Source organism: Nocardia carnea NBRC 14403, from assembly GCF_000308515.1.
GTDB classification, from domain to species: domain Bacteria; phylum Actinomycetota; class Actinomycetes; order Mycobacteriales; family Mycobacteriaceae; genus Nocardia; species Nocardia carnea.
The window spans coordinates 57,414-114,275 of the sequence record NZ_BAFV01000040.1 but is presented as its reverse complement, the minus strand read 5'-3'; the positions used below and the strand labels follow the sequence as shown (position 1 = coordinate 114,275).

Sequence of the window (56,862 nt, the reverse complement as noted above, 5' to 3'; positions counted from 1 at the left end):
CGGCACCGAATTCGATCCGGGCGGTGTTACCGGGCATCGCCATGGCGGGGTAGGTGGCCGCCGCGACCCCCGTCCCGACCAGCCAATCACCATCGGTTCGTGCGCGCGGCGCGGGATCGCGCCCGGCCCAGCCGAAACGTTCGGCGCCGGTGCGCAGGCATTCGACGAGATGCCGTCCCGACCACGGCAGACCCGTTTCCGGATCGGTTTCCGGTTCATTGCGGATCCGCAGCTCGATCGGGTCGATACCGCAGGCCACGGCGAGTTCGTCCATCGCCGATTCGCCGGCGTACATACCGGGACATTCCCCCGGTGCGCGCATCCAGAAAGGCACCGGCACATCCAGCGCGACCAGGCGATGGGAGGTCCGCCGGTTCGGGGTGGCGTACATCGTCCGGGAGGAGACCGCCGTCTGTTCGGCGAATTCCTTGACCCGGGCGGTCGTCTCGACCACCTCGTGCGACAGCGCGGTCAGCCTGCCCTCGCTGTCCGCGCCCAGCCGCATCCGCTGCACGGTCGGCGTCCGGTAGCCGACCAGTGCGAACATCTGCTGCCGGGTGAGCGCGAACTTCACCGGCCGCCCCGCGCAACGCCGGGCAGCCAGCAGCGCGAGCACATTGTGGGCGTGGGGCGCCCCCTTGGAACCGAACCCGCCGCCGACATGCGGCGCCAGCACCCGCAGCTGGGAAGGTTCGAGCCCGAACAGCGGCGCCAGCGTCGACCGGACGGTGTGCACACCCTGCGTGGAGTCGTAGAGCGTGACCTGCGGCCGGCCGGTGGATTCATCCCAGAGCGCGATACAGGCGTGCGGTTCCATCGGATTGTTGTGCTCGGCAGGCGTGGTGTAGGTCCGGTCGATACGCACCTCCGCCGCCGCGAGTCCCGCTTCGATGTCGCCGTCCTCGGTGTCAGTCGGGAAAGTGGGATTCACCTGCTCGGGTGTGTAGCTGCCGGGGTCGTCGGCGTGCAGTTCGGTGTGGTGGGGTTCGGTCCGGTAGTCGACCCGCACCAGGTCAGCGCCGTGACGTGCGGTTTCGGCGCTTTCGGCGAGTACCGCGCCGATCAGTTGTCCGCGGAAATGCACGCGGTCGTCCTGGAGGATGCTCAGTTCGCCGTCGGAGGTATCGGCGAGAGCGGGGGCGTCGAATACGGTCAGCGCCGCGATCACCCCCGGGAGCTGCAGTGCGTCGCCTGTGTCCATGGCATTCACCCGGCCCCGGGCCACGGTGGCCTGGACGGGATGCAGATACAGGGGATTGTCCACGGGATGTTCGACGGCATACGGCGCCGTACCGGTGACCTTGGCGTGCCCATCCAGCCTGGTCAGCGGCGTACCCATCGAATCGGCCGGTATCAGTGTCATCGCTGTGCCTGTTCGGTGAGGGCCTGCAGGGTCGATAGCAGGGTGCGGCGGGCGAGTTCGACCTTGAACTCGTTACCCTCCAGCGGCCGCGCGTCGGCGAGTTCGGCATCCGCGGCCCGTTCGAAGGTCTGCCGGGTCGCCGGGGCCGCGGTGAGCGCTGCTTCGGCCCGCTGCGCACGCCACGGCCGGTGCGCAACCCCGCCGAGCGCCAGCCGCGCGGACCGGATCGTGCTGCCGTCGGATTCGAGGGCCAGTTCGGCCGCTACCGAGACCAGCGCGAATGCGTAGGAGGCACGATCGCGCACCTTGCGATAGTCCGCCACCACCCCGTCCGGTGGGGCCGGGATTTCGATTCCGGTGATCAGCTGACCGTGGGCCAGAACGGTGTCATGCTCGGGATGGTCCCCGGGCAGACGGTGGAACTCGGTGAGCGGAATCCGCTGTTCGCCGTCGGTGTTCTCGGTCACCACCTCGGCATCCAGCGCCGCGAGCGCGACCGCCATATCCGACGGATGCACCGCCACACAGTGCTCGGAAGCCCCGAGGATCGCGTGATAGCGGACGTACCCGCCGAGTGCCGCGCAACCGCTGCCGGGCTCGCGCTTGTTACACGGCGTCGACACATCCTGGAAGTACACGCATCGGGTGCGTTGCAGCAGGTTGCCGCCGGTGGTGGCCAGATTGCGGAGCTGTCCCGACGCCCCGGACAGCAGCGCGCGTGCCAGCGCCGGATACCGCGCCCGGACCACCGGATGCGCCGCCAGATCGCTGTTGCGGACGGCCGCGCCCACCCACAGCCCGCCGTCCGGGGTCTCCTCGACCCCGTCCAGCGGCAACCGGCTCACATCGACCAGCAGTTCCGGCGCGGCAATGCCCAGTTTCATATGGTCGACCAGATTGGTGCCGCCACCGAGGAACGCCGCCCCCGGTCGTTCGGCCACCGCCGCCACCGCCTCCCGGGCGCTCGTCGCGCGCCGGTACTCGAACGGGATCACCGGGCCGCCGCCTGCCGGATCGCCGCCACGATATTCGGGTAGGCCGCGCACCGGCACAGGTTGCCGCTCATCCGCTCCCGTATCTCGGCGCCGTCGAGCTCCGCGGCGCCCGTGAGATCCGGGGTGACGTAACTGGGATTGCCGGCCTTCGCTTCCGCCAGCATCCCCACCGCCGAACACACCTGCCCGGGAGTGCAGTAACCGCATTGGAAGCCGTCGTGCTCCAGAAACGCCTGCTGGACGGGATGCAGGGTCTCGCCGTCGGGCAGCCCAGCGGCGGTGACCACCTCGGCCCCGTCGTTGGCCGCGGCGAAGGTCAGGCAGGTGGTGGCGCGCCGGCCGTCGAGCAGCACCGTGCACGACCCGCACTGCCCGTGATCGCAGCCCTTCTTGGGCGCGGTCACACCGAGCTGCTCACGCAGCGCGTCCAGCAAGGTGGTGCGGTTGTCCACGCGCAGCGTCCGCCGCTGCCCATCCACGTCCAGCGCGATATCGCTGTGATTCTCGGCAGCTGTCATAGCCGCCGGATACCCCCGGCTCACGCCCCAAACCGGAGACCCTCGCAACGAATCGTTGTCGTTTCCCCGGCGTGATGGATGGGACTGTCGAGATCACGCAGCCGTGCACCGCTACCGTTACGCCGCTGCGCGACGATCTCCGCGGCAATGGACACCGCCGTCTCCTCCGGACTGTCGGCGCCCAGATCCAGGCCGGTCGGCGCGGCGAGCCGCCCCAGCTCGGCCTCGGTGACCCCGGCCTCACGCAGCCGGCGCACACGATCGGCGTGGGTGCGCCGGCTCCCCATCGCACCGATATACCCGGCCTCGCTCCGCAATGCCGCCGCGAGCAACGGCACATCGAACTTCGCGTCGTGGGTGAGCACGCAGATCACGGTCGATTCGGTCACCGTCGTCGCCGCCAGATACTCGTGCGGCCAGCGCACCACGACCTCGTGCGCTGCCGGGAACCGGGCGGCGGTGGCGAAAGCCGGCCGGGCATCGCAGAGGGTGACCCGGTAGCCGAGGAATCGGCCCATCCGGGTGAGTGCGGCAGCGAAATCGTCTGCGCCGAAAACGAGCATGCGTGGTGGGGCGGGAAAGGACTGGACGAAAATACGGAGGTCCGGGGCGGTGCCGGTGCCCGGCAGATCGACGATCCGGGTGGTTCTCGTATCGGCCAGTGCCCGTACCCGATCCAGCGCGGCATCCGCGGCGGGGCAGCCGTCCCCGCCATCAGCCGGGATCAGCGCATGACGTGGCGCCGTATCGCCGGATCCGTCGAGGACCGTTGTCAGCGCGACGGGACGCCCGTCCCGAATCGCTGCCAGTAGCGGAGCGAGCACCGCGCGCAGCGAACCGTTCACTGGTTCGACGACTACATCGAGCCGGCCGCCACACGGCAGCTTCGGGGCCCAGAAGTCATCCGCGTCGTCGTACCGCAACTGCTCCGGAACGCCGCTACGCATGACCTCCTGCGCCCGCGCGCAGAGATCGCCGTCGACACACCCACCGGAAATACTGCCCACAACCTGGCCAGATTCCGAAACCGCCAGCGCGGTCCCCAGTGGACGCTGTCGTCCGGATGGACTATCCACCACCCGCGCCAGAACGACTGCGGATCCCTCATGTGACCACCGGAGTGCCGCCTCCCAGACCGCATTCATTTGATGTGGGAGATGTCCGGGTGGCCGGGGCTCGGGCCCGGTATGGCCGCGGGCGGCGGTGATTCCGGTGCGCCGGAGTTCGCCTCATTACTCATGCGTCGCGCTTACCCGCCGGATCCGTCTTCATGCGTCTATCGCCAGTGGCCATCGCGGCCCGTAGGCACAGGCCAACGGCGGTAGCCGACCCGAAGCGACGCCCGGAACCTATTCAGTAACCCACACGAGTTCTATGTCCCGCTCCGTGACCGGGCGGCCGGATCAGTGGGGTAAATGCGGCGGCAATGCACATCGACCGAAGCGAGGGCATAGTGGCAGGCAGCCTCCTCCGGCCACATTGAAGCGCAGGAGCAACCAACAGCTACTTGGGAGACCTGTTACAGGTCTGCAGTATTGGAGTCACGTTGCTGTGCAAAGCATTTCCTTGCAGCGCCGTCGGGCCGGCGCTTCGCCCGACCTTCGGGATCGCTTGCACCGCATGGTTCCCGGCGTTGCCGTATCGGATGCTGGACGGCTCGGCAGGTGAGTATGATCTGGCGACGTGGAGCTTGTCTTGTGCCAATCGCGGTGGTCCAGCGTGAACACCCGACGGTACGCGAACGCACCCGTACAGCAACCGTCACGGTCTGTGCGGAGCATCGGATGATCCAACAGTCCCCCTCCTGGATCGGGCCATCCGACAGATTGTCGAGCATCGCAGCGGATTCCACCCACAAGCCTCACCGGTGGAAGCTACGGCAAGGATTCGGACTGGACCGGATGCTCGCCCAACGCTCCTGAAGGTAGCCGTCTTCCCATTCCATACCTGGAGTTAACTCTTTGACGACACAGCACGAACCCCAACCGCAACGGTCCGCTTGGCGCGGATTCGGCGAGCCACCACCTCTGACCGGTCTGCAACGGTTTCCGACCTACACGGAGGAATTCGCGGCCGATCCGCACGAGGTCTACGATCAAATGCGCCGCCAGCACAAGACGTTGGCGTCGGTCGAGCTGGCACCGGGCGTCCCGGCCACCTTGGTGATCGGGTACTTCACCGCCATTCGGATCAACAACGACGACGCCCATTTTCCCGCGGACCCGCGCACCTGGCAGGAGAGGGTGCCCGACGACTGCCCGGTGAAACCCATGATGGCGTATCGCCCCAACGCGCTACGCAGTGCAGGTGATGAGCACAGGCGTTTTCGGAAGGCCAGCGTAGACGGCATCGAAAAGATCAACCTGTTCAATCTGAACTCGGAGATCGAGGACATCGCGATACCGCAGATCAACCAATTCTGCAGGCTCGGACAAGCCGATCTGGTGGGTCAGTACGCTTTTCCCTTGACGTTCGCGTACCTGAACCAAATGGTCGGATGCCCCCCTCAGATCGGTCAGGACGTCGCACAAGGCATGGCGCAGATGTTCGAGGGCGCCAACGCGGCCGAGGGGAATGCGCTGTTCGAGGGGGCTCTTGCTCGGCTGGTTTCGCTCAAGCGAACCGTGCCCGGTGAAGACCTGACGTCTCGTCTGATTGCCCACCCGGCCGATCTCACCGATAGCGAACTCGTCCAGCAGCTCGTGACCATCTACGGCGCGGGTATCGAACCGTTGACCAACCTGATCGCCAACACCCTCCTGCTGATGCTCAGCGACGGCCGGTTCCAGGGCGAGGGGGCTTTGACTACGCGGGATGCGTTGAACGAGCTGTTGTTCAAGGATCCGCCGCTGGCAAACTTCCTCATCACATACCCGCGACAGCCGATCCTGGTGGACGAGGTCTGGTTACCTGCAGACCAGCCGGTGATCACGAGCATGGGAGCCTGCAACAACGACCCGGCTATTGTCGGCGCCTATACCGACAACCGGTCTCATCTTGCGTGGGGGACCGGTCCACACACGTGCCCTGCCAAGTCCGTCGCGTACTCCGTCGCGCAGAACGCCATCGATCAGCTTTTCGATGCGCTTCCCGAGATGATGCTTTCCTGCCGGCCGGATGAATTGGTGTGGCGCCCCGGCGGGTTCCATCGGTCGTTGGCGGCGCTTCCGGTGGAGTTTCCGCAGTCCGGGCCCTTCTGACCTCGCCAGTGGTACGGCCTCGGGTGGTAACCATCCCGAGGCCGTACCCTACTCGGGCGCCGGCTGTGCGGTCAGTCCGTACCGGCAGCGGCGATGGCGCTCGCGTACTCCTCGACATATGTTCCGGGCGTGAACGCTGTGCGGAGGAGTCCGCTCGGAAGTTCGAACGCGTCGACGAGATCGTGTAGATGCGGAGCGAGCAGTTCGTGCAGTTGACTACGCATCTCCATGAGCGGCTGCGCAGTCTTCGGCAGGGGTCCGTCGGGCAGCATTTCCGTTCCGTGGCTCAGGCACTGGCCGACGGCGTAGAGCACGATGAGCTTCTCCACCACTTCCCGCGCTTCGGCAGGAAGCTCGCCGATCCGGTCTGCCAGCGCCTGGGCCGATCGGTGCGCGGTATGGGCTTCGGCAGCCGCCAGCGAAAGACCGTAGATCGCGTCCCATCGTTCCTGACGGCTTCCGGTCGCGTTTGCGTACGCCTCGAGCGTCCGGTGATGCAGGAAACGGGCCCGGGCATCGAGCCAGCCCAACCACTGGCCGGGAGTATCGATATCGAAGAGCTGGTCGTCCCAACTCGATGGCGTCCACGCATCCGGCAGTGCGATGCGCCGATACGCTGCCTGCAAGCCGATAACGTAGCTGTCACCTTCCGCGGTGGCCGCAGCGTCGCGCAGCGCTCGGTACACCATGATCTGATTGTGCGCGAACACCCCCTGGGCCCCGAGTCGGTCACGTACTTCGGCGGTGACTCGCAGGGCCGTCGAGGTGGTGAAATTCTTCGTCAGCGACACCAAGTCGGTCAATTCCGGAGACTGCTCGTCGGCACCCTTCTCGATCGCCGCCGCAAACGCGTCGATCGCTACTTCCACCGACATGCCGGCCACGTAGGTCTCGGCGACGGCATCGATGAGCCGGTCGCGGTGTGCAGGTACGTCCACCAGTGCAATGCGCCCTGCGCCCCGGTCCATACTGGCGATATCGCGCTGTTCGGCATGCTTTACGGCAATGGCCAGGGACGCGCGGCATACCGCCGCGGACATCGCCGAAATCGCCAGCCTGCCCGCCCGCACACGGCTGATCGCACGCCAGACTTGATTGTCTGCAGGTATGGGCGAGACGAGCTGACCGTCGTCGTCGATGTAGGTGCCGGTATGTGACAGCAGGCATTCGCGAGACAGTCGAATGTGGTCGAAGCGAGTGATCGAGTTGTCCATCCCCAGGCCGGGCTTCTCGGGAAGCGCGCGGATGGTGATCCCCGGCCGGACCGTCCCGTCGGAATCGACCAATCGCACCAGGAACGGATAGTTTCCGCGGTTCTCGCCATCGATCAGCAACCGCGCGAATACGATACCGAACCGCGACACGCCTTTCACCGGCGGCGGGGCGGTGGTCGGCATGAACTTGACAGCGGTATCCGTCGGCGTGTCGAGTACGAAACTACCGCCATCTGCCGGGTCGTACGTGGCCGTGGTTTCGAGGTTCGGCAGGTCACTGCCGTGGCCTACCTCGGTCAATACGTACGCCCCCACCGCGCGACCCTCGAGTAGCTCTGTCAGAACCGCCTCGACCTCACCGGATCGCGAATGCTGCTCCAGCAGTGTGCCCAGGACGAGATTCACCTGCACCGTGAGCAGTGCACCGAGGTGCGGATCGACCACCGTAGCTTGCTCGTGCAGCGCCACGAGGGCACGGAGATCAGAAATCGTGTCGACGGCGGCCAGGCGTGGAAGCAGTTGCAGGTACCGCTCGTAGGCCCGCTTTCCGGGATCGTTTGTGGCAGCCCACCAATCCTGATCGAATATCGACTCGCTGAACACGCCGGTGTAACGTCGAGCCGCTTCCCGCCGACCCGCGAACAACACATTCGCCAGATCGTCTATATACCCCTGGGAAACCATCACTGCCTCCTACTCAATTCGAACCCTGCAGTGGTAGGTAATCCACTACAGGCATAACGCTGTAATCGCTCGTGTCCTCCGGGCATCTGGTCGGCTCATCGCGAGTGAAGCTCCCGGATGGGACGGTCCGTATGCACGATTCCCGAACGATCACGGATCAGAGTTCAACGCGCCGGGTACCACACACCTCCGGACGGGGGTTGTGGTCGACCGGTCGCATCGGAATGCGGGCCCAGACCTCTTTCGGCCGCCGGAGCAAGGTCTGGGAGACCTTCCGGCAGCCACGTTAGAGATAAAGGCCGACCATTGCATAGACGAGGCTCTTCAGCTCGGTCGTCATATGCGGTACCTTGTGTGTCCATCGCCCGCCCGGGACGTGCCGAGCACGCTGTTCCAGCGACGGGGATATCGAAGATGGCTGCTAGGGGAACATCGGCCATATCCTGCAACTTTCCGACTCGCGCCGCCGGACTCGTTCAGTCACCCCTGGAGGGGCGACAACCGGCGGCACCACTGTTGCCGCCGAGTTGCCATGACTTGACCGAGACACGAAAAGTATTGTGTCACAACTACCGTTGAGGTTCTTGGGTTAGGAGATATCACGACTGGTCTAGGCCGTTAACCGGTCGGTTCGGTGAGTCGGCCCTATGGTGCCTCGCCAGGAAGATGTCGATATCGAGCGAATTGTCCACGGTTCGCTGGCATCAGGAGTTCGGCCGGTCGGCATCTCACCGGTAGGCCTGCCTGCCACGCAGCTGCGCTCTAACCCCGCGGTGAACAGGAGCACGATGGCCGCATCGACAGCGATCACGAATCCGCTAGGGGACCGTTCGACCTATCCTCGGCCACTTCCTATCGGCCCCTGTAGAGGGGCCGATAGGAGCCGCACAGTTAGACTTTCAACCCTTTACCGGCGTGCGCCCCGGGTCGCGGACTCTGTGCGTCAATTGCGTAGTGCCGACCATATCCCCCTGGGCGATCGCCTGATCTTGACGCGCGGGCTCGTCGGCTCTGCTCTGCCGAGGGTCAGCGACCTGGCCGATCGTTGCGGCAGCGGGTATCCCACGCGGCGGCCAGATCGTCGGCCAGCACCGGTGCGCCGAGGACGTCATCGTCGAATTCGAAAGCGGCCAGTAGTGCAGGCAGATGGCCGGCGAGTTCGTCGATGGCCTCGTAGAGCAGGCCGTTGCGTAGCTGCTGTTTGACCGCTTTCACCGCCTCCAGGTCGAGCAGGCCGTGGGTGAGGTACCACGACGAGTACCGGTGGATTTGGTCCAATGCGAAAACGTCCCGTACGGCGGCGATCTCGGGATGGCTGCTTGCGTGCTCTTCGAGGGCCTGCAGGGCTTGTTCGGCGGAGTAGGCCTCGGCGAGTTCAAGGGCGTCCGGAATGATCTCGAGTCGAGCTTCCAGCGCGGGATTAGCCAGGTGCGGCTGTGCTTCCTCGGCAATCGTCAGTGTCCGGGCCCTGAGCAGGCGGGCGCGGTCGGCAGGGTCCGCGGGATCGTGGAGGACCGGTGCGGGCGGCGGTGTGCCCGCCAGCTGTTTGGCCAGTACCCTACCGGCGACCGAACCCATGACGGAGACGTCGCCCTCGCCTGTCATCGCGGCGTGACAGACTCCGAGGTAGCCGGCGACCCGGTTGGCACTGAACATGCCCTGGGCGGCCATCTTCACGCGGCAGTCGGTAACCGTCTGCAGTGCGTGCCGCTGGATGAAATCTTTGGCCAGCATCACCGCCACGACGGGCTCGCGAGCGGTCAGATCTGCACCCTCGAGAGAGGTTTTGACCGCGTTGCCATAGAGGGTGCGGGCGACGGTACCGGCCAGGTCGGTGAGCAGCGTGTCACGCACGTGGGGGATATCGAGCATGAGCGGCCGGTCGTCCTGCGTCATCGGTACCACCCGCTTGCTCGCGTAGTTCAGGGCGATATAGAGCGATGCGCGGGCTTCGGCGTTCAGGCAGGAGGAGAGCGCCAGGCGCCCGACGGTGAGCTGGCTACTCGCCGAAGCGAAGGCGCGTTTGCGGCTCGCCTCGTCGCGCCAGGTGAGTACGCCGTTGTCGTCGATTGTGGCGAGGTCGTTGCTCAGCCAGGCGTCGCGTTCGACCCGGAGGTTGTCGAAGCTGATCACCGAGTTGTCCATGATCACCAGGGGCTGATGGCCGAGCTGGGTAATCGACACTCCGGGAGCGGAGGCGCCGTCGGCGTCGCGCAGGCGCGCGGTGAACAAGTGGACCCCCTGGTCGACACCCGCCGAGTCGATGAGCCGCGCGCCGACGATGCACACCCGGGAAACCGGAATCCCGACGCTGGGCATGAATTTTCGCGCTTTCGGATCCGGGGTGTCGAGCACGAACCCGTCGCCGTCCCATGTCGCGGTGGTCCGCATGAATTGGATATTCGAGCCGCACTCGTACTCGGTCAGCAGGATGACGCCGACTGCGGTGGCGTCGTCCAGATCCATCAGGTACGGCGCGGCCGAATCGGAGTCGGTCAGTGTGGCCAAGCTGCCCGTGGCCAGGTTGTAGTGACCGGAGATCAACGGTATGAGGTCAGTCGCCAGCACGGCGCATTGGTCGAATACCGCGAACAGTTTGGGTAGGTCGGTCGCGACAGCGCGAGTGCCGATCTCCTTCACCAGGTCGGCCAGCTGGTCGTAGGCGTTGAGACGTCGCTGCTCCTGGCTCTGCTGTTCCGTGACGGCGTAGTCCGGGTTGATCAGGATCTTCTGCAGCTGCTGATGGAACTCCGGACTGCCGTGCCGAATGACCTCGGCCAGCGAAGTCTGTTCGGTGTACGCGTCGGTAGTCATAACCGTCTCCTATTGTTTTCCGGTCCCAGCGGTAACTCGTTCACCGTTGGGCATGCTGGGCCAGCGCCTCCGAACCTCGACGCAAAGGAACTGGGCGGCAACCGCGCTGTGACGCGGACGCCGCCGGAACCGGAGCGCACGGGAGCCGGACGGATCACCTGTCAAGAGATCAATTCACCACGCACCTTTTATCGTGGGGATTCGAGCTGCGAACCGGCCGAAGGGAGTCGGGCGCCGCGACCCGCCACGGGCACATGCGAAATCCGGCCGGCCGCGCAATCACGGTAAGGCAGAGGGGAGTTCCGACGGACGCAGCCACTCCAGCCGGGGGCGGATGGTGGGATGGGCAGTCGGTCAGGGTCGGCGGGGCGGTGGTGTGACCGTTCCTCCGAGTTGATCCTGCGGTCGCTTCGAATTGCAATTGCGATTGCCAAATAGTTGCCATAGATCGTCCGAAGCACGAAAAGTATTGTCTCACAACCTGTCTTCGGGCTCAGTGGACACGGTCAGCGCCACTGGTCTAGGCCGATGAGCTGGTGTTTCATGGATAACCTGCTGACCAGGTCGTACCCGGATGCGCCGAGGTGGTTCGCTGTCTGCGGATTCGCCAGAAATATTAGTCGACGTAACGGTCGGTACTATTTGTGGGTTTCCGTGCCCGGGCTGCGCGTCGATGATCGGAAACAGTGCCCGACCACGTTGCGGCGCCCGTAGACCACCGGATCTAACACGGGCGGTCTGCCATCGGCGGTCCTCTGTGGGCGTCGGTTGGCCTGTTGATCGCTACGTTCCGGAATGGTCGCAGCGATACCGCTACCGCTCGGATGGAGGATCGCAGTCCGCCCGGGAGCTCCCTGACGAATACTCGGAAAGAGTGGCGGAGGGTGCTGTCCGCCACGGTGAGCGTCGGTCAAGCTCCTGCGACGGAGATCGATTTCGTGTCGAGGAACCCCGCCAGCCCCTCACGCCCGAACTCCCGCCCTATCCCGCTGGCCTTGACCCCACCGAACGGCGCGTGCGGGTCCATGCTGTAGGCCTGGTTGATTCCGAGGGTCCCGCTGCGGATCCGGTGGGCGACGGCCAGGCCGCGGTCGATATCCGGGGTCCATACCGAGCCCGAGAGTCCGTATTCGGTGTCGTCGGCGAGTTGTACGGCGTGGTCGAGGTCGCGATAGGTGAGCACGGTGAGTACCGGGCCGAAGATTTCTTCCCGGGCGATCCGCATGGTGGATTCCACGTCGGTGAACAGGGTCGGTTGTACGTACCAGCCGCGGTCGAGGCCGGTGGGGGGCCGATGGCCGCCGGTGATGAGGCGGGCGCCTTCGCCGGTGCCCAGCTGGATGTAGTCGCGGATACGTTGCCGCTGGCGGGCGGTGACCACGGGGCCGATGCGGGTGGAGTCGTCGGCCGGGTCGCCGACCGTGAGCCCGTTCACCATGGCGGCCACGGCGTCGATGTATTCGGTGCGGCGGTGGTGCGGTACCAGGATCCGGGTCTGGGCGACACAGGCCTGGCCACCGTTCATCAATGCGGCGACCTGGATTCCGGCGGCGACTTCCGCCGGGTCGGCGTCGTCGAGGACTACCGCGGCCGATTTACCGCCGAGTTCCAGGCTCACCCGTTTCAGCGCGGCGCCGCATGCCGCGGCGACCTCGCGGCCCGCCGCGGTGGAGCCGGTGAAGGACACTTTGTCGATATCGGGTTGCACCACCAGGTACCGGCCGGTATCGCGATCACCCGGGAGGATGGATACGACTCCGGGCGGAATTTCGCTGTCCGCGACGAGTTCCGCCATCAGGTAGGCGTCCAGCGGTGTCTCCGGTGAGGGTTTGAGCACCACGGTGCAGCCCGCGAGCAGCGCGGGAACCAGTTTGGCGACGACCATCAGCATCGGCATATTCCAGGGGGCGACGGCTCCGACCACACCGACCGGTTCGTGCCGGACCTGGATATCGCTGCCGTAGTAGCCGGGGCGCGACTCCTGCCACGGGAAGCCGGCGGCGAGATCGGCCAGCGCCCGCATCATCACACCGGGGAGCCGGGCATGCGCCGAGCGGGAGAAGGTGATCGGCGCACCCATTTCCGCGGTGACGAGCTGGGCGATCTCCTCGACGCGTTCCTCGTAGCGGCCGGCGAGGTCGCGGACGATCCGGATGCGCTCGGCGGGATCGAGGCGCGGCCAGGGCCCGGTGTCGAAGGCCTGGCGCGCGGCCGCGACGGCGCGATCGATATCGGCGGGCGCGGGGGCGGCGATTCGTGCGATGGGGTCTTCGGTGTGCGGGGAGATCACCTCGAAGGCGAGGTCGGATCCGGGTGGCACCCATTCGCCCCCGATGAAGAGACTCTCGTACCGGCGCATGCGGGGGTTCCTGTCAGGCTGTGTGCACGCTGAGTTCGCGAAGCAGGCGGACGGTGGGTGGTGGGTCGGACTGGACCGCTACCGGTTTCGACATCTCCCCGGATCGCGCCCGGGCACCCATACTCGCCTGCACGGCTTCGAGGTCGTCGGCTTCGATCTCGTAGAGCGCGATGAAACTTCCGTCGCCGACCAGGGGTTCCAGCCGGCGAGCGGAGACTATCCCGTCGATCTCGAGCATTTCGCCGATATGGGTTCCTGCGTACCAGCGGTGGTACTCGTCGAGTTCTTCCGGTGAGCTGGGGCGGGATTCGACGTAGAGAATTCCTTTTGGCACGGGTGTTTCTCCTTACGCAAACGGGTTCAGTTCGGTGCGGTGACCGGTTCGTTCTTGTGGACGACGCCGTCTTTCATGACGAACCGCACCTGCTCCAGGGCGGTGATATCGCGGGTGGGGTCGCCGGGAACGGCGATGATATCGGCGAGCAGGCCGGGGGCGAGCCGGCCGCGGTCGTCGGCATCGACCAGTTCGGCGCTGGTCACGGTGGCCGCGCGAATCGCCTGCACGGGGGTCATACCGCGGTCGACCAGCGCCCACAGTTCCTTGGCGTTCTGCCCGTGCGGCACTGCGGGCGCATCGGTGCCGCAGGCGATCTTCACGCCGGCCTCGATGGCTCTGCCGAGCATGTGCCGGGCTTTGGGAAAGACCTGGGCTGCCTTGCGCTGCAGCGCCGGTGGGGCTTTGGACGTATCGAGTCCTTCGGACAGATAGCTGGTCGGCACCAGGAAGGTGCCGTGGTCCACCATCATCTGCACGGTGTCGTCGGAGGCCAGCGACCCGTGTTCGATACAGTCCACGCCCGCCCGGATACAGGCGCGGATCCCCGCGTCGCCGTGGGCGTGGGCGGCGACCTTGATCCCGGCGCGATGGGCTTCGTCGACGATGGCGGCGAGTTCTTCGTCCGAATACTGCTGGGTGCCCGGGGCGGTGCTGTGCGACATCACCCCGCCCGACGCGGAGATCTTGATAACGCCCGCACCGTATTTGATCTGGTACCGGGTCGCCGCGCGCACCGCGGACACACCGTCGGCCATCCCCTCCTGCACCGACATCGGCATGATGTGCGGGGCGAGTTTCTGGAACATGGTGGGGTCGAGATGCCCGCCGGTCGGGGTGATCGCATGCCCGGCGGAAACGATCCGCGGGCCGGGGAACCAGCCCTGTTCGATCGCCCGGCCGAGATCGACATCCAGCAGGTACCCGCCGGTTTTCACCATCAGGCCGAGATTGCGCACCGTGGTGAACCCGGCCATCAAAGTGGTTCGCGCATTGACGGTGCCGCGCAGCGTCCGGTACACGGGATCGTCCTGGACCCCGTGCATGGGGTTCGGCAGCCCGGTGGGGTTGTCGGGTCCCCCGATGAGCAGGTTGATCTCCATATCCATCAGGCCCGGTAACAGGGTGACGTCGCCGAGGTCGAGTTCGGTGGCGCCATCCGGGACGGCGGGCGGGTCGATTGCCTCGATCAACCCGTCCCGCACCACGATCACCGCGGGGGAGCGGAGGACCCCGGCGTCGATATCGAGCCGGCGGGCCGCCCGCAGCACGGTCGCCGCGCCGCTCATGGTGCGGGCTCGATCACGCAGTCCATCGACGCGTGACTGGCGTCGGGTATCCACGGCTGGTTCCACACTTCCACCGGGAAGGAGACCATGATCATGGAATACAGCAGTTGCAGCAGATTCACGGCGTCGTCGGGCATATCGTCGAGGCCGACCTCGTCGAGGTAGGTCAGTGCGGCCTCGGCACGCGGGGTGATCGCGTCGTAGAAGCGCTGCATATCCTCCATCGAGGAGGCCATGCGTTTGGCATACCGTTCCCCTTCGGTGGCCAGGCACCATTCGGAAAACGGTTCGAGATCGGCGAATTCGGCGGGCAGTGCGCTCATCGCTGGGCCGCTCCTGTCTGCTGGTTACGGTGGTCGTCGACCCATTCGGCCGCGGTCTTGTGCAGGTGGCGGAGCAGAATCTCCTGATCGTTCAGCGGGAAACGGGTCACCGCGCGGGATTCCAGCATCATCTGCGTCGCCTCGAGGGTGCTGGCATCCTGCAGGCCGTATTCCTTGAACGTTACGGCTGTCATCTCGTGCGCGACCCGATCGCGCGGTGTGCGGGCCGGCGCGAAATACAGATTGCCCTCGAAGATATGGGTGTTGTAGGAGGTCGGCCAATAGTGGTAGGTGAGATACCAGCCGCTCGACCAGATCAGGATCACGAAATTGGGGAACAACTGGAAGGAATCCAGGCCCCACGGATCGCATTTCGCCGGATTGACCCCGGGTGGCAGTTCGCCGAGATCCGGAACATCCCAGGGGCCGAACAGCCCGCCGCGGGTGATGTCCTCCATGGGTTTACGCATGGAGGGGTCGAGTTCCCAGGTCACCACACCGGACGTGCTGACCATACGGTGCGGGCCCTGCAGCTGATAGTGCGGTGCCTCGAAACCGGCGGCCTGCGCGGCCGCGGAAAAGTTGTCCGGCGACTGATTCCCGTGCAGAACCGCGGCGTGGTAGAACTCCGCGAACGCGTCCATATAGAGCTTCCAGTTCGCCCCCACTTCGGAACGGTAGGAATACCGTTCGGTGAGCTGGTCGAAGGGGTAGCCGTCGAGATCGGTGATCATCGGGCCGAGGAATTCCCGCAGCGACTGTTCCGGTTCCGGCGCCAGATTCACGAAGATGAACCCCGCCCACACCTCGCAATGCACCGGGGCGAGACCGTAATCCTTCTTGTCGAGGTCGAAGAATTCGCCCTCCTGCTGGACGAAGGTCAGTTCGCCGTCCAACCCGTAACGCCAGCCGTGGTACTTACAGGTGAACTGCCGGCAGGTTCCCGAGACCTCTTCGCGCGGCAGCTCGTTCCATACCAGTTTGTTTCCGCGATGCCGGCAGATATTGAAGAATGCGCGCACCTCTTTCTGCTTGTCGCGCACCACGATCACCGATGTCCAGGCGGCGTGGATCTCCTTGGTGAAATAACTGCCGACGCGCGGAAGTTGCTCCACCCGGCCGATGTTCAGCCACGCCTTCTTGAAAATCGCCTCGCGTTCGAGTTCGTAGACTTCCGGCGAAATCGAGTCCTCGTACGACATCGGCGCGGTGCCGAGTTCGGGATAATGCTGTGTCCAGCTGCCTTCGGCGGGTTTGGGCCAGCGCGCCATGGTGGTGCTCCTTGCGGTGATTCGGATCGGGCGGCGACGACGGGCCGGTCGCCGGCGGGAGTGGCTACTGGATCGGCTCGTCACCGAGGACGGTGGTGCGCAGCATCTCCCGGGGGGAGTTCTCGGGATAGGGGGCGGCGCGATGGATGACACCGCGGTTGTCCCAGATCACGGTGTCGCCCACCGACCATTCGTGGCGGTACACCCGTTCGGGCGCGGTACAGCGGGCGAGGAGGTCGTCGAGCAGGGCGCGGCCCCGGGCGCGGTCCATGCCGATCACATGATCGGTGGAGGTGCCGAGGACGAGGGAACGGCGCCCGGACTTGTGGGTCCAGACCAGCGGATGATCCCGGGTCGGCCAGCGCCGCCAGTACTTCAGCTGCTCGGGTGTGGGGTCGGCGGTGACAGGGCGCTGGGATGCCTCCAGCGAATGCAGGACCCGTAACGTGCGCAGCTGCGTCTTCTCCTCGTCGGAGAGCCGGTCGTAGGCCCGGTAGGTGCTGGCGAATTCGGTTTCCCCGCCGCTCACGGCCACGGCTTTCGCCGACAGGACGGTGGCCATCTGCGGGTAGGCATCGTCCTTGGGGGTGCAGCCATCGATATGCCAGTCGAAGGTGCCGCGCAGATAGCTCGCGGAGGAGTTCTTGCTGGTATCCAGGCTCACCCGGTAGATCCCGCTGACGGGATGATGCCCGGCCGAAGTGTCGATCTCACCGAGTGTGCGGCAGAACGCCACCTGCGCCTCCGGTTCCAGATGCAGGCCCCGGAACACCAGCACGCCGTTGGCTTCCAGGGCGTCGAGCACCAGCGCGGAAACGGTAGGGTCCGATACCATCCGATCCGCGTCGAGGCCGACGATTTCGGCGCCGATCTCGTGGTTCAGTTTCTCGACAGTGACAGTGGTCATGAGTGTTCCGCTCGTTCGGGCGTCGGTTCGGGTGACCGATTCGTCTGCCGGTTCACGGCCACGGCTCCGCGATCCGTGCCAGCTCCGCGTCGGCGCTGTCGACCGGCCGGGGCCGCAGGAAAATTTCGACCGCCATGGCCACCAGCGCCAGCGAATAAATGAGCTGCAGCAGATGCAGCACCTCGTCGGGCAGATCGTCGAGGGGGAATTTGTCGCAGTAGGCGATCGCTTCCTCCAGCCGAGGGAAGAACGCCGCGTAGAACTCGTTCAGTTCGTCCATCGAGCTGTTCATCCGGCGTTCCCAGCGCTCGGTTTCGGTGGCCAGGCACCAGATCGGTGCGAACCGCTCGAACTCGGCGAACGCCGGCGGCAACATGTTCTGCGCCATCGGAATCACACCCCCGCCCGTGCGCCGCGATAGTCGCCCACCCAGTCCGCGACCATCTTGTGGAAATGCCGGACCAGGATCTCCTGGTCGTTCACCGGATAGTCGGTGATCCGCGCGGTGCGGTAGGCGGATTCGAGTGCGGTCTGGGTACCGGTGAGCATTCCGGCGTCCTGCAGGGCGAATTCCTTGAACACCACCGAGGACACCTCGTGCTCCACTCGCTCACGCACGGTCCGGGCGGGCTGATAGCACAGGACCCCCTCGAACAGGTGACTGTTGTACGAGGTGGGCCAGTAGCGATAGATGAGATACCAGCCGCGGTAGAACAGGATTTCGAGATTCGGGAAGATCTGGAAATTGTCGATACCCCACGGCTCGACGCGGCCCGGGTTGATGCCCGCCGGGAGTTCGCCGATATCGGGGGATTCCCACGGGCCCACGAGTCCGCTGCGGGTGGCCCGCTCGATCGGATACATGAACTCCGGCGGCAGTGTCCAGCGGCGGACGCCGCCGGTGCTGACCACCCGGTGCGGTCCATCGACCTGGAAATGCGCGCATTCGAAATTCGGCTCCGGATTGCGCACCGGGCCCGGCACCTGCTGCGAATGCAGGCCGGGGACGTGGTAGTACTCCTGGAACGCGTCGGCGAACAGTTTCCAGTTGCTCTGGTTCTCGGCCCGGAACTCATACCATTCGGTCATCCGGTCGAACGGGTAGTCCTCCAGCGCGGTCACCATCGGGCCCAGGAATTCCCGCAGAGTCTGCGGAGGTTCGGGGGCCAGATTCACGAAGACGAACCCGGCCCACACCTCGCAATGCACCGGAACCAGGCCGAGCTCCGACTTGTCCAGGTCGAAGAACTCGCCCTCCTGCTGCACGAAGGCCAGTTCCCCGTCGATGCCGTAACGCCATCCATGGTATTTGCAGGTGAACTGGCGGCACGTCCCCGATGTCTCCGCCCGGGGATCCTCGTTCCAGACCAGTTTGTTGCCGCGGTGGCGGCACACGTTGTAGAAGGCCCGCACTTGCTGATCACGATCGCGCACCACGATCACCGAGGTACGGGCGATATGGATCTCCTTGGTGAAATAGCTGCCGACCCGCGGCACCTGCTCCACCCGGCCGATATTGAGCCAGGCCCGTTTGAAGATCGCTTCCCGCTCCAGCTCGTAGAACTCCGGCGAGATCGAATCCTCGAACGAGACCGGGCCGGTGCCGAGGTCCGGATAGTGCTGGGTCCAGGTGCCTTCCGGCGGTTTCGGCCAGCGCGCCATGATCATTCCTCCCGTACGGAGTCGTGGGCTGTCGTCGCGGATCCGGCAGGCGGGTCCGGTTGCAGATCGACACTGTTGGTCACCAGCGCCAGGCACAGATAGGAGCCGGCCACGAAGAGCAGTTCGAGCAACTGCCGGGTGTCGAGATGCGCGGTGAGGGCGGTCCAGGTGCTGTCGCAGACCCGGTACCGGTCGAGTAGTTCGTCCGTGGCGGCCAGAACCAGCCGGTCCACCTCGGGCCAGTGGGCTGTCTCGCCGCAGGCGATATCTTCGATCGTGCCGACGGTGATACCCAGATCCTGCGCCATGCGGGAGTGCTGGTCCCATTCGTAGGCCGACCGGGTCTGCCAGGCGACCCGCAGGATCGCGAGTTCACGCAACCGGGGATCGAGCGTGGCGCGCTCCAGTAGTAGTCCGTTGTACGCCAGCCACGCACCGCCCAGTTCCGGGTGATGTCCCAGGATCCCGAGAATATTGGGCAGCGGCGGTGCGTCCGAATCCCCGGACAGGTACTGGTCGGCGCGTTTCAACCGGCCCCGCAACATGGCACGTCCCTGTTCGGTCCAGTCCGCGGCGGGGAGCGGGGTGAGGCGGGGGTCGACGGTGGTCATATGACGGACCCGCCGTTGACGCCCACCACCTGGCCGGTGATGAACCGGGCCTCCTCGGAACAGAGGAAAGTGCAGGTCGCGGCGATATCGTCACCGTTGCCGAGGTAGCCGACCGGGATGGCCCGGGCCATGGTCGCGCTGTCCGGGAGATGGCCTGCCGCCTGGGAACCACGCGACATCGGTGTGTCGATCCCCGACGGGGGAATGGTGTTCACCGTGATCCCGCAGGCGGCGTACTCGCGGGCCAGCGCTTTGGTCATGGCGATCACGGCGCCCTTGGAGGCGGTGTAGTGGACCATGTTCGGCGACCCCCGCTGGGCGCTGGACGAGGAGATCGTGACGATCCGCCCCCAGCCCGCTTCCAGCATGTCGGGAATCACCGCCTGCACGCAGTGGAATGTGCCGGTGAGGTTGATATCGATGATCCGGTTCCAGGACTCGATGGAGATATCGGTGAACGGTTCGAATGCGAACACCCCGGCGCTGGTGACCAGTACCTGCACGGGACCCCATTCGGCACGCACCTTGCGCAGCGCTTCCTCCACGCCGGCCCGGTCGGTGACATCCACTTCGCAGCCCATCGCGATCCCGCCGCCGGACCGCAGCTCCTCGGCGACCCGCTGCGCACCCGCGCCGTCACGGTCGAATACGGCGACGCGATCACCGGTCGCGGCGAGCCGTGCGCAGATGGCGGCTCCCATCCCCGAAGCGCCGCCGGTGACCACGGCGACCCTGTTCGTTCCGCCGGGGTAATTCGCGGCCTTCGCCACGTGGGCACGAACCATGGTGTTCCCTCCGCGCTACAACGGTCGCCGGGCGATCCGGCGTCTTAATCGACTGCTTAATTAAGCGGGTGATTAAAGTTATACGGACGGGGCTCTCCGGCTGTCAAGGTCCGAAAGTGGCCTGAACAGGCCCGGTTACGCCGCCGGAGGTCCGCGTCGTGGGCCGATCCGGCCGCCCTACCTGGGCGGTTTCTAAGATCGAGGAGTCGGTGAGGCCGGCCGGAGTCGTTCGGTAGGGACCGCGACCGCAGCGGTCGAACAAGGAGGTGCCATGGAGGAAAGCCGAAGGCCGGCCGACGCGGAGGCGGGGAACGGAAGCCTTTCGTCGCGCTCGGCGTTACTCGATGCGGCCCAGCAGATCATGCTCGAGGACGGTTACGCGGCGGTGAGCTCGCGGCGCCTCGGCGCCCGCGCGGGTGTGAATCCCGCGCTGGTCTACTACTACTTCGGAAATATGGACAGCTTGTTCGTCGCCCTCTTCCGCCGCGGCTCCGAACGTAGTTACCAGCGCCTGCTCGAGGCGGGGGAGTCCGAACAACCCTTATGGGCGCTCTGGGATGCCATCCATCACCAATCCCGCACGGCGCTGACCATGGAATTCGTCTCGCTGGCCACGCATCGGCCGTCCATCCGCTCCGAAATCGCGCAGTCGTCGAAGAGATTTCGCGAACTGCAGCTGGAGATCGTCTCCGGCGCATTGCGCGGCCGTGCCCCGGGGCCGTGGACCCCGCTGACGCTGGTCATGCTGATGTCGAGCGTCTCCCGGTTCCTGCGGATCGAGGAAGCCTTCGATATCGATGCCGGTCACGCCGAGATCACCGCCGTGGTAGAGGAATTCCTCGAACAAGTGGAAGGGCCCCGGGCCACCGGCGACGACGGGGGCGTGCCGCGCGGCGGCGCGGGATCCCCGGCGCAGTAGTGTGGGCATGCCGGATCTTCGTCTCCCGAGAAATGGGCCACCGCTATGACGTCATTGTCCGAGAAGGCCGCCGCATTCCGCACCCTCCACCGGCCCGGTGATCCCGTGATCCTGCCGACGGTCTGGGACGCCTGGTCGGCGCAGCTGGTACAGCAGGCCGGATTCCGAGGGGTGACGGTCGGTAGTCATCCGCTGGCCGATTCGCTGGGCCGGTCCGACGGTGAGGGGATGTCCTTCACCGAAGTGCTGGGGCGCGTCCGGGAAATCACTGCGGCGGTCGATATCCCGGTGTCGCTGGATATCGAGTCCGGCTACGGCCTGGAGCCGGCGCAACTGGTCGAAGGGCTGATCGAGGCGGGCGTGGTGGGTCTCAATATCGAGGACACCGTGCACGGTGAAGGTGGCCGGCTGCGCGAAGCCCAGGAGCACGCAGACTTCGTCGGCGCACTACGGCAGGCCGCCGACGGCGCCGGGGTACCGCTGGTGGTGAACGCGCGGACCGATCTGTTCCTGCGTGGGATCGGTGACGAGGCCGATCGCGTCGAACGTGCCGTGGACCGATTGCGGCTGGCCGCCGAAGCAGGTGCGGATGTGCTGTACCCGGTCGGCTTCCACGACCCCGAAACGCTGCGGCGCCTCTGTGCCGAACTGCCGCTCCCGGTGAACGCCGTGGCATTTCCGGACAAGGGCGACCGGGCCGTCCTCGCCGAAGCAGGGGTCGCGCGGGTCAGTTTCGGCCCGCTTCTGCAGCGGGCACTCGCCGAGACCGCCAACGGACTGCTGGCGCGCTGGACCTGACCTGGGTTCCACCGGAAAGGGTTAAGCGCTGATGCCGTGGGTGAGGACGGCCGCGAGTTCGCGGTAGGCGGCGCTGTCGTCCAGGCCGGTGCGGGCGCGGACGCCGCCCTGCTGGATACGGACCATCATCGTTGCGGCCAGATCGGCGGCGAAGGCGGCGTGGACGCCGCGGAACTCGCGGGCCGAGACACCCTCGTCGATGAGTTCCTGAACGCGGCGCGCGGCGATACGGGTGTTGCGTTCGTAGACCTCGCGTGCCGGAGTGAAGTGGTCGAGGTCGGTCATGAACCGATCCGAGGCCACAGCGAGTGCTTCCCCCACGGCGGTGAGGTAGGTGGTGATGCGCTCGCGTGCTCCGGTCGCCGCGGCGACCTCGGTCTCCACGGTGGCGGTGGCGCGTTTGAAGAAATGTACGGTCGCGGCGGTGACCAGCTGTTCCTTGCTGCCGGCGAGGGTATAGAGGGTGGATTTCGAGCATTTGAGCCGGGCGGCGATGGTGTCGAGGGTCAGGTGTGCGAAGCCCTCGGCCAGCAACAGTGCGACGAGGGCGTCGAACAGTTCGGTACGGCGGGTGGTCGCGAAGGTCGCACGCTGCTCCATGCCGGTGATAGTACTGGGGAACTTCTTGCAGTACTGATCGGCGGGCAGTACTGTGGCCGACATCCGAGTACTGTTCTGCGTATCGCCGCGAGGAGATTTCTGTGGCTGTCGATCGACTCCTGCCCACCGACGAGGCACGCGATCTCATCGGGCTGACCCGCGATGTGGCCGATAAGGTCCTGGCCCCGATCGTCGACGAGCACGAAAAGACGGAGACCTATCCCGAAGGCGTATTCGCCACACTCGGCGAAGCAGGTCTGCTGAGCCTGCCGTACCCGGAGGAATGGGGTGGCGGTGGGCAGCCCTACGAGGTGTATCTGCAGGTGCTCGAGGAGATCGCCGCGCGCTGGGCCGCGGTCGCGGTGGCGGTGAGTGTGCACAGCCTGTCCTGCCATCCGCTGATGGCATTCGGCACCGAGGAACAGAAGCGGCGCTGGCTACCCGAGATGCTGGGCGGTGCCACGGTCGGCGCCTACAGCCTGTCCGAACCGCAGGCCGGGTCGGATGCCGCGGCGCTCGCGTGCAAGGCGACCGCGGTCGACGGTGGATACCGGGTCAACGGTTCGAAGGCGTGGATCACCCACGGCGGTATCGCCGATTTCTACAACCTGTTCGCGCGCACGGGGGAGGGGTCCAAAGGGATCTCGTGTTTCCTGGTGCCGCGCGACACTCCCGGGCTGAGCTTCGGCAAACCGGAGGAGAAGATGGGCCTGCACGCCGTGCCCACCACCTCTGCCCACTACGACGACGCCTTCGTCCCGGACGAACGCCGGATCGGCACCGAGGGGCAGGGGCTGCAGATCGCGTTCAGCGCCTTGGATTCCGGCCGGCTCGGAATCGCCGCGGTCGCGGTCGGGCTCGCGCAGGCCGCGCTCGACGAGGCCGTGGCGTACGCACAGGAGCGGACAGCGTTCGGACGCAAGATCATCGACCATCAAGGGCTGGGTTTCCTGCTCGCCGATATGGCCGCCGCCGTGGATTCGGCCCGCGCCACCTATATCGACGCCGCCCGCCGCCGTGATGCGGGACTGCCGTACTCCCGCAACGCCTCGGTGGCCAAACTTGTTGCCACCGACGCCGCGATGAAGGTCACCACCGACGCCGTGCAGGTACTCGGCGGCTACGGCTACACCCGGGACTTCCGGGTCGAACGCTATATGCGGGAAGCCAAAATCACCCAGATCTTCGAGGGCACCAACCAGATTCAGCGCCTGGTCATCAGCCGCCACCTCGCCGGCTGACCGGACCGTCGCTGCCCGGGTTCACTTTGTGGGCGTGCCGATCCGGAGCCGGTTTCCGTCCGGGTCGCGCAGCTCGATTTCCCGTGCCCACGGCGCCTCTTCGGTCGGCACGCCGAATTCCGACGCAATGGCACCGACATCTCGAACACGGAGGTAGATCAAGGTATCTGGGCGAGCGTCCCCCGAGTGCTCCGATAAGAACAGCCGCACGCTGCCCCGTGCGATCTCGACGAACGCCGGAAGCTCCGGTGCGAAGCGGTGCTCCCACTCCGCGGCGAAACCGAGTCGCTCGTACCACTCGACTGCTGCGGCGGCGTCCGCGACGCGGAGAATCGGGATGACTTCTTCCTCCATGTGGTAATGGTCGCAGATCGGAGCGCGCCCTCATCGCGCGCTCCATCCGCCGTCCATCGTGTAGGCCGCGCCGGTGACCATGCCCGCCTCCGGGGACGCCAGCCAGCTCACCAGCGCGGCGACTTCGTCCGGTTCCACGAGGCGTTTGATCGCGCTTTCGGTGAGCAGGATCTTGTCCAGCACCTCCTGTTCGGGAATTCCGTGTGCTTCCGCTTGATCCGCGATCTGTTTGTCCACCAACGGTGTGCGGACGTACCCCGGGTTCACGCAGTTGCTCGTCACGCCGTGCGGGCCGCCCTCGAGGGCAGTCACTTTCGACAACCCCTCCAGCCCGTGTTTTGCCGTCACATAGGCGGCCTTGTACGGCGAGGCACGCAGGCCGTGGACCGAGGAGACGTTGATGATGCGACCCCAGCCCTGCCGATACATATGCGGTAAGCCGGCACGCACCAGCAGGAACGGGGCCTCGACCATCAGCGTGAGTAGCTGGCGGAAACGCTGGGGTGCGAAATCCTGGATCGGGCTGATGTGCTGTACGCCGGCGTTGTTCACCAGGATATCGGTGTCGAGGGTCAGGTTTTCCAGGGCTGTGACGTCGAGCAGGTCGACCGCCCATGCCGTGCCGCCGAGTTCCGCGGCCACTGCCTCGGCGCCGGCGGTATCGATATCGGCCACGGTGACCGTGGCTCCGCGTGCCGCGAGCGCCCGGGCGCAGGCCGCCCCGATACCGCTCGCGGCACCGGTGACCAGGGCATTGCGTCCCGCCAGATCACTCATCGCGCGGGGACTTCGGCCGGGGCCAGGCTTTCGGCGTCGGCGCGGTCGACGCTCTCCAAGCTCAGCCCCTTCGTTTCCCGCGCGACCAACGCGGCGATCGCGCTGACCGCCGCCGCACCCGCCAGGTACCAGGCGATCGGCACCGCGGAGCCGTAGGTGTCCAGCAGCCGGACGGCGATGATCGGCGCCAGCGAGCCCGCCACGATCGAGGTGACCTGGTAGCCCAGGGACACACCGGAATAGCGCATCCGAGTCGGGAACATCTCGGCCATGAGCGCGGGCTGCCCGGCGTACATGAGGGCGTGGAAGACCAGGCCGATGATGATGGCGGAGACGATGACCAGGTTGTTACCGCTGTCCATCATCGGGAAGGCGAAGAAACCCCAGGTACCCGCCGTAACCGCGCCGACCAGATAGACCGGTCGCCGGCCGAAGCGGTCGGACAGGTTGCCCACCAGCGGAATCACCACGAAATGCACCGCGTGCGCGGCGAGCAGCCACCACAGGATCACCGAGGTATCGGTGCCCACTTCCACCTTCAGGTAGGTGATGGTGAAGGTGACGACCAGGTAGTACATGATGTTTTCGCCGAAACGCAGACCCATGGCGGTGAACACGCCGCGCGGGTACCGGCGCAGCACCTCGACGACACTGAGCGAGCCGGCCTCGAGCTCCTCGGCCTCGTGCTGCGCCGCGACGAAGATGGGCGCGTCGGTGATCTTGGTGCGGATGTAGTAGCCGATCAGCACCACCACCGCCGACAGCCAGAACGCGACCCGCCAGCCCCAGCCGAGGAACGCCTCGTCGGACAAGGTCGTCGTGAGCACCAGCAGCACCACCGTGGCCAGCAGATTGCCCGCCGGCACCCCCGCCTGCGGCCAGCTCGCCCAGAAGCCGCGGCTGCGGCTGGGGCTGTGCTCGGCGACCAGCAGCACCGCGCCGCCCCATTCGCCCCCCACCGCGAAACCCTGGATGAACCGCAGGGTCACCAGTAGGGCCGGTGCCCAGTAACCGATCTGCCCGAAGGTCGGCAGGCAGCCCATCAGGAAGGTTGCGGCGCCGACCAGGACGAGACTGAACTGGAGCAGCTTCTTGCGGCCGTACTTGTCGCCGTAGTGCCCGAAGACCACACCGCCCAGCGGGCGCGCCACGAACCCGACCGCGTAGGTGACGAACGCGGCGAGGATGGCGTCCAGATCGCTGGTGCTCTCGGCGAAGAACACCTTGCTGAACACCAGTGTGGCGGCCGTGCCGTAGAGGAAGAACTCGTACCACTCCACGACCGTGCCCGCCATCGACGCGGCGACCACCCGCCGCAGGCCGCCGGAATCGATGTCCTTCGCGTCGACCGCATCGGGTCCGGGGCTGTGCTCCCGCATGGCAGTTCTCCTTCGCGCCGGCGGCCGCACTCGTGCAGTGTGACGGCCCCCACAGTATTCGGCTGCACTGAGTATTGGTGCAGAGGATTTGCGCCGCAATGACCACTTCTGCAGCACAGCTGTGCAAAAGTGCAGATATGAGTGCGTCCGTCTCCGGTCGTCCCAGCGCGGACGATCTCCTCGTCCTGCTCGCCGTCGGCCGCTCCGGTCGTTTCGTGACCGCGGCGGACGAACTGGGGATCAACCACACCACCATTTCCCGGCGTATCGCGGCGCTGGAGCAGACCCTGGGCGGGCGGGTGCTCACCCGCGTCACCGGTGGCTGGGAACTGACCGAACTCGGCCGCGAGGCGCTGGCGGCGGCCGAGGCGGTGGAATCGGCGGTCAAAACGCTGGCCGCGGGCGCGGACGGGAACCGGGTGCTCGAAGGAGTGGTCCGGATGTCGGCGACCGACGGTTTCAGTGCCTATATCGCCGCACCCGCCGCGGCCCAGGTGCGCAGGCATCATCCGGGTATCGCGGTCGAAATCGTCGCGACCACCCGGCGGGCGTCCCGGCAGCGTTCCGGTCTCGACCTCGAAATCGTCGTCGGCGAACCGCAGGTACGCCGCGCCACCGCCACCCACCTCGCCGACTACCGTCTGGGCCTCTACGGCTCCCGCGGGTACCTGCGCGACCATCCGGCCCCCGTGACGATCGAGGACCTGGCCCGGCACCCGTTGGTGTACTTCATCGATTCCATGCTGCAGGTCGACGATCTGGACCTGGCCTCCGGTTTCGTTCCCGCCATGCGCGAATCCGTCACCTCCACCAACGTTTTCGTGCACGTCGAGGCGACCCGCGCCGCGGCCGGTCTGGGCCTGCTGCCCTGTTTCATGGCCGATCGCCACCCAGACCTGGTGCGCGTCCTGCCGGATGCGGTGGCGGTAACCCTCGGCTACTGGCTGGTGGCCCGGGCCGAGACGCTGCGCCGGCCGGAGGTCGCCGCGGTGGTGGCCGCGATCCGGTCCGTGATCGAGGATCAACGCGACATCCTCGCGGGCAGGGGCTGAACGCGCCGCCGGAATCAGTCCCCACGGTCCCCGCCTCGCGGCGGAACCGGGTCCGGGGCCGATCCGTCGTGGTGTGCCCGGAGCAACCGGGTGTGCAGCGCCAGATACAGCAGTGCCGCGTCGGCGGGTGAGGTGAATGCTTTTCCGGTGAGTCGTTCTATTCGGCCCAGACGGTGCCGGACTGTGTTGCGGTGCAGGTGCAGATGCTTGCCTACTGCGGTGGGCGAGCCGCCGAATTCGTACCAGGCCAGCGCGGTGTCGATGAGCAGTTGGCAATCCCTGGGATCGAGCCGGTCGAAGGCGGCGAGCAGGTCGGCGAGAACATCCGCCGCCAGATCCGGGTTCGCGGCGATCAGGGCGCGTTCCGGCGCGGAGGCGTAGGTGTGGACCCCGGTCTCGCCCCGACTCGAACATCGGAGCGCGAAACGTGCCTGGGTGAGTGCGGCGGGCGCGGCGGCGAGGTCGGTGAAGGGCCGGCTCGCCCCGGCCCGTGCCCGCACTGTCCGCAGCGCTTCCTCGAGTGTGGCCGGTGAGTCGGCGGCGACCAGCTCGACCAGCTCGTCATGGCTGAGCGCGGCGGTGCCGTAGTCGATATCGTCGTGCTCGATCCGGGCGGTCACCAGCTCGGTGATCGCCGTCGAATCGGCGTGGAGATCACGCAGGAGGCGCGATTTCTCGAACTGTGTGTCCTGGCTCACTGTCGATAACGGTAGCGCCGGGCAGTGCGTGTGCACAACGGAGCCGGTCGAAGTAGGGGCTCGTGCCCATCGCCGTGCCCACCGGCACCCGCCGATACTGAGCGTTCACTGCCGCCACCGCGGCCACGAATCGATCGGAGTTACCGCCGTGACCACTGCAATCCGCGAACTGTTCGAGCGTTACCACGCATGCTGGGCCGACCGGGATCCCGACCGGATCATCGAACTCCACACCGCCGATTCGGTGTTTCATCTGCATTCGGGCCAAGAACCTGCCCGGGGCCGGGCCGCTATCCGCGAGGCCGCCGCGGGAACCTTCGCTCTGGTCCCGGACCTGGCCTTCCATCTGGTATCGCTTCGCGTCGGCGAGGACTTCTGGGTGGTGCGCTGGCAGTTGACCGGGACCTCGGCGACCGGCCGTGACGTGAGTGTCGATCTCGCGGACTTCGTGCTGGTCGAAGACGGCGCGGTCAAGGAGAAACATTCCTACGTCGACGGTGTCGCCATGCAGGCTGCTCTGGTTTGACGTAGTTCCGCGCCCGGCAGGGTGGATCAGGGGCGGAGAGACCACTGGTAACGACTGGTGGGTACCAGATCCAAACCTGTATCGGCGCCGAATCGTGCGACGCTGGCCATGAGTTCGGTGATCCGGCGCCGGAGCTCGGCGTCGTCGCCGCCGCTGCCGTAGAACGTGTGCGGGTCGGTCATCGCGCCCATGGGGAAGTGTTCCTCGACAATGGCCGCGACTTCCGGTGCCGAGGAGGTGAGTTTCTCCTCGACGGTGTTCTGGATATAGGCGACGGTGTTCTGGGTGCGGATGGCGATCGGGGTGTGCTGCACCTGCCAGTACTGCAGGTATTCCGCTCGCGGCATCGCCGCGGGCCTGCGCAGCAGGGCGATATTCGCCAGGGCGTCGCAGCGGGTGCCGTCCGGCACCGGCATCGGGTCGAGGCGGATGTTCTCGTGCACGAGGTAGGCGTGCGGTGCCGGTTCGCCGGTGGTATCGGTCACGGCGGCGACAATCGCGGCGGGGTCACCGTCGGTCCACACCGAGACGAGAGCGGTGATCGGTTCACCGGGGCCGAACCGCATCGACGCGGGCGCGACGTCGGCGTCGTCGAGGTTCACCTGCACCGCGTTCGCGCCGCCGGCGGCCAGCGCCTCCCGGAATTCCGGTGCGTGGAACCGGGCGCCGAGATCCGCGCCGTGCAGGGCGATGATCAATTTCGCCATGGCGAAAAAGTAGCACGTGTTCTACTTTTGCCGAGACGAAACGGCCACCCGACGCCGAGCGCAGAAAGGCCGACCCATGAGGTTCACCTACGCCGAGACCATGACCGACCCCACCTACTACGTGCCGCTGGCGCAGGCCGCCGAGGCCGCCGGATACACGTCGATGGTCCTCGCCGACAGCATCGCCTACCCCCGCGACTCCGATTCCACCTACCCCTACACCCCCGACGGCAGCCGGGAGTTCCTGGAGGACAAACCGTTCGTCGAAACCTTCGTCCTCGCTGCCGCGCTGGCCGCGGCGACCACCACGCTACGGTTCACCCCGTTCGTGTTGAAACTGCCGATCCGGCCGCCGGTGCTGGTCGCGAAACAGGCGGCGTCGGTGGCGGCGCTCAGCGGTAACCGCCTGGGCCTGGGCGTCGGAATCAGCCCGTGGCCCGATGATTTCGAGATCTTCGACGTGCCGTTCGAGAAGCGCGGTAAGCGGATGGACGAATGCCTCGATATCGTCCGCGGACTCACCGCGGGCGGCTACTTCGAATTCCACGGCGAGTTCTACGATCTGCCGCCGATCAAGATCTCACCCGTGCCCACCGAACCGATTCCGCTGCTCATCGGCGGGCACAGCCGTCCGGCGCTGCGCCGGGCGGCCCAGCGCGGTGACGGCTGGATGCATGCGGGTGGCGATCCGGCCGAACTCGACCGCCTGCTCGCCGAACTCACCACCCTGCGCACCGAATACGGCACCCGCGAGGATTTCGAGATCCATGTCATCTCGGTGGACGGGTTCACCGTCGACGGCGTGAAACGCCTCGAGGACAAGGGCGTCACCGATGTGATCGTCGGCTTCCGCGACCCCTACGGCCGCGAACAGGACACCGAGAGCCTGGACACCAAGATCGCGAACCTGTCCCGGTTCGCCGAACATGTCATCGCCCGCACCCAGTGAACGCCGAAAAACGAGCCGAGGAAGTCGAAATGAGTAGTCTTGCGGGGAAAGTGGCGCTGGTGACCGGCGCCTCGTCCGGGCTCGGGGCGGCAGTCGCGCGACTGTTCGCCGGTCGCGGGGCGCAGGTCTTCGGTGTGGCGCGTGACGAAACCCGGTTGGCCGAGGTGTTCGCGGAGGTGCCCGGCGGCCGGTTCACCACCGGCGATATCGCCACCCCGCAGACCTGCCGGTCGACGGTAGAAGACTGCGTCGCCGCGTTCGGGCAACTGGATATCCTGGTCAATGTCGCGGGTACGCACCGGATGCGCCACACCGGGGATGTCACCGACGAGGACTGGGAACACGACCTCGCGGTGAACCTCAACGGCCCGTTCTACCTGTGCCGTGCCGCGCTTCCGCACCTACTGGAGACCGGCGGCAATATCGTCAACGTCGCCTCCATCGCCGGAGTGGAGGGCCAGGCGTACTCGGCGGGCTACTGCGCCGCCAAACACGGCCTGGTCGGCCTGACCCGCGCCCTCGCGGTCGAGTTCACCGCGGACCGCCTCCGCGTCAATGCGGTCTGCCCCGGCGGCATGCTGACCCCGCAGGTCACCGGATTCACCCTGCCCGACGGTGCCGACCCGAACCTGGTCATGCGGGTTGCTTCCCCCCGGGGTATGAACCAGCCGGAGGAGGTCGCCTCGGTGGTCGCGTTCCTGGCCAGTGACGACGCCTCCGCGGTCCACGGTGCCGTCTATCTCGCGGACAACGGCAAGACCGCGGGGTAGTAGCGGGGTCGCCGCTACCGGCCGCGCGGCGGAAACGAGTGGTTCGCTGAGTGGGCGCCTCGGTGGATGTCCGATGTCGTCGCTGCCGAGAATGACGGCATGATCGCTGAACTCCCCACCGCAGAAGAGGTCGCCACGCTGTCCGAATCGGTGACCGGCACCGTGACCGCAGAAATACTGGACGGCAACGACCATATGGATATCGTGCAGTATCTGATCTGGGGTTCGCTGGGAGCGGACGCGCTGGTCCGGGCGGTCGGTATCGACGACACCTACCGCAGCGAACGAGAAATGGGTGTGTTCACGGCGCAGCATCACCTGGCCTACTACCGGGAACTCCGCGCCGGCGACCGATTCGCCGTCGCCGGCCGGATCCTGGACCGGAGCGCGAAAGCGGTCCATATGATGACGTTCCTGGTCGACACCGGACGCGGCCGGATCGCCAACACCCTCGAAATCCTGCTGGTCCACGTGGACCTGCGGCATCGGCGTTCGGTCGAACTACCCGCCGATATCGCCGAAGCCCTGGACGAGCACATCGCACGTTCCCGGTCGCTGCCGTGGCCCGCACCGGTCTGCGGTGCCATCGGGATCCGTCGATGAACGATCACGCCGGTCCCGGTGTTTCCGCTCACCGGGAACGGTGCGCCTGACCGCCCGGTCAATGGGAAGACCGAGCTCGCCGGGAATCCGGCGGACCTAGCGTCGCCCGTATGAGTGCAGAATTCACCGGAGGCGCCCGATGACGCGCCTACAGCAACGAGTGGCGGTGGTGACGGGCGCGGCCGGCGGGATGGGCAGCGCCCACTGCCGCCGGCTGGCCGAAGAGGGGGCCGATATCATCGCCCTCGATCTCGCCGAGAACGCGGACGGTCTGGCCGCCACGGCCGCGGAGGTCGAGCGCACCGGCCGCCGGTGTAGCACCGGATTCGCCGATGTCCGCGACCCACTGGCCGTCGAAGAAGCAGTGAACACGGGGGTGGCGCAGCTCGGCCGTCTCGACGTGGTCGTCGCGAACGCGGGTGTCTACGCGGGGTACGCACCGGCCTGGGAGCTGACCGACGAATCGTGGCAGCGGGCGCTGGATGTCAACCTGACGGGCGCCTGGCATACGATCCGCGCCGCCGGTGGACATCTCGGCGAGGGCGCGTCGATCGTGATCGTCGGATCCACGAACGGGGTGAAGGGCGGCGCGACGGCCGCCCACTACGCGGCGAGCAAACACGCGGTGGTAGGGCTGGCTCGCACCCTCGCCAACGAGCTGGGGCCACGGGGGATCCGGGTCAATACGGTGCATCCGGGGTCGGTGGCGACACCGATGATCCTGAACGACCGCGTATACGCGAAATTGTGCCCGGAGCTGCCGAACCCGACCAGGGAAGACGCAGCCAGGGTGCTCGCCCAGCGCACGATTCTGCCGGTGCCGTGGGTGGATCCGGTGGATATCAGCAATGCCGTGTTGTTCCTCGCGTCCGACGAGTCCCGGTACGTCACCGGGATCGAGCTCGTCGTGGACGCCGGACTTACTCAGAAGGTGTGAGATGGGACGGGTTTCGGGCAAGGTCGCGCTGGTCACCGGCGCGGCACGAGGAATCGGACGGGCACAGGCGATCCGGCTGGCGGAGGAAGGCGCCGATATCGCCGCGATCGATATCTGCGGACCGGTGGATACGGTGATCATTCCACCGGCGACCCCGGCAGACCTCGAGGACACTGTGCGCGCGGTGGAAGCAACCGGGGCGCGCATCGTGACCGCGGTGGCCGACGTCCGCGACGGCGCGGCGCTGCGCGCGGCCACCGATGCCGCGGTGGACGAGCTCGGCGGTATCGATATCGTCTGCGCTACTGCGGGCATCACTTCCAGCGCCCCTGCATTGGAACTGACCGAACAGCAGTGGCAGACCATGCTGGACGTCAATCTGACCGGTGTATGGCAGACCTGTAAGGCAGCTGCCCCGCATCTCATCGCCCGCGGCAGCGGATCGATGATCCTGACCAGTTCGATCGCGGGCCTGCGCGGGCTGGTGGGGGTGGCCCACTACACGGCCGCCAAACACGGTGTGGTCGGGTTGATGCGGTCGCTGGCCCAGGAGCTCGCGCCGCACGGGATCCGAGTGAATTCGGTGCATCCCACCAACGTGGACACACCGATGATCCAGAACGATATGGTCCGCAGATCCTTCCGGCCGGATCGCGAGCATCCCACGCGCGAAGAGTTCGCCGAGGCCGCGAGAACCATGAACATGCTGGCGATTCCGTGGGTCGAACCGGTCGATATCGCCAATGCCGCACTGTTCCTGGCCTCCGAGGAGGCCCGCTACATCACCGCGGTGGCGCTGCCGGTGGACGCCGGCAGCACCCAGCGCTGAAAGGCGTGCGGGGAAGCGGTCGTGCTTCCCCGCACCGTGGTCGAGCAGCGGGGACAATCACGGTGCGCCAAGCGGATTTGCGGTGAACTCCTGTCCGGATCCGGCAACCACAACCTCGAAGGGGCGCGGTCTCGTCTGCGTTCGCCGGGCTACACGACTCGACTCGGGCACGATGGTGAAATGGAGCAACCTCGAATCCGGGTAGCGGCGTACGTGGTCAGGCGCCGGGCAGTTCCTGAACTCCTGGTGTTCGACCACGTCGGCCTGCCCGAGGCAGGCACCCAGATACCGGCCGGTGGAGTGCAGCCCGGCGAAGATCTCGAACAGGCGGTCCTGCGTGAGGTGGCGGAAGAAACCGGGCTATCCGATGTCCGCGTGATCAATCGAATTGCTGTGGACCACCGCCCACACCCGAGGACCCGGCATCCACGCCGAACAACTTTTTTCCGCCTCGACGCCGGGACAGACACACTTGATGCCTGGACGCATCGGGTCGCCGGCACAGGCGACGACCACGGCCTGAAGTTCGCATGTCACTTCGTGGCGCTGCCGCTGGAAAAGCCGTTGGCCGACAAACAAGACGCCTGGTTGGATCACCTCTCGAGCTGAGCCTTGTTCGAACGACTACAACACGGGGACCGGGCGCGGCCGGTACTTGCGGAAACCATAGGAACCCCCCGGGTGACGTGGTCCGGGGCAGTTCAGCCGAGCCGCCCCGGGACAGGTTCGGAGCGGTACTCGTCGGTGCGTAGTTCACCCTCGGCGACGGCCCGTTCGATCGAATCGCGCAGTGCCGGACAGGTCGGGATCCAGTTGCTGGGCTCGCCCAGGGCCGCCCGCCGGGCGAATTCGGGGCAGGCGGATTCGGCATCGTCGAGCCATTGCACGCTGGTATGGCTGGGGCTGTACTTCTCCACCAGGACGCGGTTTCCGCAGTTGGCGCACTGAATATTTCGCACGGTCACTCCTTTTGTCCGCCGGGCGCGCGCCGCGCGCCGATATAGCCGATCACCCTCGCAGGGGCGAGGTGTCCGGTCCAGGGCTCAGCCGAAATCGACGTCGTCGGGCGACCAGAACGCGCGCATACCGGTGATTCGCGCGTCCTCGTCGAAGGTCATGACATCGATCGGCTCGACCGTGATCGTTTTTCCGCCGGTTTCGGTGACCACCCGGAACGAGAACGCGGCGTTGCCGCCGCTCACACGCAGGCTCAGCAGTTCGGTGCGGCGGCGCGCCGATTCGAGGGGGCTGTAGAACTTCTCGATGGCCGCGCGACCGGTGTGTGCCGGCGAGCCGACAGGGTCCTCCAGCGTGGCGTCCGGGTGGTAGAGCGCGGCGATCTCGGCCGCGGTCCCGGTGGCGACGGTCTCGAGATAGCGGCGCACGGCCGCGCGGATCCGGTCCGGTTCCGGCATGGTGTTACTTCCTGTTCTGGTCGGGGCCGGTCAGCGGCCGAGCATGTCGCGGACGGCGAGGTGACTGAACAGCATCGAGGCGCCGATCGGGTTACCGCCGCCGGGATAGACGGTGCCGCTGACCGCGGCCATGGTGTTGCCCGCGGCGTAGAGCCCCGGGATCGCGGTGCCGTCGCCGTCGAGGACCCGGGCGCCGGTATCGGTGCGCAGGCCCCCCTTGGTGCCCAGGTCGGACAGGCCGAAGGCCGCCGCGTGGAAGGGTGGCCGATCGATCGGCACCAGGGGCGATTCGCCCTGGGAGAAGGCACGATCGTAGGCCTCGTCGCCGCGGCCGAAATCGGTATCGGCACCGGCCGCGACCATCGCGTTGAAGCGTTCGACGGTCGCCACCAGGTTGGCGGCGGGCACACCGATCACCTCCGCCAGCTCCTCGAGGGTGTCGGCGGTCCGCCACAGTCCGGCGGCCACGTACTTTTCGGTCGCATCGAACGACACATTGGGGGCCTGCACCGGAGGTGTGACACCGTTCCGGTCGTCGTAGACCATCCAGTAAGGAAGGGTGAGTTCACCCGCGCGCATACGGTCGATGGCGGCGCGCCCCAGCCGGTCGTACGGTGCCGACTCGTTCACGAATCGCCGCCCGTCCTGGTCGACGAAAATACCCCCGGTGAACCACAGCGCGAATGCCGACCGCCCGTCCGGATGGGTGAGCCCCGGCGACCACCAGGCCTGATCCATGAGATCGGTATCGGCGCCGGCCGCGATCCCGGCCTCGTGCGCGCGGCCCTGGTTTCCGGGCGATCCCATGGTGTCGCGTGCGCTGCCGGGCACACCGTAGCGCCGGCGCAGCTCGTCGTTGCCCTCGAATCCGCCGGCGGCCAGGATCACGCCGCGCCGGGCCCGGATCGCCATCGTTCCGCCGGGCCGTTCGATCAGCGCGCCGACGACCGCTCCGTCTTCCACGACGAGTTCGGTCAGGGCGGCGTTGCGGTGCAGGCGCACCTCCGGATACGTGGCCAGCGCGCGTAGAAAACGGCCGATCAGAGCTTGTCCGCCGATCAGCACATCCGGCAGCGGGGCACCCAGTCGTTCGGTGTCCAGCGGTCCGCGTAGATGCTCGCGCAGCTCACCGAGCTCGGCTGCCGGCAGCGGGGCGGGCACGATATGGCGTTGTCCGTCCGTGCGTGCCTTCGGCGCCGCGCCGAAGTAGTCGGGCCACGGGTACATGTGGAACTGGAAGCGGTCGTCGGCCTCGAGATACTCGATGAGATCGCGGCCGCGGCGCACATAGGTTTCCTGCAGTTCGAGCGGTGTGCGGTCACCGACGACGGCGCGGTAATAAGTGAGCGCGTCGTCGAGGGTGTCGTCGGTGCCGGCCCGCTCCAGCACTGGATTGCACGGGAACCAGACGCCGCCGCCACCCGAATACGCGGTGGTACCACCGAACTTGTCGGTCGCCTCTACCACTGCGACCGACAGCCCCTCCCGGGCCGCGGTGTAGGCGCCGGCGAGTCCCGCGCCGGACCCTGCCACCAGGACATCGACTTCGTCGTCGAAGTTCACCACTGCTGTACCGCCTTTTCACGCTCCCGGATTGTGCCGAGGCCGACGCTAGATCGGCGGCCGCGCGGCGCGGGGCCGCCCTCCCGGTGACCGGGACATCCGGTCGGCATCTCCATGGTCGCGTAGTGGTGTATCGGACCGGTATACCGGCGTTGATAGCATTCGGCGGTGACGACGAGCGAACCCGATCCGGCGCAGGTGAACCTGCCGCCGACCAGCTGGGCGGTGCTCGCCATGCTCTCCTACGAGGAGGAGATCTCCGGGTACGACCTGAAGAAATGGGCCGACTGGAGTGTCCGCTACATCTACTGGAGCCCCTCCTACAGTCAGATCTACTCGGAGCTGAAGAAGCTCGAACGGCACGGGTTCGCGCAGTCCCGGGTGGACAGCGACAATGCCATGCGCGGTCGCCGGCTCTATCGCATCACCCCCGCCGGCCGGGCCGCTGTCACCGCCTGGAGCAACAACGCGCCCGTCGACCCGCCGATGCTGAAACACCATGTGATGCTGCGGGTCATGTTCGGGCATCTCAGTTCCCCGGACCGGCTCAAGGAAATCCTGCGCGACCATATCGCCGATGTCGAGCGCCTGGAACACAGCGCGGCCGTCGACTCGGAAGCCGCGAAAACCGAACCCGGATGGGCGTATTCGCAGATCGTGCTGCAATGGGCGCAGCGCTACTATGCGGCCGAACGCGACCTGGCCCGGCAGTTGATCGACGATATCGATGCGGCCGAAACCGCACTGGTGACAGCCGAACACGATGAACAAACCGACTACCCGCATCCCCTCCCGGGCCGGTGGCGGGAGGTCGAGCAGCGGGTCCGGCAGGAGGATCCCGAAAGGCGCTGACGGTCCGTCCGAAATGCCTCGGTCGAGCCTGCGCCCGGATCGGATAAATTCCTGCAGCTCACCCGGGACCTGCGCTGGCTCCTGGTGATCGTGCCGATTGTGGCGCCGGTCATTGCGGTCCCACTGATCCTGGTGATGGTGACTCGCCGATCCCGTCGGCGTGGGGACCGGACGATGGTGGACCTGCCGGGCCGGGGGTGCCCGGGGCAGGCCCGGCTACGGGCCCGGCCCCGGTGGCGCCGGCCGGCCAGATCCGGCGGGCGACGGACCGTCCGATGGCGGTGGTCCGGTCAGGTGAGTGCCGGCTCGGCGTGGACGCCCGGCCGGATGTTCGGCGCCGGGGCCAGGGGGCGGAGCTGTTGCAATGTGGGATGCACTCGTACCTCGCCGTCCTCGACATTGCGCCAGATCCCGAGGGCGGTCATCCGTACCGGCGCCGCCAGCCGGTGGTCGAGGTTCATCCGCTGGATCGGCCCGCAGATCGATACCGCCGCCACCGCCCGGCCGAGCTCGCCGATCGGCGCGGCGACGCAGCCGAAACCCGGCAGTGACTCTTCCCGTTCGAAGGCGACCCCGTGCGCCCGGACCTTGGCAAGCTCGGCCCGCAACTGCGCCGCGGTCGCGATGGAGTAGCGCGTTTTCGTCCGGACGGCGTCGGCGCCGAAGAAATCGGCAGCCTCGGTATCGGCGAGGATCGCCTTGCCGACGGCCGTGCAGTGGGCGGGCTGGCGGCCGCCGACGCGGGTGGGTATCGCGTTACCGAGCCGGCCCCCGACCTTGTCCAGGTAGACCACATCCGTTCCGTCGAGTACGGCCAGGTGTACGACATAACCGGTGCTGCGGTGCAGTTCGTGCAGGAAGGGGACGGCGGCGCGATGCAAGCGGTCCTGGTGTACCGCGAGGGAGCCGAGTTCCATCAGTCGCAGCCCGAGTGCGTAATCGCGTCCGTCGCGGCGCAGCCAGCGCAGGCGCACGAGCTGCTCGAGGATGCGGTGTACGGAGGACCGGGGAAGTCCGGTCCGCCGGACCACCTGCGCATGTGTCAGGCGGCCGTGCCCTTCGAACGCGTCGAGGACCAGCGAAATACGGTCGATCACGGCGCTCGGGGTCGCGGTGTCGGCGGGGATGGTCATGGAGCCCTCCATCGGGGTCTGCGAGCTGATGCCCAACGGAATATGCCTATTAGGCATATACCTATTTGTAACACCCCGTTGTGCTCGCTGTCACACGAATCCCGGAAGATGGCCGAAAATGACGAACGGCCCTCCAGGTCGAGCGAAAAGCTCGACCCGGAGGGCCGTATCCGGCGCCCGGTGTGGCTACCGGGTGGTGGTGTCGACCACGGCGCCACGGGCGATATTGGCGGCGACCTCGGCCTCCCAGCTGGTGACCGCGCGTTCGGTATCGATCTCGAACTCGAACCGCTTGGTCATATCCTCGGTGATGTCCTCGACATCGACGTAGAACTGCTTGTACCAGCGACGCAGCTGATACACCGGACCGTCCTCTTCGGACAGCAACGGGTTGTCGATAGGTGCCTTGTTCTTCCAGATTTCGACATCCTGCTCGAAACCCACCTCGACACCGCGGGCGAACTGCGCCGCCATCGCGTCGGCATCCGCGTCCGACATACCCTCCGGCTTCTTCACCATGGCGCCGTACTGCAGCACGAACGAGTTCGAGCTGACCGGATAGTGGCAGTTGATCAGCACCGTTTCGATCGTCCTGCCACCGGCCTCGTTCCACAGCCAGTCGATCATGTAGGACGGGCCGAAATACGAGGCGTCCGAACGCAGCGAGGAGTCCGGATCGTCGTAATTGGTGCCGACATTGATATCGCCGCGCGGTGTGGACCGCATGTACTGCGTGGCCACATGGCCTTCGAAAACGTTCTTGAAGTACCGCGGGAAGGAATAGTGAACGTAGAAGAAGTGGGCCATATCCACCACGTTGTCCACGATCTCACGGCAGTGTGACCCCTCGACCAGCAAGGTGTTCCAGGTCCAATCGGTCCACTCGGCCGTGCCGTACCCGTCGATCTGCGGAATCGTCACCTCATCGGTGGGTTTGCTGCCCTGCGGATCGTTCCAGACGAAGAGCTGGCCGTTGCGTTCCAGCGTCGGCCAGGCCCGGGTCTTCGCCAGCGGCGGCACCCGGCGGGCATACGGAATCCCCGTACATTTGCCGTTGCCGCCCCAGCGCCAGTCGTGGAACGGGCAGGCGATGGAATCGCCTTTGACTGTGCCCTGTGCGAGATTTCCGCCCATATGGCGGCAGTACGCGTCGATCACATGCAATGTGTCGTCGGATTCGGACCGGAACACCACGAGGGTGGTGCCGAACGCTTTGACCTCGTGCGGTCGGCCGTCCCGGAACGTTTTCGCCAGACCCAGGCAGTGCCAGCCGCGGGCGAACCGGGTCGGGGCCGCGGCCGCTTCGATCTGCCTGAATTCCTCGTCGCCGTGCTGGGTTTCCCCATTCGGTGCGTGAGCCGGCATCGGAACCTCCATGTTCCCACCAGAGTTGTGTGTCTGCGCCTGATGGTGACGCGGGCCGGCGCTCAGTGCGGGGTGAGGTCCCAGTCAGTGGGCTGGTTTCGTCGCGGGCTCCTATCCGCGATGTCTTGCCGGCGACGGCAGCCGAGGGGCCCGGCTGCGGGCCGCGGATTCGCCGCGATCCGTGCGCAGCGTGTCGACCGGCCTCCAGGGACGGAGTGGCTCCTATCCTGTGACCGGGGATCGGCCCGCCGGCCGGTTGGGGGCGTTCGACCGGGAATCGTCATCGGAGAGTGATCGCGCCATGCTGAACGGAAGGTAGGACGGATGCAGCCAATCCCCGCGGGCGACCACATCGTGGTCGGCGTCGACGGATCCGAGACCTCACTGGCCGCCGCCGAATGGGCGACCGCGTTCGCCCGGAAGCTCGCCCTGCCGCTGCACCTGGTGCATTCTTCCCCTGCTCCCGGCCCGATGCCCGAGATCGCGATGACCCCCGGCGAGCTGGCCGAGCGGTACCGCGCGTATCGCTCGGAGCTGCTGACCACCGCCGAAGACGCGGTGCGCCGGTCGGCACCCGGAATAGAGCTGACCTCGATCGCGGACAGTGAACCGCCCGCCACAGGATTACTGAAAGCGGCCCGGGGCGCAGCGATGATCGTTATCGGTGCGACCGGCGCCGGGGCGGTCGAACGGTGGATTCTCGGCTCGACGGCACTGCGGGTGGTCGATCAGGCGCACTGTCCGGTGGCGGTATGGCGCGGTGACCCCGGACATCCGTCGCCGGACGATCGGCCGATCGTGGTGGGTTGCGACGGCAGTCCGCTGTCGGCCGGGGCGACCGAACTCGCCTTCGCCTGGGCGCAGCTGTTCGCTGTTCCGGTGGTACCCGTACGAACCTGGACCGACAGCGCGGCGGCCGGGGATTCCGTTCCCACGGCGATGCAGGTGTTCGGACCGACCGCGATGACCGTCGATTGGGAGACCATCGCCCGCTCGGAGGCCGGGATACTGTCGACGATCGTCGCGCCGTACCGGGAGAAATTCCCCGGTGTCGCCGTCGAGGAGCGGTCCCGGCGCGGTTCGGCCGTCCGCGAACTGCTGCGGGCGCTCGACGAGGGGCAGATGCTGATCGTCGGCCACAAAGGGCGGGGGCGTCTGCGCGGCGCGCTGCTCGGTTCCACGACACAGAACCTGCTACACCGGGCCCAGCGGCCGCTCATCGTCTATCGCGGACCCGGCAACTGACCGTCGCCGGTGCTCACCGCGCGGCCGGGGTGTAGGGCGGCGCGGCGGTGATTGTCCGGACAGGGGCGGTCAGCCGGTGGCGAGGGCGAACCACGCGGAGGCTGCCAGCAGCATCACGGTGATCGCGAGAACAGCGCGGGTGGTGTAGACGTGTCGCATGGCGGCCCCGTTCAGACGAAGTCGAATCGTTCGGTGTGCAGGCGTTCGGCGGGAACACCGAGGTCTGCCAGGGCATTTTCCACGGCGGTGACCATGGGGCCGGGCCCGCACGCGAAATACTGCCTCCGCGGATACCCGGCCGGCAGATGCCGGGCCAGTACGGCGCGATCGAGATAACCGTGTTCGCCGGACCAACCGGCGGGCGGCCGCTCCGGAACCCGCACCACCGTGAGATCCAGCCGCTGCTCCAATGCCCGGACCTCGTCGTCCAGGGTGGCTTCGGACAGGGTGCGGACGGCATGGAAAAGCAGGACCGGGCGGCGATCTTCGCGGTCCGCCATGGTCCGCAGGATGCTCGCCATCGGGGTGATGCCGATACCGCCCGCGATCAGCACGAATCCGGGGCCTTCGTTGCGGTCGGGCGTGAAGACGCCGTGCGGACCGGAGATGTAGGCGCGCGTACCCGCCGGGATATCGCCGACGGTCGAGGTGAAATCGCCCAGCGCCTTGATCGTCATCTCCACTCGCCGGTGTTCCTCGGCGCTGGAGGAGAAGGAGAACGGATGCGCGGTGATCGAGAACGGCGCACGGTCCACCACGAGCCATCCGAACTGACCCGGCTGGAATCGGAATCCGTCATGACCCACCGGCGCCAGGCCGAGCGTATGGGCGTTACCCCGTTCGGCGGTGACCTGCTCGATCCGCCAGGGCCGGCGTAACCGGAGCATCGGTTCGACTATGCGAACCCACACCAGCAGTAGCACCAATGCGAGTGTCATCAGTGCCCACAACCATTTCTTCCATACCGCATCGAGGTAGTAGTCGACGAGGAACATATGGGCGAGCGCGCAGGCGACGACCAGCACGGACAGCAGGCCGTGGCAGATCTGCCAGATCTCGTAGCGGATACGCAGGCGTTTGCGCCAGACGGAGGTGGCGATCAGGATCAGCAGCAGGACTGTCGCCGCGACCGCGAACCGCGCTCGCGGCGGAGCCTGCACCAGGTTCAGCAGACCGATGATGTCGGTACCCGCGATCTGCAGCAGCACCGGATGGGCGAGGATGAACGCCAGCGCCACATAGGACACCTGCCGGTGGAATTGCACCAGCGCGTCCTCCCCGAACGGCGCCGCGACGGCCCGGAACCGGGCAACCAGCGCGAATTGCAGGCCCAGCATCGACATTCCGACGAAGCCCAGGGCGACCGAGAATTCCGTCAGGAACCCGCGATCGGCGTCGGCGACACCGATCGCGGCGAATACCAGCGGGACGATCGCGGCCGCCAGATACAGCCCGAACCACGCTATACCGCGAGCGATCAGCGACAACTCGTCCTCCTGGTGGTTCGACTCGACCGATGTCAGCGAAACCCGGAATCAGCTCGGCGAATTCTATGATGCGCAGGGTGCTCCGTGCGCTGCGCCACGCAAGGACTGCGGTACGGATTCCGTTTGCGCGGCCGCCGGTCTCGGGTGGCGAGAGCTGAATCTCGAAAACGTCTACGTGTACCTGTCGCCGATAGTTGGGAAAAGGTGAGGCTACGGGGATCCCGCGCTTTTTCGCCGAGCATCACAATTCGGCGGTTGATATCCGAAAGATGCTCGGAGTTCGATGAAGATAAGATTCTGCCCCCGGCCCTGTCATCCGGTTCGTTATGTGCTGGAGGAGGGCAGCTAACAGTTCTGATAACCCTCGCGGCTGTTGCCGTGCAAATGTGAGCTCATTGCAAGGAACCGTGTTTCGGGCGACGGATTGCCGTGGTGGGGGTGCATATGCGCGCGGGAGCAACGAAAAACTTTTCACGCGAGTGTGGTTCGGTGAAACGAGGTGCTGACGTGGTCTTTGTGAGGTGCTAATCTGCACACGGGAACTTCCCTGAAACGGGGACCCATCCGGACGATGGCTCTGCCGGACACAGTTTTCCGAATATCACCGCCCAAGGTTTCGCGGGGCCTCGTCGTTTCGAGCGATTTCTCAGCCGGAGAACAATTCGAATGTTTCGTCGGAGGAAGAGAGGAACGGCATGAGTGCGGTTATCGGCCTCGGCTCGGCGGCCGCGGGAGCGGCCCTGAGCCTCGCGTGGGGCCTGCTGGGCATCATCATCTGAAGAAAGGAGGCGTCGTTTACCTGAGCAGCAAAGATACTGCCAACCGAGTAACGAGGACGCTGTCGCCGGTCCGTGGTCGCCGTACCGAAGCGCGCCACGGCCGGTGAAGCGGCCTGATACTCGGGTTTCGCCGGATTATCGGGTCAGGCCGGCCTCCGCGGCGCCGGCGGTCAGTTGATCGAGGCCGAACGCCTCGACGGGGCCGAGAGCGCCGGTGCCGAGCAGACCGCCGTCGAGCGCGGTCCGGGCGCCCCAGGCGAGGATCGCGGCGGTGAAGTCGTAGGGGTCCACGCCGGCGAGCGTCACCGACGCTCGATTGCCGCCCCTGGCATCGGATACGTCCGCGACCGCCCAGGTGCGGGTGCGGGCACGGGCGGCGGGCGCCGGGCCGCCGGTCGAACCTTTGACGACACGGGTCAGCGCAGTTTCGGCCAACTGCTTCACGGGTTCCACGCGGGCAATCGTGGCGGTGATCAGTGAGGTCGCCCGCAGGCCGTGGGCGGCAGGCCCGGGAAGGCCGAGATAGACATCTGCTTCGCGGAGCTGCGGATACGATCGGGCCAACGCGAAATGCTCCGAACCCGGCACCGACGCCGCGGTGCGAGTACGCCCCTCGACCTCGAAATGGCGCACCCGCGCGGCTGTTCGCTGCGGCACGACCCGGCCGTCGCGCAGGGCGAAACCGTCTTCGAACAGCATGCCCGCCATGGATGCGCGGGTACCACCGCTCGTGCCGGGGTCGGCGATGAAATAACCGATATCGGCGCGAACGGCCTCCGGGGCCTCGGCCAGCGCGAGAGCCGCGGCCAGATTGCCCGGCACATAATCGAATCCGAAGGCGGTGAGCAGGGCGGTATCCGCCCGCCGGGCTTCGTCGTCGTGGTCGAACACCGTGCGGATGAACGGGCCTTCTCCGGTGGAGTCGAAATAGTGCGCGCCCGCCGCGAGAGCCGCGGCCAGTGCGGGTTTTCCGTAACGCAGAAACGGGCCCACCGTCGAGATCAGCACATCGCCTCGGCCCAGAAGCGCACGGACCGAGGCGGGGTCGGTCACATCGGCCACCGCGGTATCCGCGCCGCCGACCTCGGTGGCGAGCTTCGCGAGGGAATCGGCGTTGCGGCCGGCGAGTACGGGCGCAGTGCCGCGGGCGGTCAGCGCCTGCGCGATCAGGCGACCGGTGTAGCCGGTGGCTCCGAACAGCACGATCTTCGGCATTTGCTGGTACTTCCGTTCTGTCCATCGGTCGGGGGTGCGATATCACCGTGGTACGCACGACACTACGTCGGCACGGCCGGCCCGCAGTGGACCGCCCGCACGCGTGGCCGGATACGTCATTGCCCCGGCTCCAGTGATCCACCGGCGGCCCGCCAGTCGATCAGTCCACCCGACATGTTCTTGGCCTCGAAGCCGTACTCGATCAGTAGGTTGGCGGCGCCGTAGGACCGCAGGCCGCCGGTGCAGAAGGTGATCAGCAGTCGATCGCCGGGCAGTTCGGCGCACTTGTCCGTCAATTGCTCCAGGGGCAGGTGGACCGCGCCGGGAATCCGGGTCCGCTGCCATTCGAAGCCGCGGCGGACATCGACGATGAGGGCGCCGGATCGGACGGCTTCGATCGCTTCCGTTGCGGACAGGGAGGGTGCGCGATACAGGTAATGACGAATACTCATACGGACAGGTCCTCGGTTCGTGGAGTCGGGCAATGACCGGCCGGACGACGGTGCGGCCGCCGGCTTCGACGGTCAGGCGTGTGCGCCGGGGCGGACGATCATCAGGACGACGACGATCAGCCACAGCATGTTGTAGAGACCGGTGAGCATGCCCAGGGCCCGCAGCCGGGTGCCATCGTCCGGAACCGCCATGGCCTCGCGCTGTATCGGGTGGATGATCATCGTGATGATCGCGGCCGCACAGCCGGTGAGAATGATGGCCACGGTGATCCAGATTTCGCCCAACCGTCCCTGTAAGGCGGCGAGAATTATGCCGACGACCGGGACGATCAGGGCCAGTCGGGCGTAGGTGCCGGTGATCCGGTGTAAGACGGCGGCGACGGCGGGGGAGCGCTCCGATACCGGTCCGGTGGTCGCGGTCGACGGTGCGTAGCGGGGGAACAGGCTGGTAGCTACGGCGGAACCGCCGACGAAGATGATGGCCGCCAGGACGTGGACCGACAACAGCAATTGGTGCATGGGCAAGCTCTCTCTCAACCTTCAGGCTGGCTGAAGCTTAGCAGCCTTTCAGGCAAGCTGAAGGTTACCTGCGTCGCACCTCTCGATCTACCGGTGTCAGGTCCCCATCCCGCGAAACGCATCCACGACGGCGGTACCGATCCGGCGCTGAACCGGGTCGGCCGCCGCACCGAACAGTCGCTCGTCCACCTCCGTGACCACCTCCTGGGCAGTCCGCAGCAGGCGCTCACCGTCCGCGGTGAGTTCGATCGCCGACGCCGACCCCGCGCGGGCGGTGCGGTCGCGGACGAGTCCCGCGGCGACCAGTGCCTTCACCGCCGTATGCGCGCTCTGCACGCTGATCCCCGACATCCGCGCCAGTTCGCTGAACGAGGCCCCTGGGACACCGGAGATATGTCCGAGCAGACCCAACCGCCCAACAGTGAGATCCAGAGCGGCCAGTCCCGCGTTGAGTTCGCTCTCCACCCGCCGCGCCAGCGTCAGTACGATGATCGAAGCGCTGGTCACCGGCGGTGTCCGGTCGTTGTCGGTACTCACCACCTCAGTTTCGCGCACCCGACCCGGTTGACCGCTCGCAGGTGCCCTGTGTGCAGGTCTTCGGTGCGCGGGGCGGATACGTCCCGGCCTGCGCCGGAGTGCACCGTCCGGTCGCCGAATGATCCGGCTACTCGATTCCGGTCGGCCTACCGGCCTTTTCCGCGGCACCGACCTGGCGGATTTCGTGTTCCACCCGGCGCGTCGGGTATGGCCGCCCGCCCGTAGGCGATTGGTCGTTGTGGTGCGTCCGATAGATTCAGGTGCGCCGGAATCACCGGCGGCCCGGCGCAGCCGGATTCGGAATACGCGGCCAGGAGGGTGGTTTGGGAATCGAAGTACGCACCCTCGGCGCGGCGGAACTGGCCGACGGGACCGGCGGTGAATTCGCCCTGGACGCGGCGACTCTGCTCGAGCCGCTGCTGCTGGTCGATCTCGACGGTATCGATGGGGCGACCGCGGCTGCGGCCGCCGCGCGGATTGTGGCGCTGGGCGGACCGGCGGTCGGATTCTGTTCCGGCGATATCGCCGCGGAACTCGGGCCGTTGACTGCTGCCCTGGACCTGACCTATGCGGCGGCCGCGGATCCGGCGGACCGGGCGGTCGTTGTCACCGACGACGTGCCGCGGGCGGTCGCCGAGTTCGCCGACTGTGTCCGGCGATATCCACAGGCGGCGAGTTTCGCCGCGCAGGTGGTGCGCGCTTCGGAGGGGCTGCCGGGGCCGGCGGCCATCGATATGGAGTCCTTCGCCTACTCGACGCTCCAGGGTGGCCCGGAATTCGGCCGCTGGCTGGAGGAACGCCGCCGGCTGGGTCGTCCGCTACCGCCGCCGCCCGAAACCGATCCGGTTCTGCTCACCGCGGACGGCGATACGCTCCGTATCACCTTGAACCGCCCGGAGCGGCGTAACGCCTACGGCACGGCACTCCGTGATGCCCTGGTCGAGGCGTTGCGCACGGCGCTGCTCGCCGGCACGTTCGGCCGGATCGTGCTCGACGGTGCCGGTGCATCGTTCTGCTCCGGCGGGGATCTCGACGAATTCGGCCACACACCCGATACCGCGACCGCTCATCAGATCCGGACCCGCGGCGGGGCCGCCCGGTTGATGGCCCGGCTGGCGGAACGCACCGAGGTCCGGTTGCACGGCCATTGTGTGGGCGCCGGGATCGAGATCTCCGCATTCGCCGGGCATATCGTCGCCGCCCCGGATACCGTGATCCGACTGCCCGAGGTGGCGATGGGGTTGATCCCCGGGGCCGGCGGCACCGTGAGCGTCCCCCGGCGGATCGGACGATGGCGGGCGCTGCACCTGTTCGTCACCGGCGTCGCAGTGGGTCCGCAGTGCGCACTCGAATGGGGGCTCGTCGACGAGATCGAAGGCGGACAGTAGGCCGGTGGAGGCGGGACCATCGCGCCGCTCTCATCGGACTGTGGCGCTGTCGACACGGTCCGCGGGGCGCATGGTGGACACGAGGCGATTCGGGATGGTGTTCGGCCTCAAAATGAGGTAAACATAATCATAGATTGTCGGGGCTCGAACTCCAGTGGTTGCAGGGGAGCGGCCTGACCGTATGGAGGTACGTGTAGTGGGACAGCCAGGGCTTCGTCCACAGAAGACCGCGATGTTGGTCGCACAGCGCATTGTCGAGGGCATCAACAAACGCGGCAACAAGGTCGGTGACAAGCTGCCACCGGAGCGGTTGATGCTCGAGGAGTACGAGATCGGCCGGGGAACATTGCGGGAATCGTTGCGGTTCCTGGAACTCCAGGGCGTTATCGCTCTCAAACCCGGCCCCGGTGGCGGCCCGATCGTGCAGCAACCCGACGGTATGGGTCTGCAGACCGCGATCACGCTACTGCTGCAATTCGAGAATGCACCGTTCCGGACCATCGTCGAGGCCCGTACGGCGCTCGAACCGATGATGGCCCGGCTCGCCGCCGACCGGATCAGCGAAGAACAACTCGCCACTCTGAAACATTCGGTGGACCATATGCGTGAGCACATCGACGACGAGGAGATCTTCGTCGAGATGAGCCGGGTCTTCCACGACACCATCGCGCAGGGTTCCGGGAACGCGCTGTTCGGCTATCTGATCCACGCGCTGCTGGATATGCTCGACGGCTCCGCGGTGGGGATGGAGTATCCGGAACGTCACCGCGTCGCGACCTGCGATATCCACGAGAAGATCTACAACGCGGTGGCCGCGGGGGATGCCGGTGCGGCACTTGCCGCGATGGAGGAACATATCGACGCTATCTGGCGGTACGAGGAGAAGAACTACCCAGAGGTCCTCGATACCCCGATCGCCTGGGGATCCCGCGGCTGATCGACCGATGGGCCGCGGCGAGATCCATGGCGTCGGAAGAGGAGTAATCGAAGTACCCCGGTCATCGGAGCGAATTCTCGGGCACTGTCCGGTGCCGATCGAATCCCGACGCTGGTGTCCGGTGTGCACGAGTCGAAGGCAGCGCCCGCTCGGCCCTCGATTTCTCGAAGTCTGAAAGATGCTGTGGCGCAACATCTCTGACTCTTCTGGCCGATGCTCGGGCGGTCTCCCGCGGGACCGGACGATCCGGTACCGCGGGGAGCGCCCATCCGGTCAGGGGCGATAGGGATCCGCCCGTTCGACCGGCGGCGCCGACTTCCAATCGGGCAGCCCGTATTCCGGGGTGCCGACCGGAGTCTTACCGCCCGACAGATGCGTCCACTGCGCGTGATTGAGCTGGTGGATGGAGAAGCAGGCGTCGAGCGCGGTGGTGAAGCCCATCGCGTCCTGACTCTGATTCACCGAATCCTTCACCAGCAGGGCCGCCATGCTGGGCACTCGCGCGATCCGGCGGGCGAATTCCAGGGTGTTCTCGCCGAGCTCACCGGCCGGGAAGATCTTGTTCACCATCCCCAGCGCGAGCGCGTCCTCGGCATCGAGGCTGTCCCCGGTGAGCAGGAGCTCCTTGGCCTTGCGCGGGCCGAATTCCCAAGGGTGACCGAAGTATTCGACACCGCAAACGCCCAGCCGGGTGGCGACGACATCGGCGAACCGGGTGCCCTGCGCGGCGACGATGAGATCGCAGGACCAGGCCAGCATGAGGGCAGCGGAGAAGACGTTGCCGTGCACCTCGGCGATGGTGATCTTGCGGAGTTTGCGCCACCGCCGGGTGTTCTCGTAGAAGTAGTGCCACTCCTGGTGGAAACGGGATTCGACGGCGTCGTGGGTGGCGCCGGTGCAGGTGAACGACCAGTGCTGATCGGGTCCGGGTTCACGTTCGGCTCGGTATTGGGAGCTACCGAGGTCGTGGCCCGAGGAGAATACGGGCCCCTCGCCCGCGAGGATCACCACCCGCACCGTATCGTCGGCTTCCGCCCGGAGGAAGGCGTGGGTGAGTTCCACGAGTAGTCCACGGTTCTGGGCATTGCGGTATTTCGGGCGGTTCAGCACGATCCGCACGATCGCGCCGTCGTCGTGTGTTTCGTAGCGCAGATACCGGTAGTCCACGGGGGTGGCGGGGTCGAGCACAGCTTCGGTCATCGTGAATCCTTTTCTGGTCAGGCGGATCCGGACGGCGTCCGGGCCAGCCCGCGGGCTTGATCGAGAAGTGCCTGCGCGACACCGTGGAAGCGGCGGCCGAGCGTGGTATCGGCCTTTCCGGCGCAGGCGCGCGCATGGGTGCCTTCGAGGATGATGGCGAGCCGGTAGCAGGCCAGGACCTGGTACCAGTCGAAGTCGGTCATATCCCGGCCGCTGACAGCGGCGTAGCGGGCGATGAGCTCGTCGCGGCCGGGGAGCCCCTCGAGATGCCGGGCGAGTCCGACCGTACGGGTTTCGTCGGGGTCGGGCCAGGTCGCGAGGAGGTGGCCGAGGTCGAGCAGGGGATCGCCGACGGTGCCCAGTTCCCAGTCGACGACAGCGGCCACGGCCGGCCGGTCGCGCCGGAACATGACATTGCCGAAGTGGTAGTCGCCGTGAATGATTCCCTTGCGCCACGCCGCGGGCCGGTGCGCGTCCAGCCAGCGGCCGATCTCGTCCACCCCGTCCAGTTCGGGACCGGGCCACCCGTCGAGTTCGTGATAGGAGTCGAGCTGGTGCCGCCAGCGGCCGACCTGCCGGTCCGGCCAGCCGTTGGCGCGGGTGAGCTGGGCTTCGCCGAGTACGGCCGGATCGATCGACCCGAGCGCCGCCACGCTGTCGACCATGGACAGCCCCATCGCACGCTGCATATCGGTGGACGAGACGTGCGGTTCGGGGATCTCGGTGGTGGCGGTGAAACCCTCGACCGCCGCCATGACGAAGAAAACGCAACCCATGACGTCCAGGTCGTCGCAGGCGGCGACGAGGCGGGGGTGGGGTACGTCGCTACCCGCGAGCGCGGCGAGCAGGCGTGCCTCCCGGCGCATCGTCTCGTCGCTGTTGCCGCGTTTGTGCAGCGGCGGGCGCCGGAACACGTAGTCGGTGCCGTCCCGGGTGAATTTCACCAGGATGTTCTGGGTGCCTCCGGTCAGCGGGACGATATCGGTGACGGGCCCGGTGCCCACCTCGTTGCGGTCGAGCCATGACGTCAGTGCGGTGACGTCCACCGGGTCCTGATCCCTCATCGATCCACCTCATGCCTTCCCTGTGTGACGTGTGACGGGGGTGCCGTCGCACGCAGCGACCGGAGGCACCCACCTACCGGAGCCTACACATTCCTACGAACCATTGTCATGATTTCTTTCATATTCCGGCGCATAGTTGTTATCGTTAGCCGCGACGGGCCCGAAAGCTTCCTGCCGCGCGTGGCTCGGCACCTCGGGTGCACATCAACAATCCAAGCGTTCTCACCAGGTGGTGCAATGGGTATCGAAATGGTTCTGGACATGGCCGCATCGGTCCATCCCGAGCGGCTCGCGCTCGGACGGCGTGATGCGGGTATGACCTATCAGGAACTCAGCGACGTGGCCTCCGGTGGCGCGGCGGTCCTGGCCCGATACGGCGCCGCGCATCTGGCGTTCGTGGGCGTCAACGGCCCGGTACTGCCGGTGCTGACCTTCGCCTCCGCCCGCGCCGGGGTCCCGCTGGCGCCGATGAACTACCGGCTGGCGGCCGATCAGCTGCGCGATCTCGTCGGGCAACTGGAACGACCGCTGATCGTCGCCGACCCCGCGTACCGGGACACCCTCGCCGGCGCCGCCGAGACGGTGCTGACCAGCGCCGAGTTCCTCGACCTGGCCCGAGCTGCCGACCCCGGCAGCACCGAACCGGCCCCCGACGACGCCACTGCCATCGTGCTGTTCACCAGCGGCACCACCTCTGCCCCCAAAGGTGTGCTGCTGCGCCACCAGCATCTGCTGTCCTATCTCCTCAATACCGTGGAATTCGGCTCCGCCGCCGAGGACGACGCGACACTGGTCAGCACGCCGCCCTACCACATCGCCGGAATGGGTGCCGTGCTCAGCAATGTCTACGCCGGCCGGCGGATGGTGCATCTGCCCGACTTCACGCCGCAGGGCTGGCTCGATATCGTCCGCGGCGAGCGGATCACCAGTGCCATGGTGGTGCCGACCATGCTCGCCCGCGTCGTCGAGCATCTGGACGGCGCTCCCGGCGACGCACCGAACCTGGTGTCACTGGCCTACGGCGGTGCGCGGATGCCGCAACCCGTTCTCGAGCGGGCGCTCCAGGCCTTCCCGGCGACCGGGTTCGTCAACGCCTACGGGCTGACAGAAACCAGTTCGACCATCGCGGTGCTGGGTCCCGACGACCATCGCGAGGCAATGGCAGATCCGTCGCTGCGCGGGCGGCTGTCGTCGGTGGGCCGGGTGGTTCCGGGTATGGAGGCCGAGATCCGGGACGAGGACGGCGCCGTGCTGTCCCCGGGCGAGACCGGTCTGCTGTGGGTGCGGGGTGCGCAGGTCAGCGGCGAATATATGGGCAAGGGATCGGCGCTGGATGCCGACGGCTGGTTCCCGACCCGCGACCGCGCCCGGATCGAGGACGGCTACCTCTATATCGGCGGCCGCGCCGACGACACCATCATCCGCGGCGGCGAGAACATCGCCCCGGCCGAAATCGAGGATGTGCTGGTCCACCACGATGATGTGCGCGAGGTCGCCGTTATCGGCGTACCGGACGACGAATGGGGTGAGCGGATCTGCGCGGTGATCGTGCCGGCCGGGCCCGGACACGCCGATACCACCGCCATCCGGACCTGGTGCCGCGAACGCCTGCGGGGCTCGCGGACGCCCGACGAGGTCGTGTTCGTGGACGAGCTGCCCAAGACGCCCACCGGGAAACTGGTGCGCCGTGATCTCGTCGCGCAGGTCACCGCGCCGGTCCCGAACTGACCGTTCGCTCATCATCTGTTCCACATCCCTCTGGAGGATCCATGCGTAGTGCCGTGCTCGTCGACGTCGTCCGTTCGGCGTCGGGTAAGGGCAAGGCCGGTGGCGCCCTGTCCGATATCCACCCGATCGATCTGCTGGCCGAGGTACTGCGGTCGCTGGTGACGCGGAACGATATCGACCCCGTCCTCATCGACGATGTCATCGGCGGCTGTGTAAGCCAGGCCGCGGAACAGGCCGGCAATATCACCCGCTCCGCCGCGCTGGCGGCGGGTCTGCCCGAATCCACCCCGGCCACCACGGTGACCCGCGCCTGCGGTTCGAGCCAGCAGGCAGTGCATTTCGCGGCGCAGGGCGTGCTGGCAGGCTCCTACGAGGTGGCGATCGCCTGCGGGGTGGAATCGATGAGCCGGGTGCCGATGGGTACCGCACCGATGGGCCGGGATCTGGTCGGGGCGGGGCTCGCCCAGCGGTACCCCGAGGGCTGGATCGGCCAGGGGGTGGCCGCCGAACTGGTGGCACAGAAGTACGAGCTGACACGCGACGATGTCGATCGGTACGCCCAGGAATCGCATCGGCGGGCCGCGGCAGCCGCTGCTGCCGGGCATTACGGCCGTGAGATCGTCCCCGTGCCGGTACCGGGTGGCACGCACGAGACCGACGAAACGATCCGCGCGGCAACCACTCTCGAAAGCCTGGGCAAGCTGCGAGCCTCGTTCCACTCCGAGGACTCGGACCGGCGTTTCCCCGGCCTGGCCTGGATGATCACGCCGGGCAACTCTTCGCCGCTCACCGATGCAGCCGCCGCTACTCTGATCATGTCGGAGGAAAAGGCCGCGCAACTGGGGCTCACCCCACGCGCCCGCTTCGTCGACTTCACAGTCGCCGGCGACGACCCGCTCTACATGCTCACTGCGCCGATCCCCGCGACCCGCAAACTTCTCGACCGCACTGGCCGCACCCTCGACGAGATCGATGTCTACGAGGTCAACGAGGCATTCGCGTCCGTACCGCTGGCGTGGGCACGGGAATTCCATGCCGACCCGGCCCGGCTCAACCCCGCCGGCGGCGCCATCTCGCTCGGCCACGCGATCGGGGCGTCGGGTGTACGCCTGCTGGCCACCATGGTGGGCGAACTGGAACGCATCGGCGGCCGCTACGGCCTGCAGACCATGTGCGAACACGGCGGTATGGCCAACGCCCTGCTCATCGAACGTCTCTGACCGAAAGGCATACACGTGGACATCAACGGCAAAGTCACCCTTGTCACCGGGGGCGCGTCCGGGCTCGGTCTGGCGACCGCCCGGCAGGTGCTCGATCAGGGCGGGAAAGTCGTCCTGCTCGATCTGCCGACCTCGAACGGGGCGGAGGTCGCTGCGGAGCTCGGCCCGGACGCCCTGTTCACGCCCGCCGATATCACCGACGAATCCGCGGTGGTGGCGGCGCTCGACGCGGCCGCAGAATTCGGTGAACTGCGTGCGGTCGTCAGCTGCGCCGGAACCGGCCGGTCATTGCGCGTCGTCGGCCGACAGGGTGTTTTCCCGCTGGACGTGTTCACCCGGGTTGTCACGATCAACCTGATCGGCACGTTCAATGTGGTGCGGCTGGCCGCCGAACGGATGTCGCGGCTGGATGTCGACGGGGAGGAGCGCGGCGTCATCGTGACGACGGCCTCGGTCGCCGCTTTCGAAGGCCAGATCGGCCAAGCCGCGTATGCCGCCTCCAAAGCCGGTGTCGCCGGGATGACGCTGCCGCTGGCCCGGGATCTGGCCTCGCTGGCGATCCGGGTCGTGTCGATCGCGCCCGGACTGTTCAACACCCCGCTGCTGGCGGGCCTGAACGACGAGGCGAAAGCCTCGCTGGGCGCCCAGACCCCTCATCCCGGCCGGCTGGGCGATCCGCGGGAATTCGCTTCGCTGGCCGCGCATATCCTGTCCAACCCCATGCTCAACGGTGAGGTCGTCCGGCTGGACGGTGCCATCCGGATGGCACCGCGCTGATGGCGACGCCCGCGCCCCACAAGGAGGAACAACCATGACGGCTCCGGAACTTCCGCTGGAAGGTAAGGTCGCGCTGGTCACCGGCGGCAGTCGCGGACTCGGCCGCGAAATGGTGCTCGCGTTCGCGCGGGCCGGCGCCGATACGGTCATCGTCAGCCGCAAACTGGACAGCTGCGAGAAATTGGCCGCAGAGGTCACGGCGGCCACCGGCCGCCGGGCCCTGCCCGTCGCCTGCCACGTCGGCGACTGGGATGCGCAGGACCAGCTGGTCACCCGCGTCTACGAGGAGTTCGGCACGGTCGATGTCCTGGTCAACAACGCCGGGATGTCGCCGCTGTACTCGAGCCTCGAGGAGATCTCGGAGGCGCTGTTCGACAAGGTCTTCGACGTCAACCTCAAAGGCGCGTTCCGCCTGACGACCCTGATCGCGCCGCGGATGGCCGCCGCCGGTGGCGGTTCGATCATCAATATCAGTTCGATCGCCTCGGAGCGTCCCACTCCCGACGACCTGCCGTATGCGGCCGCCAAAGCCGGCCTGAACATCCTGACCAAGGGTTTCGCGCAGGCCTACGGGCCGGCGGTGCGGGTCAACGCGATCATGGCCGGGCCGTTCCTGACCGATATCAGCAAGGCCTGGGATATGGACGCGGTCGCCGAGAAACTGAAGGCGCTACCGCTGGGCCGCGCGGGTGATCCCGGCGAGATCGTCGGCGCCGCGCTCTACCTCGCGGGGCCGGGCTCCACCTACACCTCCGGCGCGATCATCCCGGTCGACGGCGGCCGCACCGCGATGCGCTGACCGCGCGCAGAACTCTTTTCAGAAAGGAACCAGGATATGAGCTGGGGATTCGAGACCGACCCCGAGTACCAGCAGGTGCTCGACTGGGCCGACGAATTCGTCACCCGGGAGGTCGAGCCGATCGACCAGGTCATCACCCATGCATGGGATCTGCAGGATCCGTTGCGCCGGAAATTGATCCCGCCGTTACAGGACAAGGTTCGTGAAAAAGGGCTGTGGGCGACACATCTCGGGCCCGAACTGGGCGGACAGGGATACGGTCAACTGAGACTGGCTCTGCTCAACGAGATCGTCGGACGCACCCACTCGGGGCCGATCGTGTTCGGCTGCCAGGCTCCCGATTCCGGCAATACCGAGATCCTCGCGCACTACGGCACGCCCGAACTCAAGGAGCGGTATCTCGCGCCGCTCATCGAGAACACAATCGTTTCGTGTTATGCCATGACCGAACCGCAGGGCGGTTCCAATCCCGTCGAATTCGAGACCACCGCCGTCCTCGACGGTGACGAATGGGTGATCAACGGCGAGAAATGGTTCGGTTCGAACGCGCGGTTCGCCTCCTTCTTCATCGTCATGGCCGTGACCGATCCCGAGGCCGAACCGCACCGGCGGCTGTCGCAGTTCATCGTTCCGGCCGAGACGCCGGGGCTGGAGATCGTGCGCAATACCGGCGTCTGGGGTCACGATTACGAAGTCGGCACCCACGCCTACACCCGCTGGACCGATGTGCGGATCCCCAAGGACCACATCCTCGGCGGAGTGGGGCAGGGGTTCGAGGTGGCGCAAACCCGGCTGGGTGGTGGTCGTATCCATCACGCCATGCGCACGGTCGGCCTGGTGCGGCGTTCGCTGGACATGATGCTGGAACGAGCCGTCTCGCGGACCACGCGCGGCAGCCGGCTCGGCGATAAACAGCTGGTCCAGGAGATGATCGCCGATTCGTGGTTGCAGCTCGAACAGTTCCGGCTGCTGGTGTTGCGTACCGCGTGGCGGATCGACAAGGAGAACGACTACCGGAAGGTCATCAAGGACATCGCGGCGGTCAAGGCCGCGATGCCCAAGGTGTTGCTGGACGTGACCTCGCGGGCCGTACAGCTGCACGGTTCGCTGGGCGTATCCAAGGAACTTCCGCTGGGTAAATGGCTTTTCGAGGCGTATCACATGGGTCTCGCGGACGGTGCCACCGAAATCCACAAGATCGGTTTGGCCCGCCAGCTGCTGCGCGACGCCACACCGCATGACGGACTGTTCCCCAGCTACCACCTGCCGGCGCTTCAGGACGAGGCCCGGGAGAAGTTCGCGGCCGAACTGAGCGCCCTCGCGGATTAGGACACCCGCTTGTCAGCGGGCCGAGTGCCCCGGCCGGTGGCCGGGAACCAGCGCGACCGCCACGGTCGTCGGCAGCATCAGGGTGCTGCCGCGGAGCGTATCGGTGGCGGGTACTCGGCCCGCTATCGGTGCGTGTGCCGGAAGCTACCTCGAGGTAGTCAAGGCAAATGATTCGCATGAAATCTTGACTTAACGCTAATTCAGGCGAATGATATGCACAGCTTCGGTGACGTGGATCACGACCGAAGTACCTGCGGTCGCGCCGTGTGGTCACTCCCACCCGCCACCGCGTTCCATCCCTCAAATCCTGCGGAGTTCACATGAGCGCATCAGCGCGCGCTTCGGGCGCGCGGCCCAACCGGCTGCGGCTCCTGATCGAGGTCCCGGCAG

General features: G+C 66.7%; 56 protein-coding genes (2 of these 56 running past the window's edge). 22 read left to right on the top strand and 34 right to left on the bottom strand.

The annotated features are described in order from the left end of the window. The 4 genes in view from ON22_RS15260 to ON22_RS15245 are tightly spaced (at most 20 nt apart) and all read right to left on the bottom strand, a layout consistent with a single transcriptional unit that may run on beyond the window. Positions 1-1,363 carry the 5' portion of a xanthine dehydrogenase family protein molybdopterin-binding subunit gene (locus ON22_RS15260; protein WP_033242608.1) on the bottom strand. It extends 740 nt beyond the left edge of the window, so the window shows 1,363 of its 2,103 coding nt (coding positions 1-1,363); its start codon is at positions 1,361-1,363; the stop codon falls past the left edge of the window. Next, the gene (locus tag ON22_RS15255) at positions 1,360-2,358 is read right to left on the bottom strand and encodes an FAD binding domain-containing protein (protein ID WP_033242984.1); all 999 of its coding nucleotides are present in this window, start codon (positions 2,356-2,358) and stop codon (positions 1,360-1,362) included. The genes ON22_RS15260 and ON22_RS15255 overlap by 4 nt, the downstream gene beginning before the upstream one ends. Beyond that, positions 2,355-2,876, bottom strand: coding sequence for a 2Fe-2S iron-sulfur cluster-binding protein (locus tag ON22_RS15250; protein WP_033242609.1), 522 nt, complete (start codon positions 2,874-2,876; stop codon positions 2,355-2,357). Before ON22_RS15250 ends, ON22_RS15255 begins: the two co-directional genes overlap by 4 nt. Before the next feature lie 20 nt (positions 2,877-2,896). Further along, positions 2,897-4,021 carry an XdhC family protein gene (locus ON22_RS15245; RefSeq protein WP_033242610.1) on the bottom strand — a complete coding sequence of 375 codons (1,125 nt, stop codon included), beginning with the start codon at positions 4,019-4,021 and terminating at the stop codon, positions 2,897-2,899. A gap of 816 nt (positions 4,022-4,837) precedes the next feature. Between ON22_RS15245 and ON22_RS15240 the strand changes: the two genes are divergently transcribed. Beyond that, positions 4,838-6,076 (top strand): cytochrome P450 family protein, encoded by a 1,239-nt coding sequence (locus tag ON22_RS15240; RefSeq protein ID WP_306306598.1) that lies wholly within the window; start codon positions 4,838-4,840, stop codon positions 6,074-6,076. Positions 6,077-6,147: 71 nt separating this feature from the next. On the opposite strand, the gene ON22_RS15235 is transcribed toward ON22_RS15240, so the two are convergent. The 12 genes from ON22_RS15235 to ON22_RS15180 form a co-directional block, all read right to left on the bottom strand. Further along, positions 6,148-7,974, bottom strand: a complete 1,827-nt coding sequence (locus tag ON22_RS15235; protein WP_033242611.1) for an acyl-CoA dehydrogenase family protein — start codon at positions 7,972-7,974, stop codon at positions 6,148-6,150. A 1,026-nt stretch (positions 7,975-9,000) separates the two neighbouring features. Next, the gene (locus ON22_RS15230) at positions 9,001-10,788 is read right to left on the bottom strand and encodes an acyl-CoA dehydrogenase family protein (RefSeq protein ID WP_033242612.1); all 1,788 of its coding nucleotides are present in this window, start codon (positions 10,786-10,788) and stop codon (positions 9,001-9,003) included. A 910-nt stretch (positions 10,789-11,698) separates the two neighbouring features. After that, the gene (locus tag ON22_RS15225) at positions 11,699-13,147 is read right to left on the bottom strand and encodes an aldehyde dehydrogenase (protein ID WP_033242613.1); all 1,449 of its coding nucleotides are present in this window, start codon (positions 13,145-13,147) and stop codon (positions 11,699-11,701) included. A 13-nt stretch (positions 13,148-13,160) separates the two neighbouring features. Further along, the gene (locus tag ON22_RS15220) at positions 13,161-13,481 is read right to left on the bottom strand and encodes a hypothetical protein (protein WP_033242614.1); all 321 of its coding nucleotides are present in this window, start codon (positions 13,479-13,481) and stop codon (positions 13,161-13,163) included. A 26-nt stretch (positions 13,482-13,507) separates the two neighbouring features. Next, entirely contained in the window at positions 13,508-14,770 is a 1,263-nt protein-coding gene (locus ON22_RS15215) for a metal-dependent hydrolase family protein (RefSeq protein WP_033242615.1), read from the bottom strand. After that, positions 14,767-15,093, bottom strand: coding sequence for a hypothetical protein (locus ON22_RS15210; protein WP_033242616.1), 327 nt, complete (start codon positions 15,091-15,093; stop codon positions 14,767-14,769). The genes ON22_RS15215 and ON22_RS15210 overlap by 4 nt, the downstream gene beginning before the upstream one ends. Then, positions 15,090-16,364, bottom strand: coding sequence for an aromatic ring-hydroxylating oxygenase subunit alpha (locus tag ON22_RS15205; RefSeq protein WP_033242617.1), 1,275 nt, complete (start codon positions 16,362-16,364; stop codon positions 15,090-15,092). Before ON22_RS15205 ends, ON22_RS15210 begins: the two co-directional genes overlap by 4 nt. 64 nt (positions 16,365-16,428) lie before the next feature. Further along, entirely contained in the window at positions 16,429-17,271 is an 843-nt protein-coding gene (locus ON22_RS15200; RefSeq protein ID WP_033242618.1) for a TauD/TfdA dioxygenase family protein, read from the bottom strand. Between the two features lie 52 nt (positions 17,272-17,323). After that, entirely contained in the window at positions 17,324-17,659 is a 336-nt protein-coding gene (locus ON22_RS15195; protein ID WP_033242986.1) for a hypothetical protein, read from the bottom strand. Between the two features lie 5 nt (positions 17,660-17,664). Next, entirely contained in the window at positions 17,665-18,933 is a 1,269-nt protein-coding gene (locus tag ON22_RS15190; RefSeq protein WP_033242619.1) for an aromatic ring-hydroxylating oxygenase subunit alpha, read from the bottom strand. Positions 18,934-18,935: 2 nt separating this feature from the next. Beyond that, on the bottom strand, positions 18,936-19,544 hold the full coding sequence (locus tag ON22_RS15185) for a carboxymuconolactone decarboxylase family protein (protein WP_051157657.1): 609 nt from the start codon (positions 19,542-19,544) through the stop codon (positions 18,936-18,938). Further along, a complete protein-coding gene (locus ON22_RS15180; RefSeq protein WP_051157656.1) occupies positions 19,541-20,329 on the bottom strand; it encodes an SDR family NAD(P)-dependent oxidoreductase in 789 nt (262 codons plus the stop codon). Before ON22_RS15180 ends, ON22_RS15185 begins: the two co-directional genes overlap by 4 nt. Before the next feature lie 271 nt (positions 20,330-20,600). On the opposite strand from ON22_RS15180, the gene ON22_RS15175 reads away from it, so the two are divergent. Together ON22_RS15175 and ON22_RS15170 are read left to right on the top strand one after the other, a co-directional pair. Further along, positions 20,601-21,248 carry a TetR/AcrR family transcriptional regulator gene (locus tag ON22_RS15175; protein ID WP_051157655.1) on the top strand — a complete coding sequence of 216 codons (648 nt, stop codon included), beginning with the start codon at positions 20,601-20,603 and terminating at the stop codon, positions 21,246-21,248. A 45-nt stretch (positions 21,249-21,293) separates the two neighbouring features. Then, complete coding sequence (locus ON22_RS15170; protein WP_033242620.1) at positions 21,294-22,046, top strand: isocitrate lyase/PEP mutase family protein; 753 nt, start codon at positions 21,294-21,296, stop codon at positions 22,044-22,046. A gap of 21 nt (positions 22,047-22,067) precedes the next feature. Here the strand turns inward: ON22_RS15170 and ON22_RS15165 are convergent, their stop codons facing one another. Next, positions 22,068-22,646 carry a TetR/AcrR family transcriptional regulator gene (locus ON22_RS15165; protein WP_033242990.1) on the bottom strand — a complete coding sequence of 193 codons (579 nt, stop codon included), beginning with the start codon at positions 22,644-22,646 and terminating at the stop codon, positions 22,068-22,070. Between the two features lie 101 nt (positions 22,647-22,747). Between ON22_RS15165 and ON22_RS15160 the strand changes: the two genes are divergently transcribed. Beyond that, a complete protein-coding gene (locus ON22_RS15160; RefSeq protein ID WP_033242621.1) occupies positions 22,748-23,887 on the top strand; it encodes an acyl-CoA dehydrogenase family protein in 1,140 nt (379 codons plus the stop codon). Between the two features lie 21 nt (positions 23,888-23,908). Here the strand turns inward: ON22_RS15160 and ON22_RS15155 are convergent, their stop codons facing one another. The 3 genes from ON22_RS15155 to ON22_RS15145 are packed head-to-tail and all read right to left on the bottom strand — an operon-like array spanning position 23,909 to position 26,397. Further along, positions 23,909-24,241 carry a glyoxalase superfamily protein gene (locus tag ON22_RS15155; protein ID WP_033242622.1) on the bottom strand — a complete coding sequence of 111 codons (333 nt, stop codon included), beginning with the start codon at positions 24,239-24,241 and terminating at the stop codon, positions 23,909-23,911. Positions 24,242-24,271: 30 nt separating this feature from the next. Continuing rightward, complete coding sequence (locus tag ON22_RS15150; RefSeq protein WP_033242623.1) at positions 24,272-25,018, bottom strand: 3-hydroxybutyrate dehydrogenase; 747 nt, start codon at positions 25,016-25,018, stop codon at positions 24,272-24,274. Next, complete coding sequence (locus ON22_RS15145; protein ID WP_033242624.1) at positions 25,015-26,397, bottom strand: MFS transporter; 1,383 nt, start codon at positions 26,395-26,397, stop codon at positions 25,015-25,017. Before ON22_RS15145 ends, ON22_RS15150 begins: the two co-directional genes overlap by 4 nt. Positions 26,398-26,534: 137 nt before the next feature. On the opposite strand from ON22_RS15145, the gene ON22_RS15140 reads away from it, so the two are divergent. Next, a complete protein-coding gene (locus ON22_RS15140) occupies positions 26,535-27,449 on the top strand; it encodes a LysR family transcriptional regulator (protein WP_174375585.1) in 915 nt (304 codons plus the stop codon). A 14-nt stretch (positions 27,450-27,463) separates the two neighbouring features. Here the strand turns inward: ON22_RS15140 and ON22_RS34670 are convergent, their stop codons facing one another. Further along, positions 27,464-28,147: a PucR family transcriptional regulator gene (locus ON22_RS34670; RefSeq protein WP_051157654.1), complete on the bottom strand. Its 684-nt coding sequence runs from the start codon at positions 28,145-28,147 to the stop codon at positions 27,464-27,466. A 148-nt stretch (positions 28,148-28,295) separates the two neighbouring features. On the opposite strand from ON22_RS34670, the gene ON22_RS15130 reads away from it, so the two are divergent. Further along, positions 28,296-28,673, top strand: a complete 378-nt coding sequence (locus tag ON22_RS15130) for a nuclear transport factor 2 family protein (protein WP_033242626.1) — start codon at positions 28,296-28,298, stop codon at positions 28,671-28,673. Positions 28,674-28,699: 26 nt separating this feature from the next. On the opposite strand, the gene ON22_RS15125 is transcribed toward ON22_RS15130, so the two are convergent. Beyond that, positions 28,700-29,380 carry a hypothetical protein gene (locus ON22_RS15125; protein WP_033242627.1) on the bottom strand — a complete coding sequence of 227 codons (681 nt, stop codon included), beginning with the start codon at positions 29,378-29,380 and terminating at the stop codon, positions 28,700-28,702. A gap of 76 nt (positions 29,381-29,456) precedes the next feature. Between ON22_RS15125 and ON22_RS15120 the strand changes: the two genes are divergently transcribed. From ON22_RS15120 to ON22_RS15095, 6 genes are all read left to right on the top strand, one after another. Beyond that, positions 29,457-30,329 carry a TIGR03619 family F420-dependent LLM class oxidoreductase gene (locus ON22_RS15120; RefSeq protein WP_033242628.1) on the top strand — a complete coding sequence of 291 codons (873 nt, stop codon included), beginning with the start codon at positions 29,457-29,459 and terminating at the stop codon, positions 30,327-30,329. 29 nt (positions 30,330-30,358) lie between these two features. Beyond that, positions 30,359-31,099: an SDR family NAD(P)-dependent oxidoreductase gene (locus ON22_RS15115; RefSeq protein ID WP_033242992.1), complete on the top strand. Its 741-nt coding sequence runs from the start codon at positions 30,359-30,361 to the stop codon at positions 31,097-31,099. A gap of 99 nt (positions 31,100-31,198) precedes the next feature. Further along, positions 31,199-31,702 (top strand): thioesterase family protein, encoded by a 504-nt coding sequence (locus tag ON22_RS15110; protein ID WP_033242993.1) that lies wholly within the window; start codon positions 31,199-31,201, stop codon positions 31,700-31,702. Between the two features lie 139 nt (positions 31,703-31,841). Further along, entirely contained in the window at positions 31,842-32,639 is a 798-nt protein-coding gene (locus ON22_RS15105; RefSeq protein ID WP_033242629.1) for a mycofactocin-coupled SDR family oxidoreductase, read from the top strand. Between the two features lies 1 nt (position 32,640). Next, a complete protein-coding gene (locus ON22_RS15100; RefSeq protein ID WP_033242630.1) occupies positions 32,641-33,468 on the top strand; it encodes a mycofactocin-coupled SDR family oxidoreductase in 828 nt (275 codons plus the stop codon). Between the two features lie 21 nt (positions 33,469-33,489). Then, on the top strand, positions 33,490-34,077 hold the full coding sequence (locus tag ON22_RS15095) for an NUDIX hydrolase (RefSeq protein ID WP_231508258.1): 588 nt from the start codon (positions 33,490-33,492) through the stop codon (positions 34,075-34,077). Positions 34,078-34,169: 92 nt separating this feature from the next. On the opposite strand, the gene ON22_RS15090 is transcribed toward ON22_RS15095, so the two are convergent. From ON22_RS15090 to ON22_RS15080, 3 genes are all read right to left on the bottom strand, one after another. Next, positions 34,170-34,427, bottom strand: coding sequence for a hypothetical protein (locus tag ON22_RS15090; RefSeq protein WP_033242994.1), 258 nt, complete (start codon positions 34,425-34,427; stop codon positions 34,170-34,172). Positions 34,428-34,511: 84 nt separating this feature from the next. Then, positions 34,512-34,883 carry a nuclear transport factor 2 family protein gene (locus ON22_RS15085; protein WP_033242632.1) on the bottom strand — a complete coding sequence of 124 codons (372 nt, stop codon included), beginning with the start codon at positions 34,881-34,883 and terminating at the stop codon, positions 34,512-34,514. A 30-nt stretch (positions 34,884-34,913) separates the two neighbouring features. Continuing rightward, on the bottom strand, positions 34,914-36,449 hold the full coding sequence (locus ON22_RS15080; protein ID WP_033242633.1) for an FAD-binding protein: 1,536 nt from the start codon (positions 36,447-36,449) through the stop codon (positions 34,914-34,916). A 231-nt stretch (positions 36,450-36,680) separates the two neighbouring features. Here ON22_RS15080 and ON22_RS15075 point away from each other — a divergent pair, with 231 nt between their 5' ends. Then, on the top strand, positions 36,681-37,298 hold the full coding sequence (locus ON22_RS15075; RefSeq protein ID WP_081595598.1) for a PadR family transcriptional regulator: 618 nt from the start codon (positions 36,681-36,683) through the stop codon (positions 37,296-37,298). A gap of 290 nt (positions 37,299-37,588) precedes the next feature. On the opposite strand, the gene ON22_RS15070 is transcribed toward ON22_RS15075, so the two are convergent. Continuing rightward, positions 37,589-38,431, bottom strand: a complete 843-nt coding sequence (locus ON22_RS15070) for an IclR family transcriptional regulator (RefSeq protein ID WP_033242635.1) — start codon at positions 38,429-38,431, stop codon at positions 37,589-37,591. A 186-nt stretch (positions 38,432-38,617) separates the two neighbouring features. Next, positions 38,618-39,796: a 3-ketosteroid-9-alpha-monooxygenase, oxygenase component gene (locus ON22_RS15065; protein ID WP_033242995.1), complete on the bottom strand. Its 1,179-nt coding sequence runs from the start codon at positions 39,794-39,796 to the stop codon at positions 38,618-38,620. 324 nt (positions 39,797-40,120) lie between these two features. Between ON22_RS15065 and ON22_RS15060 the strand changes: the two genes are divergently transcribed. Further along, a complete protein-coding gene (locus tag ON22_RS15060) occupies positions 40,121-41,041 on the top strand; it encodes a universal stress protein (RefSeq protein WP_033242636.1) in 921 nt (306 codons plus the stop codon). A gap of 170 nt (positions 41,042-41,211) precedes the next feature. Here ON22_RS15060 and ON22_RS15055 read toward each other — a convergent pair whose 3' ends face one another. The 5 genes from ON22_RS15055 to ON22_RS15035 all read right to left on the bottom strand — a co-directional run bounded on the left by ON22_RS15055 (position 41,212) and on the right by ON22_RS15035 (position 46,030). Continuing rightward, positions 41,212-42,528: a ferredoxin reductase family protein gene (locus ON22_RS15055; RefSeq protein ID WP_033242637.1), complete on the bottom strand. Its 1,317-nt coding sequence runs from the start codon at positions 42,526-42,528 to the stop codon at positions 41,212-41,214. A 914-nt stretch (positions 42,529-43,442) separates the two neighbouring features. Beyond that, the gene (locus ON22_RS15050; protein WP_033242638.1) at positions 43,443-44,522 is read right to left on the bottom strand and encodes a saccharopine dehydrogenase family protein; all 1,080 of its coding nucleotides are present in this window, start codon (positions 44,520-44,522) and stop codon (positions 43,443-43,445) included. Positions 44,523-44,638: 116 nt separating this feature from the next. Further along, a complete protein-coding gene (locus ON22_RS15045) occupies positions 44,639-44,974 on the bottom strand; it encodes a rhodanese-like domain-containing protein (RefSeq protein ID WP_033242639.1) in 336 nt (111 codons plus the stop codon). A gap of 72 nt (positions 44,975-45,046) precedes the next feature. Then, a complete protein-coding gene (locus ON22_RS15040; protein ID WP_033242640.1) occupies positions 45,047-45,493 on the bottom strand; it encodes a membrane protein in 447 nt (148 codons plus the stop codon). Positions 45,494-45,589: 96 nt separating this feature from the next. Continuing rightward, a complete protein-coding gene (locus ON22_RS15035; RefSeq protein ID WP_033242996.1) occupies positions 45,590-46,030 on the bottom strand; it encodes a MarR family winged helix-turn-helix transcriptional regulator in 441 nt (146 codons plus the stop codon). A gap of 329 nt (positions 46,031-46,359) precedes the next feature. Here ON22_RS15035 and ON22_RS15030 point away from each other — a divergent pair, with 329 nt between their 5' ends. Together ON22_RS15030 and ON22_RS15025 are read left to right on the top strand one after the other, a co-directional pair. After that, positions 46,360-47,418 carry an enoyl-CoA hydratase/isomerase family protein gene (locus tag ON22_RS15030; protein WP_033242997.1) on the top strand — a complete coding sequence of 353 codons (1,059 nt, stop codon included), beginning with the start codon at positions 46,360-46,362 and terminating at the stop codon, positions 47,416-47,418. A 232-nt stretch (positions 47,419-47,650) separates the two neighbouring features. Continuing rightward, positions 47,651-48,355, top strand: a complete 705-nt coding sequence (locus tag ON22_RS15025; RefSeq protein WP_033242641.1) for a FadR/GntR family transcriptional regulator — start codon at positions 47,651-47,653, stop codon at positions 48,353-48,355. A 273-nt stretch (positions 48,356-48,628) separates the two neighbouring features. On the opposite strand, the gene ON22_RS15020 is transcribed toward ON22_RS15025, so the two are convergent. Together ON22_RS15020 and ON22_RS15015 are read right to left on the bottom strand one after the other, a co-directional pair. After that, the gene (locus ON22_RS15020) at positions 48,629-49,555 is read right to left on the bottom strand and encodes an enoyl-CoA hydratase (protein WP_033242642.1); all 927 of its coding nucleotides are present in this window, start codon (positions 49,553-49,555) and stop codon (positions 48,629-48,631) included. Between the two features lie 17 nt (positions 49,556-49,572). After that, positions 49,573-50,619 carry a phosphotransferase family protein gene (locus ON22_RS15015; RefSeq protein WP_033242643.1) on the bottom strand — a complete coding sequence of 349 codons (1,047 nt, stop codon included), beginning with the start codon at positions 50,617-50,619 and terminating at the stop codon, positions 49,573-49,575. A 237-nt stretch (positions 50,620-50,856) separates the two neighbouring features. Here ON22_RS15015 and ON22_RS15010 point away from each other — a divergent pair, with 237 nt between their 5' ends. The 6 genes from ON22_RS15010 to ON22_RS14985 all read left to right on the top strand — a co-directional run. After that, positions 50,857-52,347 carry a class I adenylate-forming enzyme family protein gene (locus ON22_RS15010; RefSeq protein ID WP_033242644.1) on the top strand — a complete coding sequence of 497 codons (1,491 nt, stop codon included), beginning with the start codon at positions 50,857-50,859 and terminating at the stop codon, positions 52,345-52,347. Between the two features lie 41 nt (positions 52,348-52,388). Then, positions 52,389-53,567 (top strand): thiolase family protein, encoded by a 1,179-nt coding sequence (locus ON22_RS15005; protein WP_033242645.1) that lies wholly within the window; start codon positions 52,389-52,391, stop codon positions 53,565-53,567. A gap of 15 nt (positions 53,568-53,582) precedes the next feature. After that, on the top strand, positions 53,583-54,344 hold the full coding sequence (locus ON22_RS15000) for an SDR family NAD(P)-dependent oxidoreductase (protein ID WP_033242646.1): 762 nt from the start codon (positions 53,583-53,585) through the stop codon (positions 54,342-54,344). 34 nt (positions 54,345-54,378) lie between these two features. Next, positions 54,379-55,143, top strand: a complete 765-nt coding sequence (locus tag ON22_RS14995; RefSeq protein WP_033242647.1) for an SDR family NAD(P)-dependent oxidoreductase — start codon at positions 54,379-54,381, stop codon at positions 55,141-55,143. 36 nt (positions 55,144-55,179) lie between these two features. Further along, entirely contained in the window at positions 55,180-56,472 is a 1,293-nt protein-coding gene (locus ON22_RS14990) for an acyl-CoA dehydrogenase family protein (RefSeq protein ID WP_033242648.1), read from the top strand. Between the two features lie 320 nt (positions 56,473-56,792). Continuing rightward, positions 56,793-56,862 carry the start of a TRAP transporter small permease gene (locus ON22_RS14985; RefSeq protein ID WP_051157668.1) on the top strand. 539 nt of this gene lie beyond the right edge of the window, so 70 of the gene's 609 nt are visible here — the first part of the coding sequence; it begins with the start codon at positions 56,793-56,795; the stop codon falls past the right edge of the window.

Coding starts and splice junctions, on each gene's coding strand:
- ON22_RS15025 (WP_033242641.1), top strand. CDS start 47,651: ATGTTGGTCGCACAGCGCATTGTCGAGGGCATCAACAAACGCGGCAAC.
- ON22_RS15205 (WP_033242617.1), bottom strand. CDS start 16,364: ATGGCGCGCTGGCCCAAACCCGCCGAAGGCAGCTGGACACAGCATTAT.
- ON22_RS15010 (WP_033242644.1), top strand. CDS start 50,857: ATGGGTATCGAAATGGTTCTGGACATGGCCGCATCGGTCCATCCCGAG.
- ON22_RS15050 (WP_033242638.1), bottom strand. CDS start 44,522: ATGCCGAAGATCGTGCTGTTCGGAGCCACCGGCTACACCGGTCGCCTG.
- ON22_RS15185 (WP_051157657.1), bottom strand. CDS start 19,544: ATGACCACCGTCGACCCCCGCCTCACCCCGCTCCCCGCCGCGGACTGG.
- ON22_RS15005 (WP_033242645.1), top strand. CDS start 52,389: ATGCGTAGTGCCGTGCTCGTCGACGTCGTCCGTTCGGCGTCGGGTAAG.
- ON22_RS15230 (WP_033242612.1), bottom strand. CDS start 10,788: ATGACTACCGACGCGTACACCGAACAGACTTCGCTGGCCGAGGTCATT.
- ON22_RS15125 (WP_033242627.1), bottom strand. CDS start 29,380: ATGGCGAAATTGATCATCGCCCTGCACGGCGCGGATCTCGGCGCCCGG.
- ON22_RS15150 (WP_033242623.1), bottom strand. CDS start 25,018: ATGAGTGATCTGGCGGGACGCAATGCCCTGGTCACCGGTGCCGCGAGC.
- ON22_RS15195 (WP_033242986.1), bottom strand. CDS start 17,659: ATGGCGCAGAACATGTTGCCGCCGGCGTTCGCCGAGTTCGAGCGGTTC.
- ON22_RS14990 (WP_033242648.1), top strand. CDS start 55,180: ATGAGCTGGGGATTCGAGACCGACCCCGAGTACCAGCAGGTGCTCGAC.
- ON22_RS15180 (WP_051157656.1), bottom strand. CDS start 20,329: ATGGTTCGTGCCCACGTGGCGAAGGCCGCGAATTACCCCGGCGGAACG.
- ON22_RS15245 (WP_033242610.1), bottom strand. CDS start 4,021: ATGAATGCGGTCTGGGAGGCGGCACTCCGGTGGTCACATGAGGGATCC.
- ON22_RS15175 (WP_051157655.1), top strand. CDS start 20,601: ATGGAGGAAAGCCGAAGGCCGGCCGACGCGGAGGCGGGGAACGGAAGC.
- ON22_RS15155 (WP_033242622.1), bottom strand. CDS start 24,241: ATGGAGGAAGAAGTCATCCCGATTCTCCGCGTCGCGGACGCCGCCGCA.
- ON22_RS15115 (WP_033242992.1), top strand. CDS start 30,359: ATGAGTAGTCTTGCGGGGAAAGTGGCGCTGGTGACCGGCGCCTCGTCC.
- ON22_RS15070 (WP_033242635.1), bottom strand. CDS start 38,431: ATGACCATCCCCGCCGACACCGCGACCCCGAGCGCCGTGATCGACCGT.
- ON22_RS14995 (WP_033242647.1), top strand. CDS start 54,379: ATGACGGCTCCGGAACTTCCGCTGGAAGGTAAGGTCGCGCTGGTCACC.
- ON22_RS15250 (WP_033242609.1), bottom strand. CDS start 2,876: ATGACAGCTGCCGAGAATCACAGCGATATCGCGCTGGACGTGGATGGG.
- ON22_RS15200 (WP_033242618.1), bottom strand. CDS start 17,271: ATGACCACTGTCACTGTCGAGAAACTGAACCACGAGATCGGCGCCGAA.
- ON22_RS15020 (WP_033242642.1), bottom strand. CDS start 49,555: ATGACCGAAGCTGTGCTCGACCCCGCCACCCCCGTGGACTACCGGTAT.
- ON22_RS15170 (WP_033242620.1), top strand. CDS start 21,294: ATGACGTCATTGTCCGAGAAGGCCGCCGCATTCCGCACCCTCCACCGG.
- ON22_RS15105 (WP_033242629.1), top strand. CDS start 31,842: ATGACGCGCCTACAGCAACGAGTGGCGGTGGTGACGGGCGCGGCCGGC.
- ON22_RS15145 (WP_033242624.1), bottom strand. CDS start 26,397: ATGCGGGAGCACAGCCCCGGACCCGATGCGGTCGACGCGAAGGACATC.
- ON22_RS15235 (WP_033242611.1), bottom strand. CDS start 7,974: ATGGTTTCCCAGGGGTATATAGACGATCTGGCGAATGTGTTGTTCGCG.
- ON22_RS15100 (WP_033242630.1), top strand. CDS start 32,641: ATGGGACGGGTTTCGGGCAAGGTCGCGCTGGTCACCGGCGCGGCACGA.
- ON22_RS15110 (WP_033242993.1), top strand. CDS start 31,199: ATGATCGCTGAACTCCCCACCGCAGAAGAGGTCGCCACGCTGTCCGAA.
- ON22_RS15225 (WP_033242613.1), bottom strand. CDS start 13,147: ATGCGCCGGTACGAGAGTCTCTTCATCGGGGGCGAATGGGTGCCACCC.
- ON22_RS15040 (WP_033242640.1), bottom strand. CDS start 45,493: ATGCACCAATTGCTGTTGTCGGTCCACGTCCTGGCGGCCATCATCTTC.
- ON22_RS15120 (WP_033242628.1), top strand. CDS start 29,457: ATGAGGTTCACCTACGCCGAGACCATGACCGACCCCACCTACTACGTG.
- ON22_RS15045 (WP_033242639.1), bottom strand. CDS start 44,974: ATGAGTATTCGTCATTACCTGTATCGCGCACCCTCCCTGTCCGCAACG.
- ON22_RS15015 (WP_033242643.1), bottom strand. CDS start 50,619: ATGAGGGATCAGGACCCGGTGGACGTCACCGCACTGACGTCATGGCTC.
- ON22_RS15060 (WP_033242636.1), top strand. CDS start 40,121: ATGCAGCCAATCCCCGCGGGCGACCACATCGTGGTCGGCGTCGACGGA.
- ON22_RS15190 (WP_033242619.1), bottom strand. CDS start 18,933: ATGGCGCGCTGGCCGAAACCGCCGGAAGGCACCTGGACCCAGCACTAT.
- ON22_RS15085 (WP_033242632.1), bottom strand. CDS start 34,883: ATGCCGGAACCGGACCGGATCCGCGCGGCCGTGCGCCGCTATCTCGAG.
- ON22_RS15215 (WP_033242615.1), bottom strand. CDS start 14,770: ATGAGCGGCGCGGCGACCGTGCTGCGGGCGGCCCGCCGGCTCGATATC.
- ON22_RS15065 (WP_033242995.1), bottom strand. CDS start 39,796: ATGCCGGCTCACGCACCGAATGGGGAAACCCAGCACGGCGACGAGGAA.
- ON22_RS15210 (WP_033242616.1), bottom strand. CDS start 15,093: ATGAGCGCACTGCCCGCCGAATTCGCCGATCTCGAACCGTTTTCCGAA.
- ON22_RS15140 (WP_174375585.1), top strand. CDS start 26,535: ATGAGTGCGTCCGTCTCCGGTCGTCCCAGCGCGGACGATCTCCTCGTC.
- ON22_RS15165 (WP_033242990.1), bottom strand. CDS start 22,646: ATGGAGCAGCGTGCGACCTTCGCGACCACCCGCCGTACCGAACTGTTC.
- ON22_RS15075 (WP_081595598.1), top strand. CDS start 36,681: ATGCTCTCCTACGAGGAGGAGATCTCCGGGTACGACCTGAAGAAATGG.